Origin of the sequence: Rhizobium sp. TBD182 (assembly GCF_001950375.1) — a bacterium.
Lineage (GTDB): Bacteria > Pseudomonadota > Alphaproteobacteria > Rhizobiales > Rhizobiaceae > Agrobacterium > Agrobacterium tumefaciens.
Map to the genome: position 1 here is coordinate 163,387 of NZ_BDLN01000007.1, position 56,679 is coordinate 220,065.

The 56,679-nt window shown below is 58.9% G+C and carries 57 protein-coding genes and 1 tRNA gene (1 of these 58 only partly in view); 35 read left to right on the forward strand and 23 right to left on the reverse strand.

Annotated features, from left to right (window positions below):
- From T18_RS19910 to cydX, 3 genes are all read left to right on the forward strand, one after another.
- The coding region (locus T18_RS19910; RefSeq protein WP_323455242.1) for a cytochrome ubiquinol oxidase subunit I at positions 1-1,144 on the forward strand (1,144 nt) is incomplete at its 5' end.
- A 6-nt stretch (positions 1,145-1,150) separates the two neighbouring features.
- Positions 1,151-2,308, forward strand: a complete 1,158-nt coding sequence (cydB, locus tag T18_RS19915; protein ID WP_038494642.1) for a cytochrome d ubiquinol oxidase subunit II — start codon at positions 1,151-1,153, stop codon at positions 2,306-2,308.
- Between the two features lie 27 nt (positions 2,309-2,335).
- Positions 2,336-2,458, forward strand: a complete 123-nt coding sequence (gene cydX, locus T18_RS19920; protein ID WP_003498405.1) for a cytochrome bd-I oxidase subunit CydX — start codon at positions 2,336-2,338, stop codon at positions 2,456-2,458.
- A gap of 88 nt (positions 2,459-2,546) precedes the next feature.
- Here the strand turns inward: cydX and T18_RS19925 are convergent, their stop codons facing one another.
- From T18_RS19925 to T18_RS19955, 7 genes are all read right to left on the reverse strand, one after another.
- Positions 2,547-2,735 (reverse strand): hypothetical protein, encoded by a 189-nt coding sequence (locus tag T18_RS19925; RefSeq protein WP_038494645.1) that lies wholly within the window; start codon positions 2,733-2,735, stop codon positions 2,547-2,549.
- A 22-nt stretch (positions 2,736-2,757) separates the two neighbouring features.
- The gene (locus T18_RS19930) at positions 2,758-3,177 is read right to left on the reverse strand and encodes a DUF3597 domain-containing protein (protein ID WP_038494648.1); all 420 of its coding nucleotides are present in this window, start codon (positions 3,175-3,177) and stop codon (positions 2,758-2,760) included.
- A 12-nt stretch (positions 3,178-3,189) separates the two neighbouring features.
- On the reverse strand, positions 3,190-3,441 hold the full coding sequence (locus T18_RS19935) for a GlsB/YeaQ/YmgE family stress response membrane protein (RefSeq protein WP_004431872.1): 252 nt from the start codon (positions 3,439-3,441) through the stop codon (positions 3,190-3,192).
- Between the two features lie 135 nt (positions 3,442-3,576).
- A complete protein-coding gene (gene nadC / locus T18_RS19940) occupies positions 3,577-4,434 on the reverse strand; it encodes a carboxylating nicotinate-nucleotide diphosphorylase (RefSeq protein WP_038494650.1) in 858 nt (285 codons plus the stop codon).
- A 1-nt stretch (position 4,435) separates the two neighbouring features.
- Positions 4,436-6,001: an L-aspartate oxidase gene (locus T18_RS19945; protein WP_038494653.1), complete on the reverse strand. Its 1,566-nt coding sequence runs from the start codon at positions 5,999-6,001 to the stop codon at positions 4,436-4,438.
- Complete coding sequence (gene nadA / locus T18_RS19950; protein ID WP_013762087.1) at positions 5,998-6,969, reverse strand: quinolinate synthase NadA; 972 nt, start codon at positions 6,967-6,969, stop codon at positions 5,998-6,000. The genes T18_RS19945 and nadA overlap by 4 nt, the downstream gene beginning before the upstream one ends.
- 69 nt (positions 6,970-7,038) lie before the next feature.
- On the reverse strand, positions 7,039-7,941 hold the full coding sequence (locus T18_RS19955; protein ID WP_013762088.1) for an NUDIX hydrolase: 903 nt from the start codon (positions 7,939-7,941) through the stop codon (positions 7,039-7,041).
- A gap of 208 nt (positions 7,942-8,149) precedes the next feature.
- Here T18_RS19955 and T18_RS19960 point away from each other — a divergent pair, with 208 nt between their 5' ends.
- Together T18_RS19960 and T18_RS19965 are read left to right on the forward strand one after the other, a co-directional pair.
- A complete protein-coding gene (locus T18_RS19960) occupies positions 8,150-8,524 on the forward strand; it encodes a PAS domain-containing protein (RefSeq protein ID WP_038494657.1) in 375 nt (124 codons plus the stop codon).
- 72 nt (positions 8,525-8,596) lie between these two features.
- Positions 8,597-9,097 (forward strand): hypothetical protein, encoded by a 501-nt coding sequence (locus T18_RS19965; RefSeq protein ID WP_025595216.1) that lies wholly within the window; start codon positions 8,597-8,599, stop codon positions 9,095-9,097.
- Between the two features lie 71 nt (positions 9,098-9,168).
- Here the strand turns inward: T18_RS19965 and T18_RS19970 are convergent.
- Positions 9,169-9,244 (reverse strand) — tRNA-Ala (locus T18_RS19970).
- 152 nt (positions 9,245-9,396) lie between these two features.
- Positions 9,397-9,786, reverse strand: coding sequence for a TIGR02300 family protein (locus T18_RS19975; RefSeq protein ID WP_004431900.1), 390 nt, complete (start codon positions 9,784-9,786; stop codon positions 9,397-9,399).
- A gap of 198 nt (positions 9,787-9,984) precedes the next feature.
- Between T18_RS19975 and cmk the strand changes: the two genes are divergently transcribed.
- Together cmk and rpsA are read left to right on the forward strand one after the other, a co-directional pair.
- The gene (cmk, locus tag T18_RS19980; RefSeq protein WP_038494660.1) at positions 9,985-10,665 is read left to right on the forward strand and encodes a (d)CMP kinase; all 681 of its coding nucleotides are present in this window, start codon (positions 9,985-9,987) and stop codon (positions 10,663-10,665) included.
- 149 nt (positions 10,666-10,814) lie between these two features.
- Positions 10,815-12,515: a 30S ribosomal protein S1 gene (gene rpsA / locus T18_RS19985; protein ID WP_004431908.1), complete on the forward strand. Its 1,701-nt coding sequence runs from the start codon at positions 10,815-10,817 to the stop codon at positions 12,513-12,515.
- 100 nt (positions 12,516-12,615) lie between these two features.
- Here rpsA and T18_RS19990 read toward each other — a convergent pair whose 3' ends face one another.
- The 4 genes from T18_RS19990 to T18_RS20005 all read right to left on the reverse strand — a co-directional run bounded on the left by T18_RS19990 (position 12,616) and on the right by T18_RS20005 (position 16,732).
- Positions 12,616-14,172 (reverse strand): hypothetical protein, encoded by a 1,557-nt coding sequence (locus T18_RS19990; RefSeq protein WP_038494663.1) that lies wholly within the window; start codon positions 14,170-14,172, stop codon positions 12,616-12,618.
- Positions 14,173-14,431: 259 nt separating this feature from the next.
- Positions 14,432-14,740 (reverse strand): hypothetical protein, encoded by a 309-nt coding sequence (locus T18_RS19995; RefSeq protein ID WP_038494666.1) that lies wholly within the window; start codon positions 14,738-14,740, stop codon positions 14,432-14,434.
- Positions 14,741-14,790: 50 nt separating this feature from the next.
- On the reverse strand, positions 14,791-16,023 hold the full coding sequence (locus T18_RS20000; RefSeq protein WP_038494669.1) for a hypothetical protein: 1,233 nt from the start codon (positions 16,021-16,023) through the stop codon (positions 14,791-14,793).
- Positions 16,024-16,105: 82 nt separating this feature from the next.
- Positions 16,106-16,732 carry a ribonuclease D gene (locus tag T18_RS20005; RefSeq protein ID WP_004431923.1) on the reverse strand — a complete coding sequence of 209 codons (627 nt, stop codon included), beginning with the start codon at positions 16,730-16,732 and terminating at the stop codon, positions 16,106-16,108.
- A 182-nt stretch (positions 16,733-16,914) separates the two neighbouring features.
- On the opposite strand from T18_RS20005, the gene T18_RS20010 reads away from it, so the two are divergent.
- The 8 genes from T18_RS20010 to T18_RS20050 all read left to right on the forward strand — a co-directional run bounded on the left by T18_RS20010 (position 16,915) and on the right by T18_RS20050 (position 25,410).
- On the forward strand, positions 16,915-17,529 hold the full coding sequence (locus T18_RS20010; RefSeq protein WP_038494672.1) for a nucleoside 2-deoxyribosyltransferase: 615 nt from the start codon (positions 16,915-16,917) through the stop codon (positions 17,527-17,529).
- Complete coding sequence (locus T18_RS20015) at positions 17,526-18,275, forward strand: SDR family oxidoreductase (protein WP_004431929.1); 750 nt, start codon at positions 17,526-17,528, stop codon at positions 18,273-18,275. The genes T18_RS20010 and T18_RS20015 overlap by 4 nt, the downstream gene beginning before the upstream one ends.
- 555 nt (positions 18,276-18,830) lie before the next feature.
- Positions 18,831-20,018, forward strand: a complete 1,188-nt coding sequence (locus tag T18_RS20025) for a M24 family metallopeptidase (RefSeq protein ID WP_038494675.1) — start codon at positions 18,831-18,833, stop codon at positions 20,016-20,018.
- Between the two features lie 120 nt (positions 20,019-20,138).
- Positions 20,139-21,743 (forward strand): ABC transporter substrate-binding protein, encoded by a 1,605-nt coding sequence (locus tag T18_RS20030; protein WP_004431933.1) that lies wholly within the window; start codon positions 20,139-20,141, stop codon positions 21,741-21,743.
- 63 nt (positions 21,744-21,806) lie between these two features.
- The gene (locus tag T18_RS20035) at positions 21,807-22,814 is read left to right on the forward strand and encodes an ABC transporter permease subunit (protein ID WP_038494678.1); all 1,008 of its coding nucleotides are present in this window, start codon (positions 21,807-21,809) and stop codon (positions 22,812-22,814) included.
- A complete protein-coding gene (locus T18_RS20040) occupies positions 22,811-23,725 on the forward strand; it encodes an ABC transporter permease subunit (protein WP_004431940.1) in 915 nt (304 codons plus the stop codon). Before T18_RS20035 ends, T18_RS20040 begins: the two co-directional genes overlap by 4 nt.
- Positions 23,726-23,728: 3 nt before the next feature.
- Entirely contained in the window at positions 23,729-24,568 is an 840-nt protein-coding gene (locus T18_RS20045; protein ID WP_051489722.1) for an ABC transporter ATP-binding protein, read from the forward strand.
- Complete coding sequence (locus tag T18_RS20050; RefSeq protein WP_004431943.1) at positions 24,565-25,410, forward strand: ATP-binding cassette domain-containing protein; 846 nt, start codon at positions 24,565-24,567, stop codon at positions 25,408-25,410. The genes T18_RS20045 and T18_RS20050 overlap by 4 nt, the downstream gene beginning before the upstream one ends.
- Positions 25,411-25,498: 88 nt before the next feature.
- Here T18_RS20050 and T18_RS20055 read toward each other — a convergent pair whose 3' ends face one another.
- Entirely contained in the window at positions 25,499-26,173 is a 675-nt protein-coding gene (locus T18_RS20055) for a GntR family transcriptional regulator (RefSeq protein WP_004431944.1), read from the reverse strand.
- A gap of 283 nt (positions 26,174-26,456) precedes the next feature.
- Here T18_RS20055 and T18_RS20060 point away from each other — a divergent pair, with 283 nt between their 5' ends.
- The gene (locus tag T18_RS20060; RefSeq protein WP_038494681.1) at positions 26,457-27,575 is read left to right on the forward strand and encodes a mandelate racemase/muconate lactonizing enzyme family protein; all 1,119 of its coding nucleotides are present in this window, start codon (positions 26,457-26,459) and stop codon (positions 27,573-27,575) included.
- A 144-nt stretch (positions 27,576-27,719) separates the two neighbouring features.
- Here the strand turns inward: T18_RS20060 and T18_RS20065 are convergent, their stop codons facing one another.
- Positions 27,720-28,742, reverse strand: a complete 1,023-nt coding sequence (locus tag T18_RS20065; RefSeq protein WP_013762100.1) for an LLM class flavin-dependent oxidoreductase — start codon at positions 28,740-28,742, stop codon at positions 27,720-27,722.
- A 134-nt stretch (positions 28,743-28,876) separates the two neighbouring features.
- Positions 28,877-29,794 (reverse strand): LysR family transcriptional regulator, encoded by a 918-nt coding sequence (locus T18_RS20070; RefSeq protein ID WP_075807801.1) that lies wholly within the window; start codon positions 29,792-29,794, stop codon positions 28,877-28,879.
- 232 nt (positions 29,795-30,026) lie between these two features.
- On the opposite strand from T18_RS20070, the gene T18_RS20075 reads away from it, so the two are divergent.
- From T18_RS20075 to T18_RS20135, 13 genes are all read left to right on the forward strand, one after another.
- Complete coding sequence (locus tag T18_RS20075) at positions 30,027-31,235, forward strand: ABC transporter substrate-binding protein (RefSeq protein WP_004431951.1); 1,209 nt, start codon at positions 30,027-30,029, stop codon at positions 31,233-31,235.
- 14 nt (positions 31,236-31,249) lie between these two features.
- Entirely contained in the window at positions 31,250-32,035 is a 786-nt protein-coding gene (locus T18_RS20080; protein ID WP_025595206.1) for an ABC transporter ATP-binding protein, read from the forward strand.
- Between the two features lies 1 nt (position 32,036).
- The gene (locus tag T18_RS20085; RefSeq protein WP_004431956.1) at positions 32,037-32,738 is read left to right on the forward strand and encodes an ABC transporter ATP-binding protein; all 702 of its coding nucleotides are present in this window, start codon (positions 32,037-32,039) and stop codon (positions 32,736-32,738) included.
- A gap of 2 nt (positions 32,739-32,740) precedes the next feature.
- Positions 32,741-33,628, forward strand: a complete 888-nt coding sequence (locus T18_RS20090; protein ID WP_004431959.1) for a branched-chain amino acid ABC transporter permease — start codon at positions 32,741-32,743, stop codon at positions 33,626-33,628.
- Between the two features lies 1 nt (position 33,629).
- The gene (locus T18_RS20095; RefSeq protein WP_004431962.1) at positions 33,630-34,637 is read left to right on the forward strand and encodes a branched-chain amino acid ABC transporter permease; all 1,008 of its coding nucleotides are present in this window, start codon (positions 33,630-33,632) and stop codon (positions 34,635-34,637) included.
- Between the two features lie 73 nt (positions 34,638-34,710).
- Positions 34,711-36,306 (forward strand): GMC family oxidoreductase, encoded by a 1,596-nt coding sequence (locus T18_RS20100; RefSeq protein ID WP_004431964.1) that lies wholly within the window; start codon positions 34,711-34,713, stop codon positions 36,304-36,306.
- Between the two features lie 13 nt (positions 36,307-36,319).
- Positions 36,320-37,204, forward strand: a complete 885-nt coding sequence (gene mmsB, locus T18_RS20105) for a 3-hydroxyisobutyrate dehydrogenase (RefSeq protein WP_038494689.1) — start codon at positions 36,320-36,322, stop codon at positions 37,202-37,204.
- Complete coding sequence (locus tag T18_RS20110; protein ID WP_038494692.1) at positions 37,201-39,156, forward strand: acetoacetate--CoA ligase; 1,956 nt, start codon at positions 37,201-37,203, stop codon at positions 39,154-39,156. Before mmsB ends, T18_RS20110 begins: the two co-directional genes overlap by 4 nt.
- Positions 39,157-39,160: 4 nt before the next feature.
- The gene (locus T18_RS20115; RefSeq protein ID WP_025595201.1) at positions 39,161-39,946 is read left to right on the forward strand and encodes a 3-hydroxybutyrate dehydrogenase; all 786 of its coding nucleotides are present in this window, start codon (positions 39,161-39,163) and stop codon (positions 39,944-39,946) included.
- A gap of 117 nt (positions 39,947-40,063) precedes the next feature.
- Complete coding sequence (locus tag T18_RS20120) at positions 40,064-41,107, forward strand: helix-turn-helix domain-containing protein (RefSeq protein ID WP_050923926.1); 1,044 nt, start codon at positions 40,064-40,066, stop codon at positions 41,105-41,107.
- Positions 41,108-41,259: 152 nt separating this feature from the next.
- The gene (locus T18_RS20125) at positions 41,260-41,547 is read left to right on the forward strand and encodes a hypothetical protein (RefSeq protein ID WP_233284963.1); all 288 of its coding nucleotides are present in this window, start codon (positions 41,260-41,262) and stop codon (positions 41,545-41,547) included.
- Between the two features lie 71 nt (positions 41,548-41,618).
- On the forward strand, positions 41,619-41,849 hold the full coding sequence (locus tag T18_RS20130; protein ID WP_004431981.1) for a hypothetical protein: 231 nt from the start codon (positions 41,619-41,621) through the stop codon (positions 41,847-41,849).
- Between the two features lie 104 nt (positions 41,850-41,953).
- On the forward strand, positions 41,954-44,290 hold the full coding sequence (locus tag T18_RS20135) for a glucose/quinate/shikimate family membrane-bound PQQ-dependent dehydrogenase (RefSeq protein ID WP_019566511.1): 2,337 nt from the start codon (positions 41,954-41,956) through the stop codon (positions 44,288-44,290).
- Between the two features lie 80 nt (positions 44,291-44,370).
- Here the strand turns inward: T18_RS20135 and T18_RS20140 are convergent, their stop codons facing one another.
- From T18_RS20140 to T18_RS20155, 4 genes are all read right to left on the reverse strand, one after another.
- Positions 44,371-44,871 (reverse strand): ferritin-like domain-containing protein, encoded by a 501-nt coding sequence (locus tag T18_RS20140; protein WP_004431986.1) that lies wholly within the window; start codon positions 44,869-44,871, stop codon positions 44,371-44,373.
- Between the two features lie 149 nt (positions 44,872-45,020).
- Positions 45,021-46,247 (reverse strand): NAD(P)/FAD-dependent oxidoreductase, encoded by a 1,227-nt coding sequence (locus T18_RS20145; RefSeq protein ID WP_004431988.1) that lies wholly within the window; start codon positions 46,245-46,247, stop codon positions 45,021-45,023.
- Positions 46,248-46,393: 146 nt separating this feature from the next.
- Positions 46,394-46,954, reverse strand: coding sequence for a type 1 glutamine amidotransferase domain-containing protein (locus T18_RS20150; protein ID WP_004431989.1), 561 nt, complete (start codon positions 46,952-46,954; stop codon positions 46,394-46,396).
- 17 nt (positions 46,955-46,971) lie between these two features.
- The gene (locus T18_RS20155) at positions 46,972-47,199 is read right to left on the reverse strand and encodes a hypothetical protein (RefSeq protein WP_004431991.1); all 228 of its coding nucleotides are present in this window, start codon (positions 47,197-47,199) and stop codon (positions 46,972-46,974) included.
- 44 nt (positions 47,200-47,243) lie between these two features.
- Here T18_RS20155 and T18_RS20160 point away from each other — a divergent pair, with 44 nt between their 5' ends.
- From T18_RS20160 to T18_RS20175, 4 genes are read left to right on the forward strand one after another with little or no spacing between them, the layout of a single operon-like run.
- Positions 47,244-47,507, forward strand: coding sequence for a hypothetical protein (locus T18_RS20160; protein ID WP_075807788.1), 264 nt, complete (start codon positions 47,244-47,246; stop codon positions 47,505-47,507).
- Entirely contained in the window at positions 47,488-48,318 is an 831-nt protein-coding gene (locus T18_RS20165; protein ID WP_004432005.1) for an N-formylglutamate amidohydrolase, read from the forward strand. The genes T18_RS20160 and T18_RS20165 overlap by 20 nt, the downstream gene beginning before the upstream one ends.
- Positions 48,315-50,192 carry a flavohemoglobin expression-modulating QEGLA motif protein gene (locus T18_RS20170; RefSeq protein ID WP_004432007.1) on the forward strand — a complete coding sequence of 626 codons (1,878 nt, stop codon included), beginning with the start codon at positions 48,315-48,317 and terminating at the stop codon, positions 50,190-50,192. The genes T18_RS20165 and T18_RS20170 overlap by 4 nt, the downstream gene beginning before the upstream one ends.
- Before the next feature lie 17 nt (positions 50,193-50,209).
- The gene (locus tag T18_RS20175) at positions 50,210-51,256 is read left to right on the forward strand and encodes a glutathione synthase (protein WP_004432010.1); all 1,047 of its coding nucleotides are present in this window, start codon (positions 50,210-50,212) and stop codon (positions 51,254-51,256) included.
- Position 51,257: 1 nt separating this feature from the next.
- On the opposite strand, the gene T18_RS20180 is transcribed toward T18_RS20175, so the two are convergent.
- Positions 51,258-52,280, reverse strand: a complete 1,023-nt coding sequence (locus T18_RS20180) for an NAD-dependent epimerase (protein ID WP_004432021.1) — start codon at positions 52,278-52,280, stop codon at positions 51,258-51,260.
- 86 nt (positions 52,281-52,366) lie between these two features.
- Entirely contained in the window at positions 52,367-53,698 is a 1,332-nt protein-coding gene (locus tag T18_RS20185) for a UDP-glucose dehydrogenase family protein (RefSeq protein ID WP_035252640.1), read from the reverse strand.
- 376 nt (positions 53,699-54,074) lie between these two features.
- On the opposite strand from T18_RS20185, the gene T18_RS20190 reads away from it, so the two are divergent.
- Both T18_RS20190 and T18_RS20195 read left to right on the forward strand, forming a co-directional pair.
- Positions 54,075-54,962 (forward strand): DMT family transporter, encoded by an 888-nt coding sequence (locus T18_RS20190; protein ID WP_004432025.1) that lies wholly within the window; start codon positions 54,075-54,077, stop codon positions 54,960-54,962.
- A gap of 105 nt (positions 54,963-55,067) precedes the next feature.
- Positions 55,068-56,048 (forward strand): glutathione S-transferase family protein, encoded by a 981-nt coding sequence (locus T18_RS20195; protein ID WP_004432027.1) that lies wholly within the window; start codon positions 55,068-55,070, stop codon positions 56,046-56,048.
- A 4-nt stretch (positions 56,049-56,052) separates the two neighbouring features.
- Here T18_RS20195 and T18_RS20200 read toward each other — a convergent pair whose 3' ends face one another.
- Positions 56,053-56,679, reverse strand: partial view of a LysR family transcriptional regulator gene (locus T18_RS20200; RefSeq protein WP_004432029.1) — the 3' portion only. It continues 276 nt past the right edge of the window; only the last 627 of its 903 coding nucleotides appear in the window; its start codon lies beyond the right edge, outside the window — the gene reads right to left on this strand; the stop codon is at positions 56,053-56,055.

The window sequence follows — 56,679 nt, forward strand, 5'->3', positions numbered from 1 at the left end:
ATTGATCGCCAATGGCTGGATGCAGAACCCGACGGGATCGGCCTTCAACCCCCAGACCATGCGCATGGAGGTGACGGATTTCTTCGCGGTGCTGATGAACCCGGTCGCCCAGGCGAAGTTCGTGCACACGGTTTCTGCGGGTTATGTCACTGCCTCCATCTTCGTGCTCGGCGTTTCCGCCTGGTACGTGCTGAAAGGCCGCCATGTCGATCTCGCCAAGCGGTCTATGACGGTTGCAGCTTCTTTCGGCCTGGCTGCTGCACTGTCGGTCGTCGTGCTGGGTGATGAAAGCGGTTATCTTTCGACCGAGCACCAGAAGATGAAGCTCGCCTCGATCGAAGCCATGTGGGAAACGGAACCGGCACCCGCCCCCTTTACCGCCATCGGGTTTCCTGATCAGGAAGCCCGGGAGACGCATTTCGCCGTGAAAATTCCGTGGGTGATGGGCCTTATCGGCACGCGCTCGCTGGACACGGAAATCCCCGGTATCAACGATCTGGTGGAACTCGCAAAGACCCGCATCCGCGATGGCATCAAGGCCTATGATGCGCTGATGCAGATACGTGCCACCGGCAAGGGCGCGGAACTGCCCGAAGAGGTGCGTGGCACCTTTGCGGAACTCGGCCACGAGCTTGGTTACGCCCTGTTGCTGAAGCGTTATGTCGACGATCCGCGCCAGGCGACGGAGGAGCAGATTGCCAAGGCCGCCGCCGATACCATCCCGCATGTGCCGACGCTGTTCTGGGCGTTCCGCATCATGGTCGGTCTTGGCATGTTCTTCATCCTGTTGACGGCGACCTTCTTTTATCTCTCGGCACGGCGCCGGCTGGATCACTATCCGTTCTTGCTGAAGGTGGCCGTCTTCGCCATTCCGCTGCCGTGGATTGCTGCGGAAATGGGCTGGGTGGTCGCGGAATTCGGCCGTCAGCCATGGATCATCGAAGGCGTGCTGCCGACGGCCGCCGCCGTCTCCAGCCTCAGCGCCTCAACGGTTCTGATTACGCTTCTCTGCTTCATCGCCATCTATACGGTGCTGTTCATCGTCGAAATGGGGCTGATGCTGAAGGCGATCCGCAAAGGGCCGGATCCGGATCACGAGCCGGAAGCGCCGCTCGTTCCTGAAAAACTCGTCGCTGCGGAGTAAACGATCATGATATTGCATCAACTCATCGACTACGAAGTCCTCCGCGTCATCTGGTGGCTGCTGCTTGGCGTGGTGCTGATCGGTTTTGCCGTGACCGGCGGTTTCGATCTTGGCACGGGCGCGCTGCTGCCTTTCGTTGCGAAAACGGATCTCGAGCGGCGTGTCGTCATCAATTCCATCGGCCCGGTATGGGAAGGCAATCAGGTCTGGCTCATCCTTGGCGGCGGCGCCATCTTCGCCGCGTGGCCGCCGCTTTATGCGGTGTCTTTTTCAGGTTTTTACCTGGCGATGTTCGCCACCCTGTTTGCACTGATCCTGCGGCCGGTGGGGTTCAAATACCGCTCCAAGCGCGAGAGTACGACATGGCGCAGTACCTGGGATTGGGCGCTGTTTGTCGGTGGCTTTGTTCCCGCCCTGATTTTCGGTGTGGCGATCGGCAATGTGCTGCAGGGCGTACCCTTCCGCTTCAACGATGACCTCAGGATTTTTTACGACGGCACGACTTTGTTCGAGCTTCTCAACCCTTACGCAATCCTTTGCGGCCTCGTTTCCGTTTGCATGCTGGTGATGCATGGTGCGGCCTGGCTGGTGCTGAAGACCGAAGGGCCGGTCGCTGCGCGTGCCCGCAGTTTCGGCAGTGTTGCAGCACTTGCCACCACAGTTCTCTTTGCGCTTGGTGGCGTATTGTTGTGGCTCGGTATCGACGGGTATCGCTTCACCTCGGAAGTTGTGACCGACGGTCCGTCCAATCCGTTGTCAAAGACGGTCGAGGTCGCAAGCGGCGTCTGGTTTGCGAATTACGCGGCCCATCCATGGATGATGCTGGCACCGGCGCTCGGTCTTGCCTTCCCGCTCGTCGCCTTCCTGTTGTTAAGGGGCGGGCGTGAGGTGCTGGCGCTGCTTTCCAGTTCGCTTGCCATATTCGGCATCATCTCGACGGTCGGTCTGACGATGTTTCCCTTCATCCTGCCCTCTTCGATCGATCCGAAATCGAGCCTGACGGTCTGGGACGCATCGTCGAGCCATATGACGCTATTCATCATGCTGGTCGTCGCCCTCATCTTCATCCCTATCATCGTCGCTTACACCTCATGGGTCTATCGCGTGCTGTGGGGCAAGGTGGATGAAAAGGCGATCCGTGAAGACAGCGGCCACGCTTATTAATATCGAACAAATACAAGGAGATCGAACATGTGGTATTTCGCCTGGCTGCTCGGCCTGCCTCTCGCCGCCATTTTCGCCGTCATGAACGCCATGTGGTATGAGCTGATGGAAGAAAACGCCAGAAAGGCCGAGGCCAAGCCGGAAAAATAACGCTTCGGGGCACGGGGCAAAAAAAGGGCGGCGTCCAATCTGGATGCCGCCCTTCTTGTAGAAATCGCCGCGATTGACACGCGCGGTTTCAGTGGATCGCGATGCCGCGCTTGTCCGCTTCTTCCTTGATGATGTCTTCGACCAGCGCTCTCTTGAGATTTGGGTTTCCCAGAAGATAGTCGTCGGCAATCTCGAAAATCGATTTCGGATTCTCGGTCCTGTGCAGGGTGTCGAGGTCCTGGCCGATCTGCTCTCGCAAGTCTGAATAGTCGTCCATCGCGGTTCTCCCGGTCACTGGTTCAATGCAGAAGTTCTGCCGGAACCTTGCCGCCGTTTTCAGACAGCTTCTTGATGACAGCCTTGTGCAGCCAGATGTTCATTGTGGCTGAGTCCGAGGTATCACCGGTATAGCCGAGTTCGCTTGCCAATTCCTTGCGAGCGGTTAGGCTGCTGTCCAGATCGAGCGCTTTCAGAAGATCGACGATCGAATGTATCCAGTCGAGTTTCTGCCCGTTCTGCTTGACCGCCGCGTCCAGAATGGATGCGACATCGACGCTGCCGGTGGATGCCGGAGCAGCGGCTGTCGGTGCGGGTGCTGCTGGCTGAGCCGGAGCGGCCGGACTTGCGCCTGTCGTAGGCGCGCCAGCTGGCGCCGAAGTCTGCGGTGCAGCCTCTGCCTTGCCAAAAATCGCGTTCTTGATCTTGTCGAAAAAGCTCATTGTGTCCTCCCTCTATCGGCGAAATGCGCGCCCGATGGCAATGAGAATGCATGCGCCGATGAAACCGGCGATAAGGTATCCAATCCAGCCTCCGAGCGAAATGCCCACAAGCCCAAGCAGGAAATTGGCGACGATGGCGCCAACGATGCCGAGAATTATGTTCATGAAAAGACCCATGTTGCTTTTCATGAACTGTTCGGCAAGCCAACCGGCTACGCCGCCGATGATGATTGCTGCAATCCAGCCGATTTGTGCGTCTTCCATAACAGGCCTTTCCTTTGTGAGAGAGGTCCGCAGGCATATGGACAGGCTTTTGCGCGCACTGATCCCCCCGCCTCTTGACCCCAGGCAGGGAATTAACGGCCAATCGAGGATTTTGTTCCGGTCTCCTTGCTTTCGTCAGCTTTGGCTTTGAAAGTCCAGCCCGATATCCAGAACCGGCGCGCTGTGGGTCAGCCAGCCGACGGAGATGAGATCGATGCCGGTTGCTGCAATGGCTGCTGCGGTTTGAGGCGTGATGCGTCCGGAGGCCTCGGTGATGGCGCGTCCGGCGACGATCTGCACCGCCTCGCGCAGCTGTTCCGGCGGCATGTTGTCGAGTAGAACCGCATCGACCCCTTCCTCCATCGCTTCGCGCAATTGCAAGAGCGTATCCACCTCGACCTCGATCTTGACCAGATGTCCGACACCCGCCTTGGCGCTGCGGATAGCGTCACGCACGCCGCCGGCCACGGCGATGTGGTTGTCCTTGATGAGTACAGCATCATAAAGGGCAAAACGGTGGTTCATGCCGCCACCGGCGCGCACGGCATATTTTTCCAGCGCCCTGAGGCCCGGCGTCGTTTTGCGGGTGCAGGCAACCGAGGCTCTGGTGCCGGAGATGGCGGCAGCAATTGTGGCGGTGACGGACGCGATGCCTGAGAGATGGCCGAGAAAATTAAGGGCGGTGCGCTCCGCCGTCAAAAGACCGCGCGAGGGACCCTCGATTGTCGCGATAATATCGCCGGGAGCGACCGCCGCGCCATCCTGCACCTGCCGCCTCATCACGATTGTCGGGTCCACCAACTGGAAAGCCAGTTCTGCGGCATCAAGACCTGCGATGACACCCGGTTCACGCGCCGCCATGACGACGACTGAGCGATGATCAGCGGGGATGACTGCGGCGGACGTGATGTCGCCCGCCAGACCCAGGTCTTCCAGCAGGGCGTTACGGACAAGCGGCTCCACGATAATGCGTGGCAGAGGGGTGAGGGTCATGTCAGGCGCTCCGCGCAATGCTGGAAGAAAAAAGATTGGACGATAAGAGGTCATGGGCAATGGCGATGACATCGGACAGGCAAAGCCTGCGCCTTGTGGCGGTCGCGTCCTTTTCCGGGAAGTCGTTACGGAAATGGGCCCCGCGCGATTCTCTTCGCAAGGCGGCGAAGACGGCGATTGCGAGCCCGACGATGGCGGGATCGGATGCCGGGCCGTTCTGTTCGGCCAGTGGGAGAAGTTCGCTGATCGCGCTGATCAACCCCGCTTCATGTCTGGCGATGCCGAGATGGCGGGAGACGATGGGCCGGACGACTGACGGGTCTGCTGCCGAAAGAACAGGCGTTGCGAATGGCGTGACAGCTGTCACCCGTTTTGACGCCGGTCGGGCGGCAATATCTTTTGCCGCACGCATGCCCATGGCAGCCGCCTCCAGCAGGGAGTTGCTGGCCAGCCGGTTAGCCCCGTGAAGACCGGTGCAGGCGGTTTCGCCCGCAACCCATAGGCCCGGCACGGAACTACGGCCATTACCATCCGTGGCGACGCCGCCCATGTGGTAGTGAACGGCGGGACGGACGGGCACGAGTTCGCGGGCGGGGTCTATGCCAGCCTCGCGGCATAGCAGGTCGATTGACGGGAAACGCGCCGAAAAACCGCTGCCGATCGCCTTGCGGGCATCGAGAAAGACTTTGCCGCCGCGCAGGATTTCCCGGTCGATGGCGCGGGCGACAATATCGCGGGAGGCAAGTTCTGCACCCGGAACGGTCGCCATGAAACGTTCGCCGCTTTCATTGAGAAGAACGGCACCTTCGCCCCGCACCGCCTCGCTGACCAGAGCCAGCGGCCGCCGGGGAGAGGAAAGCGCCGTCGGGTGGAACTGGACGAATTCCATATCAGTGAGGATGGCTCCGGCGCGCGCGGCGAGCATGATCCCCTGTCCGAAATTGCCGGTGGGATTGGTGGTGGCCTCATACAGCCCGCCGAGGCCACCGGTTGCAAGAATGACGTTTGTGGCCGGCAGAACAAAGCTGCCCTTTTGCCCGGCGCAGATGAGACCGGCTATGGTCCCGCCTTCTGTCAGCAGCCGGCGCACTTCCGCACCTTCCAGGACTGCGATGGACGGCGTGTTGAGAACGGCGGCTGCAAGAGCCCTCACAATGGCCGCGCCCGAGCCATCACCTTCGGCATGCAGGATGCGCCGGCGGCCATGGGCGGCTTCCAGCCCGAAAACGAGCCTGCCTTGTGCATCGCGATCGAAACGAACTCCGGCTCGTTCCAGGGCATCGATGACGGCGGGGGCGGTGGAGACGATATCTGCTGCCATAGCCGCGTCACAGAGGCCGTCGCCTGCGGCGAGCGTATCGGCAAGATGCAGTGCAGTGCTGTCGTCAGCGCCAAGGCTTGCAGCAATGCCGCCCTGCGCCCAGGCGCTGGACGTTTCGCAACCGAGCGCGCCGCGGGTCAGAAGCAGTACCGGTTGCGGTGCAAGCGTCAATGCTGCCATCAGGCCGGCAATACCGCTGCCGACGATGACCGTCCTGCCCGCATATTGCGACAGAGCGTCACTCATACCGCCAGCATCCTTTCCACCGCGCGGCGGGCGGCGACCGCAACAGCCGGATCGATTGTCACCTCGTGGCGGTTTTCTTCAAGCGCTGTGCGGATATTGCCGAGCGTGATGCGCTTCATGTGCGGGCAGAGGTTGCAGGGGCGGATGAATTCAACATCGGGATGATGCACGGCGACATTGTCGCTCATCGAGCATTCCGTCAAAAGCACCACGCGGGCCGGTCTTTCCCGGCCGACGTAATCCGACATGACAGCGGTCGAGCCGGAAAAATCTGCGGCCTCAACGACATCGGGCGGACATTCGGGATGCGCGAGAACGGTGATGCCGGGATGGCTTTCGCGCAATTCCCTGATGTCGTCGGCGGTGAAAAGCTCATGCACCTCGCAATGGCCGCGCCATGCGATGAGTTCGACATTGGTCTCCCGCGCCACATTCTTCGCCAGATATTCGTCCGGCAGCATCAGCACGCGCGGCACGCCGAGCGATTCCACCACTTGGCGGGCATTGCCGGAGGTGCAGCATATGTCGGAAGCCGCCTTCACCGCCGCCGAGGTGTTCACGTAAGTGACGACAGGAACGCCGGGATAGGCCTTGCGCAGAAGTGCGATGTCTTCGGGCGTGATGGAATCGGCGAGCGAGCAGCCGGCGGCCATATCCGGAATAAGCACGGTTTTTCCCGGATTGAGCAGCTTTGCCGTCTCAGCCATGAAATGCACGCCGGCGAGAACGATCACATCCGCTTCTACTTCCATTGCCTTGCGCGCAAGGGCGAGGCTATCGCCAACGATATCGGCAACGCCGTGGAAGATTTCCGGCGTCTGGTAATTATGGGCGAGGATGACGGCGTTGCGCCTGCGCTTCAGATCGAGGATCGCCTCCACATCATCCTGAAAACCCATCCATTCCGCCTTGGGAATGACGCGGCTGACGCGGTCGTAAAGGCTTGCGGCAGATATCTGTTCGTTCACGGCACTCTCCCATTTATACTCTATTTGAGTATATCTACGGCAAACAGATATTCTCATTGTGAGCATATGTCAATTGCGGGAGAGTGGCAGTTTGGTTCCGGAAAGGGCGCGTTCATCCACAACGGTCTGGCGGAATCGGAAGAGCTTTGCAGGGCGTCCGCCGGTTTCGGTCGCCATGTCGCCAGTTTCTTCCACCAGCTGCTGCTGTTCTATCAGCCGGCGGAAGTTCTGCTTGTGCAGCGTCAGACCGGCGAGCGCCTCCACCGCGCGCTGCAATTGCAGCAGGGTGAAAGCGTCGGCCATCAGTTCGAAAACTACAGGCCGGTATTTGATCTTAGCCCGGAGGCGCGCGATGCCGGTGGCAAGAATGCGGCGGTGATCGGCAAACATCGGTCTGCCGAAATTGATCCGAGGCTCACTCTGGGCTTCTTCGACCAGTCCGGCCTCATAGAGCAATTCGTAGCGCTGAAGTGTCAGTTCCTCGTTCCAGCCGCCGCCATCAAGGCCGAAGGTGAAGTCGGCGCGTAAATGGCGCTGGCCTTTGCAGGCAGGGTCGGAATCCGCCCAGCAGCGCAGCTTTTCGATGATGGTGTCCAGAACCGCCGGCCGGCCCTGCCGATGGTCTTCCCAGGGAAAATACTCGTACCAGCCATGCCAGAGAGGGCGGCCATTGCCAGGCGGCTCCTGTTCGCGAACCAGCCCGAGATAACCGATCGATATGGTTCTTCCGCCAAGAATGTCATTGTTGCGGTCCCGGTCGGCGAAGGTGTAGAGCTGTTCGAGATAGCCGACAGGATGATGTGTCTGTTCGTGTATCCACTCTCTCAACCCGCTCTGAAGCGTCCTGTGTCCGAATTCAAACGGCCCTGATGGAAGTGCCGCGCCCGCCCGCACGGTCATTACCCGCGGCTCGTCCGTGGTGATGGCGGTGACGACGGCGATGAGTTCGGCGTGGGCAAGCCCTATGGTCACGGCGGCTCCTCTGGTAGATGGCGTCGGTATCGACCTTCTTTGGCACAGGAATGCCTGTTCGCCAACAAGCGGGCTGGGAAACGCGGATGCCGCCGCGCATGTAAAACTTTACGTAGCGATCAGACAAAAGAATAAGTGCTTGTGGTTAGTCGCGTATCGTCCTTTATGTTAAGACCCGCGTCAAAAGCATCCATAATGTAGAAGGCCGATGTTAGAGGATATATATCTCGAAGAAACACTTGTGGGTTATTACACCTGGAACGTGGGACAGAATCTGGTTTATCTGGATGCTGTGGCGGCTCGCCTGCGCGAATTTTCCGAAGAGAAAGCCGCCCGCGGCATTCCCGTGGAGGATTTCATAGATCAGATCGAAAGCGGCACGCGCGCGCGTGTGGCCAAGGCGGTTTACAACTCGCTGACGAACGGCGTGTTCTATGATCAGCAATACCGCATCGAACTCAAATCCGGCGATTTTCGCTGGCTGCGGACAACGGGCAGGGTTATCCTTGATGGTGACCGCATTCCAATCATGGCGATGGGCACGGTGCGAGACATCACCTCGCGCAAGATTTTATTGATGTAATATTTATCGCGTTCGGTCTGTCTTGAAAAACGCCGATCTATTTCTTGTCGATTGTTTTGATGTTGCGGTGACATGGTTCGGCAAGTTTTCATTTTGCTGTTTCAGATCGTGCTGGTCACGGGGCTTGGTATAGCCGGCATCCGCATCGCCTCGCTCATGAATGGCGAGGCGGCATATCCAGCGACTGGCCTCTCCGCAAACACGGAAACGCTGTGGACGACCTCTCCGGTCAGGGTCGATCCCCGCCATCAGAATTATGAGCGTATTCCGACCCCGCCTGATCCATACCCCCTGAAAATATACGCGGATCAGCGCCTGCGCGTTGCGTCCAACAATCGCTTTACCTTCAAAGGACAGGAGTTCCGCCTCGCCGGCGTGGAAGACATCGACCGCAACCGGGTTTGCGCCGGACCTGACGGCCGCCGTTATGCCTGCGGCCTGAACGCCTTCAAGGCGCTGGAGAACCGCCTGCGCGGCAAATATCTGGAATGCCGCGTGCTGGAAGAAGGCGGCGGCGTTCCGTCGGTGGAATGCCGGATCAACGGGCAGGATGTGCGGGCGCTCTTGCAATAGTCAACGCGAAGAACAGACAATGCCGCACGAAAGCCCGTGCTGGACGATGGAAATTTGTATTTTAGAAGGTTTGGTGGAGCTAAGCGGGATCGAACCGCTGACCTCTTGCATGCCATGCAAGCGCTCTCCCAGCTGAGCTATAGCCCCATAAGGGTTCCGGCATTTCGTCCGGTTCCGGGAACCGAAGCGGCTGTTGTTCCGTTCGGTGGCGGCTTACTACTTCGGCTAATCGAAGAGTGCAAGCACAAAAAACAGCCCGGCTTCATTTTTTTGTCGCCGGGCTGGTTTATCCAATAAGATCAAGCTTCTTCGTCGTCGCCCGGTACGCCGATGATGCCGGACATGTCGTCGTCATCGTCGTCTTCGTCGGCTTCTAGGAAGGTGTCGTCGTCGTCGCCGATTTCCACGTCGTCGTCATCGTCGCCCAGGTCCGGGATATCGTCGCCGCTGTTGTCGCCGTCGGCGTCTTCCAGCGATACGAGTTCGACTTCCGTGTTTTCGGCATCGACTTCCGCGACTTCTTCTTCTTCAGCCTGCTCGAGCTTTGCCTGAGCGGTGCTTTCTTCAAAGAAGGAGAGCGGCCAGGACTTGCCGCTATAGGGAGAAACGACCGGGTCGCGGTTCAGATCGTAGAACTTCTTGCCGGTATCGGGGTCTGTGCGCTTGGTACCAAGGTCCGCTTTTGCCACTGTCTAAGCCTCAAATTGTCGAATGAGTTTCGGTGTGTACGCCGTAAAACCGGCATAGACGGTAAAATTTCTAGCCGGTCCCCTTAATCGTTGCGGTCTTTCGTGTCAAAGACAAACTTTGGAGGCCGCCCTCCCATGATGCGACTTGTATGCCAGGTTGCTCATAAAGATTGGAGGCCGACGCACTCTACTGTATTAATGATGGACGCACAGGCAGAAAGCTTCATGACATTTACGATTGCCATAGATGGGCCAGCTGCGGCGGGCAAAGGGACCTTGTCACGCAAGATTGCGGAGACCTATGGTTTCCATCATCTCGACACCGGGCTGACCTACAGAGCCACGGCCAAGGCACTTCTTGACGCCGGCCTGCCGCTCGATGACGAGAACGTCGCTGAAAAGGTGGCGCTGCAACTCGACCTTGCCGGCCTCGACCGCGCGGTGCTTTCAAGGCACGATATCGGCGAGGCGGCGTCCAGGATTGCGGTGATGACCCCGGTGAGGCGCGCGCTCGTGACAGCGCAGCAGCGGTTTGCGGCAAAGGAACCGGGCACGGTTCTGGATGGCCGCGACATCGGCACGGTGGTGTGCCCGGAGGCGCCAGTGAAACTCTACGTCACCGCTTCGCCGGACGTGCGGGCGCGCAGGCGTTATGATGAAATCGTCGCCAACGGCAGCGTTGCCGATTACGACGCCATTTTCGCTGAGGTGAAGAAACGCGACGAGCGCGACATGGGCCGAGCCGACAGCCCGTTGAAACCGGCTGAAGACGCGCACTTGCTAGATACGTCGGAAATGAGTATAGAGGCGGCGTTTCAGGCCGCGCGGATGATTATCGACGCCGCCCTGAAGAAACAGGTTTTTCGCGGAACCGCTTGAATCGGTCCGCGTTTAGTCCGGAATTGCCTGAAGACATGTCCTTGCGCCGGGAAGCCTTTTAAAAAGGCGGGCATGGGTTCGGGTATCAACAACGCTAGCCCACCGGCGCTTTTGTATTCGCTCTCGCGCGGATGCAATCAGGAGATTTCATGTCAGTATCTACCCCCACGCGCGAAGATTTCGCAGCGCTTCTCGAAGAATCCTTTGCCTCTAACGATCTTGCCGAAGGCTATGTTGCCAAGGGTATCGTAACGGCAATCGAGAAGGACGTTGCCATCGTCGACGTTGGCCTCAAGGTTGAAGGCCGCGTACCGTTGAAGGAATTCGGCGCGAAGTCCAAGGACGGCACGCTGAAGGTCGGCGACGAAGTCGAAGTTTACGTCGAGCGCATCGAAAACGCACTCGGCGAAGCCGTTCTGTCGCGCGAGAAGGCTCGCCGCGAAGAAAGCTGGGTCAAGCTCGAAGCCAAGTTCGAAGCTGGCGAGCGCGTCGAAGGCGTTATCTTCAACCAGGTCAAGGGTGGTTTCACCGTCGATCTGGACGGCGCCGTTGCCTTCCTTCCGCGTTCGCAGGTCGACATCCGTCCGATCCGCGACGTTACCCCGCTGATGCACAACCCGCAGCCCTTCGAAATCCTCAAGATGGACAAGCGTCGCGGCAACATCGTTGTCTCGCGCCGCACAGTTCTCGAAGAGTCCCGCGCCGAGCAGCGTTCTGAAATCGTTCAGAACCTCGAAGAAGGCCAGGTTGTTGACGGCGTCGTCAAGAACATCACCGATTACGGTGCGTTCGTTGACCTCGGCGGCATCGACGGCCTGCTGCACGTTACCGACATGGCATGGCGCCGCGTCAACCATCCTTCGGAAATCCTCAACATTGGCCAGCAGGTCAAGGTTCAGATCATCCGCATCAACCAGGAAACCCACCGTATCTCGCTCGGCATGAAGCAGCTCGAGTCCGATCCGTGGGATGGCATCTCCGCCAAGTACCCGGTTGGCAAGAAGATCTCCGGTACGGTCACGAACATCACCGACTACGGTGCATTCGTCGAGCTGGAGCCGGGCATCGAAGGCCTGATCCACATTTCCGAAATGTCCTGGACCAAGAAGAACGTACATCCCGGCAAAATCCTGTCCACGAGCCAGGAAGTCGACGTTGTCGTTCTCGAAGTCGATCCGTCCAAGCGCCGTATCTCGCTCGGCCTCAAGCAGACGCTGGAAAACCCGTGGCAGGCATTTGCCTTCAGCCATCCGGCCGGCACTGAAGTCGAAGGCGAAGTCAAGAACAAGACCGAATTCGGCCTGTTCATCGGCCTCGAAGGCGATGTCGACGGCATGGTTCACCTGTCGGATCTCGACTGGAACCGTCCGGGCGAACAGGTCATCGAAGAGTTCAACAAGGGTGACGTGGTCAAGGCCGTCGTTCTCGATGTTGACGTCGAGAAGGAACGCATCTCGCTCGGCATCAAGCAGCTCGGCAAGGATGCTGTCGGTGAAGCCGCAACGTCCGGCGACCTGCGCAAGAACGCAGTCGTTTCGTGCGAAGTCATCGCCGTTAACGACGGTGGCGTGGAAGTGAAGCTCGTCAACCACGAGGACATCACCTCCTTCATCCGCCGCAACGACCTCGCACGCGATCGTGACGATCAGCGTCCGGAGCGTTTCGCAGTTGGCCAGGTTTTCGACGCTCGCGTCGTCAACTTCTCGAAGAAGGACCGCAAGGTCATGCTTTCGATCAAGGCTCTGGAAATCGCTGAAGAGAAGGAAGCCGTCGCACAGTTCGGTTCGTCCGACTCTGGCGCTTCGCTCGGCGACATCCTCGGTGCGGCTCTGAAGAACCGCAGCGAATAATCGCTAGAGATCGTTTGATATAAAGAACCCGCCGGAATTTTCCGGCGGGTTTTTTGTTGGCTATAGTGTTCGTGGCACAGGCCAATGGGCGGCGCGGAATTCAGTGCATGCCACTCATCTTGAGGTAATAATTTTCCGCACTGTCGTCGAAAGCCGCTGTCCGCGGATTTTCCCCATCCCCAATCTCGTCATTGGCGGCGACCCTCTCTTCCATCTCGTCCTGACCGTCGGGATTTTCGCCCTCCGCCTCGCCATTCGCTTCATCCTCGGAAAATGGACCACGCCCGCGATGCGGCGTTTCCGATTCGTGGTCCTCTTCCGCCGGTGGGTATGCGACGAGCGGTAACGGCGTGCCGTCTTTTGCCAGAGCCGCAGCGATCAGCGATTGCGAAGCCGTTTGTTCCAGCATCGCCATTCTTGCTTCCGGGTCGAGAGCGGCGCGCGGCATGGGCTGGGCTTCTGGCCGGTTGGTAATCGTCTCCGTTTCCTCCCCGGTCGGGTGGATGGGCGTTGCGAGGGCAGTTTTTTCGGCAGGCCGCTCTTCGAGTGGTTGCGGTATGGCGCCCGGTGGCGTGGCGGAAAGCTGGGCAGCGGTGGTGGCTTTGGCGGGAAGTTTGCCGGCCACTGCAGCAAGGAGCAGGTTTTCCATATCCTTGACGCCAGCCGTGGACTGGCCGGATGGCGAGGGCAAGGTAGTGCGGGTTTCCCTCGGCTCCAGCTTCATCGTGTCCCGATGCTGAAGTGCAGGGCGCATCTCGGCGTTCTCAGCCCGTGGCGGATTTGCCGGGCGGGCATCTGTCGAAGCTTCCTTTGTTGTGCTGCCCGTTTGCGGCTGAGGCAAGCGTACGGTGCTTTCGGCGGCTTTCCCTTCCGGTTTTGCCGCATCGTGCGGAGAGTCGGACATGTCGGCAGGTGGGGCGGGAAGATTGACCTGTGGGCCTTGCGGCGCTGCCTGCGCCGCAACCATGGCTTTTATCGCGGCGGCGCTTTGGGCAAGCGGGCCGATAAGCAGAGGCAACAGCCGGCCGGGTGTGGCGGCGGTTGCCGGTTGTGCTGTTGTTGTGGTGGTCGTTGCCGGGTTTGGGCGGCCCTCAGCACTCTGGCTCTGGCCGTTCTGCTGTCTCGCTTGTACTGGCTGCGCGGTCACCGGATTGGCCGAATTGTTCTGCTGATAAGAGGACACCACCGCCTTCGCCGCAAGATCCGTTCCCTTGTAGCGGGAAAGTTCGATCAGCAGCGCAAGCCTTGCGGCATCCGGCCCGGTTGGATGTTTCAGGATTTCTGCGAGCATCGAAAGGCTCAACCCCTGCAGGACTTTGCTGACCTGTTGTTCCAGCGCCAGGCGCTGCGGTGCGGGCAGGGCGCGCAGCGCATCCGTCAGACGCATCACATAGGTTTGAATGGCTTCGCCGTCGCGCCTTGGCAGGTTCATCAGCTTGCCAAGCGCCTCCGCCAGAACGGCGGTGCTGCGGGAAAGCTGATATTCGCTGGCGAGAGAGGTGACTGCGGCTTTGGCGAAAAGACTGCTGCCATTGTCGGGAGCAAGATTGCTTGCCTGCGGCTGCACGGCCTCCTTCGGCTCCCCGCGCTGCGTCTGCGAGGCTGCGGCTCCATAGGCGGCATCGGCTGCCGGAATTTTCGGTACAGGCGGTAACATGCTGCGCTCCGTTCCTATCGATTACCGCCGCTGGCTACGAAAGGGCCAGTCCCTGGCTCTCTGATCCGCATTTGGCCTATGTTGAAAGATTGCCGCGCCGGTGATGTACAGGTGTCATCTCGCCCGCTCATGCGGGAGCGCCGTGTGCGTCGCTGGCAGGAATGCCAGCTCTTCGCGATGCACACAGAATCATCAACCCTAAGTCTGGGCCGTAGATATTAAGAATTCGCTAACCATAAAAATCGTGTCGATATGGCAATCAGGGAGAGACGCTGATGAACATGCGGTAAAGCCCGTTATCGTCGGAATTGACCGATGAAATATGGTCCGGTTCCCTGTCCGCTGCCTCAAAGGCTTCCGGCGGCATCGCGTCGAGCCAGCTCGCCTTGGGAAAACCTCTCTCGGGACGATTTTCAACGGGGGCGATGAGGTTGTCTTCCTCGCTTGCGGCAACGAAATTGTCGTCATTCGGCGCCAGTGGCGGAGCGGCGATGGAGAGCAGCGCTTGCGCCGCATTTGGTTCGGCATCGAGGCCGGCGCTGCCGGATATGCCGGAAATTTGAGACATGTTTGAACTCACATCATGTTTCGCTCAAGTGACTATCGGTAGCGGCGAGATCATGCCGCCTTCTTCTTCAGCAGTGCATAAATTCCATTGTCGTCTATCGAGATCGGCAAAATGGCGCTGCGGGCGTTATCGACGACTGCCTGAGCATCAAGCAGTTTTTCGGCGTCGTCTTTCTGATCGGTTTCCGTCTTGGTTGCGGCGTCTGTCTCTGCGGGTTCGTTGTCATTTTCGGCCGGGGCCGTTTGGCTAGATGGCGTTGCCGCGAGCACGGAGATAAGGGCGATTTCCGATGAAATATCGACCGGGCCTTGCCCGTCAGTGCCTTGCGCTTTTTCTTCGGCGGCAGCGTCTATGTGTTCCTTCACGACGTCCTGAAGTTTTTGCACATCCTCCAGCTTGCCCTGTGCGTCTCGGGTCTGGATATCCTCTTCCCGCTCCGCCGCAACTTCGGCATCGTTGATTTCGCCCATGCGGTTTTTGCCGCGTTCGGCCTGCAATTCTTCCTTGGTTTTCGGATCGGCGACGTCTTCCAGGCGCTGGATGACCTTCATCGTTTCCCGTGTCATGAATTGGGTGCCCTGCGCCTGATCGTTCATCGCATTCTTCACGGCGCGTGCCGCATCGCCAAATGGGTTTGCGATTGCGGCGATCATCTGCTGCGCGGAAATACCAAGTTCCTTGAGGCCAGTCGATTCTTCGAGATCATTGACATTTTTGGGTGCGGTGGCGCGCACTGCCATGATTGCTTTCGACATCTGCACGCCGAAATCTTCTTCCTTGCCGCTCAGGCCGGCATTTTGGGCAATGCGTGCGGCAAGTGCTGCCATGGGCGCGGTCTTGGCAGTTACGCCGTTATTCAGGACTTCCACGACCTGCGCTTCCGAAACGCCGAAGGATTTCAGCGAAATCGGCGTGGCTTTTCCTGCCGCATCGGTTTTTTCAAAGCCGTCGGTCAGGGTCAGCGCGTCCTGAAGCCTTTGCGCGAAAGCGGCGTTCGATTCATCGTTTTCCTGGGTGATGCCAAGCGCAGACGAGAAACGGGAGACAAGCGAGGCGAAGGCATCGCCATCAGGCTTCATGGCGCCGAACAGATAGGCGCTTATCTTTTCATTGGCAACGCGATGGCTTTGGTCCGGCTGCGGCTGGGTCTTTATCGTCTCGTCTTTTTTGGTGCCGTTCGCTTTTTCCTGCTCTTCGCGATGGCGCTCCTCAATGGTTTCCACCATCGACCGCATGAGGTCGCTGACTGCAATGCTTGCCGTCTGCTGCAACGGTGTAATCATCTGGAAGTCCCCGGCCACCCAAAGTTGCGGCCGAGAATAGGCAGTTTCGGTAAATCAGTCCTTAAACGAAGTGTGAAACCGCTCAGCTATGGGCGAAGATATCCGTTTCGTCCCAGCCCAGAAGATCGAGCTTGGCACGGGTCGGCAGAAACGCGAAACAGGCATCGGCATGATCGAGGCGACCATCACGCACGAGGCGGTGGGTCAGCTTGTCGCGCAGCGCATGCAAATGCAGCACGTCGGAGGCGGCATATTCGAGCTGTGCGGGTGACAGTTTTTCTGCTGCCCAGTCGGACGATTGCTGCGCCTTGGAGATGTCGACCTCAAGCATTTCCTTCAGATTGTCCTTCAGCCCGTGCCGGTCGGTATAGGTGCGGGTCAGGCGGGAGGCGATCTTGGTGCAGAAAACCGGCGTCGTCGTCACACCGAACGTGTGGAACAGAACGGCGATATCGAAACGGCCATAGTGAAAAATCTTCTGCCGGGCAGGGTCTGCAAGCATATGGGTGAGGTTTGGAGCCTCCTTCTGGCCGGCGGCGATGCGGATGACATCCGCCGTACCGTCTCCAGGAGAAAGCTGAACGACACAGAGACGGTCGCGGCGTGGCACCAGCCCCAGTGTTTCCGTATCGATTGCGATGGCGCCAAGGTAGCGTGCGGCATCTGCGGCGGAAATATCGCCTTCGTGATAACGGATGGTTGCTGCCATTGTCTTGCTCCGGGAATGTCCAGTTCGTTGCTCCGGCTATAACGGAAAGACAGGTTTGACGATACCGTTTTGTAGGTCGCTCCGACGCGCCTTGGCGCATGTCCGCTTGGTACTTGCGTTTGCGAAAGTCTCCGGGTTAGGTTTGCGAAAATCCTGTTTCTCCAAATTGTATGAAATTTCCTATGACAAAGAAAATCTATCTCGCCGGGCCGGAGGTCTTCCTCCCGAATGCCCGTGAAATGCTCGACCTCAAGGCCTCGCTTGCACGCGAGGCCGGGTTTACGCCGCTTTCGCCGGGCGATTTGGAAATTCCGCCCGCGGACACGAAAATCGGCCACGGCTGCAACGTCAATGCCATAGACGAGCGGATGATGCTGGAAGCGGATGCGGTCATCGCCAATCTCACGCCGTTTCGCGGCATCGCCGCCGATACGGGAACGAGCTACGAACTGGGGTTCATGTGCGCGCTGGGCAAGCCGGTTTTCGCCTACACCAATGTCGCGGCCAATCACTTCACCCGCATCATGGCGCAATATAACGGTGTTGCCGCAATCGATGAAACAGGGCGCTATCGCGGCCCGGACGGTTTGTCGATCGAGAATTTCGACATGGTCGACAATCTCATGCTGCACGGCGGAATTTTGCGGCGCGGCGGCGTTGTCATCGTCGGCAACGCCACGGCAGAGGCTCTCTATACGGATCTCGAGGCGTATAAGCGCTGTCTGGCGGCCGCCGCTGAAAAATTACTGACACAGACTGATCCCGACAGAACGAATTTACTGGAGACATCATCATGAGCGGTACCATCCTCATCACCGGCGCCACGTCCGGCTTCGGACAGGCCACGGCGCGGCGCTTCGTCAAGGAAGGCTGGAAGGTCATTGGCACAGGTCGGCGGGCGGAACGGCTGGAGGCCCTGGCGCAAGAACTCGGCTCCGCCTTTCACGGCGCTGCCTTCGATGTTACCGACGAAGATGCCACTAAAAAGGCACTTGCGGCTTTGCCGGAAGGTTTCCGGGACATCGATATTCTCGTCAACAATGCGGGGCTTGCGCTCGGCACCGCACCTGCACCGCAGGTGCCGCTGAAAGACTGGCAGACCATGGTGAACACCAACATCACCGGTCTTTTGAACATCACCCACCATCTTTTGCCCACGTTGATCGACCGCAAGGGCATTGTCATCAACCTTTCCTCGGTAGCTGCGCACTGGCCCTATGCGGGCGGCAATGTCTATGCCGGAACGAAAGCCTTCCTGCGGCAATTCTCGCTAGGTCTGCGCTCCGACCTGCATGGCAAGGGCGTGCGCGTCACCTCGATCGAACCGGGCATGTGCGAAACGGAATTCACGCTTGTTCGCACCGGCGGCAATCAGGATGCCTCGGACAATCTTTACAAGGGCGTCAATCCGATCACGGCCGAGGATATCGCCAATACGATCCATTGGGTCGCCTCGCAGCCCAAACATATCAACATCAACAGCCTCGAACTCATGCCGGTCAACCAGTCCTTTGCCGGTTTTCAAGTGCATCGGGAAAGTTGATTTCCAACGTCTTCTGCGGGAGTGCTAAAAAACAAAGCAGGAATTTTCGAGCTATGCAAAAATGCAATGCTGCATTGCGAGACTTGCTCTGTTAAAAATCGCGGATACCGCTATATTCAAAACATCGAAGCGACGCACTCCTCCTCCCAGTGTCGCTCGATGCGGATCGGTGGTACTCCTCCTCCCAATCACCGATCAAGTTTGAAGCCTGCCGCACCTCCTCCCGCGGCAGGCTTTTTCCTTTTCTGGGCTTCTTTTTCCAATGCATCTTGCGGTGAGGTTTCTGCGCGCCGTCTGCGCCCGGATGACCGATACCCCGCTTTTCCCCTTAAGTTTTCGGGGGATTTCTGATTTTCCCGTCAAGGCGATGATTGTCGAAATCGGGCGCGTGTCGATCACGATTTCGTTATGTCTAGATGAATATGCACAGTTTTGTGGCGGTGCATCGTCCTGGCCCATTGCTTAGGCCCCGGCCTGTGTTTAAGCATTGGCAAAAGAACGCTTGGGAGTTGCCGACACGCTTGTGTCTGTGCGCCTGAAAGCGGCGGGGAGAGAATGGCAGACTTTCAAGAGGCGCTGAAGCGGTTTCAGCCGATCGCGGTTTCATCGATCGCTGAAGACGAGCTCGGGTTGCGGTTGCGCGGCCTGCAAGCGCAGCTAATCCAGCAAAATATCAAGGCGGTCTGGCTCGATGCATCATCGTCGCTGACCTATTATACTGGCCTGTCGCTTGGTCTTTCGGAGCGCATTCACGGCGCCCTGGTGCCGGCAGAAGGCAAGCCGGTCTATGTCAGTCCGGCATTTGAGGAGCCGAAACTACGGACGATGATCCGTATCGAGGGCGAAGTTGCCGTCTGGGAAGAGGATGAAAGTCCTTTTGACCTGATGGCAAAGCGCATCGAAGCGCTCGGCTGTCCCGGCCACCTTGTCGCGATCGATCCTGCCACTCCTTTCGTTTTCGCATCGGCCCTGATGCAGCGTCTGGAAGGCCGCATCATTTCCGCCCAGCCGATGATTGTCGCACAGCGGCAGGTCAAATCCGCAGCCGAGATTGCCATCATCCAGGCGGCGATGGATGCGAGCTACGGCGTGCAGAAGGCCGTGTTCGAGGGGCTGCGTCCCGGCATATCCACCACGGAAGTGGCTGACTTCGTTAACGCCGCACATGTTGCGCTTGGCATGAAGCCGCTTTTCGTGGCGGTTCAGTTCGGCGAGGCGACGGCTTATCCGCATGGCGTGCCCTATGCGCAGACGCTTGTTGACGGCGACATGGTGCTGGTCGATCTCGGCGGCATCCTTCATGGCTATCGTTCGGATATCACCCGCACCTATGTGTTCGGCCAGCCGACGGAACGGCAGCGTTTTCTCTGGAACGCCGAGCGGGACGCGCAGGCTGCTGCCTTTGACGCGGCCCGGGTCGGTGCTGCCTGCTCGGACGTGGACAAGGCCGCGCGCGACAGCCTGAAGGCGGCCGGTTTTGGGCCGGATTATCAGGTTCCGGGTCTACCGCATCGCACCGGCCATGGGCTTGGGCTGGATATTCACGAAGAACCCTATATCGTTGCAGGAAATGCCACGGCACTTCAGCCGGGAATGTGCTTTTCCATCGAGCCGATGCTGTGCGTTTATGGGGAATGCGGCGTCCGTCTCGAGGATATAGCTTATATGACGGAGGCGGGACCACGCTGGTTCTGCCCGCCGGAAAAGAACCTCGACCGGCTGTTCCAGCCGGTCGCCGGGTAATTGGTCGGGAGGCACAGGACCGAACGGCGACACGGGGCTCCGCGTCGTCGCTGACCAGGACAGGTAGGCCCCTTAAAACGGGGTCGCATAAACTCAGAAAAAGAGGGAAAGGACCACCAGATGAAAACGCTGACCCGCAGTTTGCTTATAGCCTCTGCGCTTGCGATGGCTTCCGCCGTGCCCGCCATGGCGAAGACCTTCGTTTATTGCTCCGAGGCATCTCCGGAAGGCTTCGATCCTTCGCCTTACACCGCCGGCGGCACCTTCGATGCCTCCGCGCATCCGGTCTACAACCGTCTGACCGAGTTCAAGAAGGGCACGACCGAAGTTGAGCCAGGCCTTGCCGAAAAGTGGGAAGTTTCGAGCGATGGCCTCGAATACACGTTCCACCTGCGCAAGGGCGTAAAGTGGCACTCCAACGAGAAGTTCACGCCAAGCCGCGATTTCAACGCCGATGATGTGATCTTCAGCTACAACCGCCAGGGTGACACAAAGAACCCGTGGAACCAGTATATCGCAGGCATCACCTACGAATATTACAACTCCATGGAAATGCCGTCGCTGATCAAGGAAATCGTCAAGGTTGACGATTACACCGTGAAGTTCGTGCTGACCCGTCCTGAAGCTCCGTTCCTTGCCAATATCGCGATGCCTTTCGCTTCGATCGTTTCGAAGGAATATGCTGATACGCTTGATAAGGCCGGCACCAAGGAAGACTTCAACAACCTGCCGATCGGCACCGGCCCGTTCAAGTTCGTCGCCTATCAGAAGGACGCGGTCATCCGCTACCAGAAGAACGCCGACTACTGGGGCGAAGCTCCGAAGATCGACGATCTGATCTTCGCGATCACGCCGGACGCTGCCGTTCGTCTGCAGAAGCTGAAGGCTGGCGAATGCCACCTTATGCCTTATCCGGCCCCGGCCGACCTCGCCACCATTCGTGCCGATTCCAACCTCAAGCTCGATGAACAGCCGGGCCTGAACGTTGCCTACTTCGCCTACAACACCACTGTTGCACCTTTCGACAAGCCGGAAGTCCGCAAGGCGCTGAACATGGCGATGAACAAGCAGGCCATCATCGACGCCGTATTCCAGGGTGCCGGCACGGTTGCCAAGAACCCGATCCCGCCGACGATGTGGTCCTACAACGACAGCATCAAGGACGATCCTTACGATCCGGAAGCTGCCAAGAAGGCTCTCGAAGCCGCTGGCGTCAAGGATCTGACGATGAAGATCTGGGCGATGCCGGTTCAGCGTCCATACATGCCGAATGCCCGCCGCACCGCCGAGCTGATCCAGTCGGATTTCGCGAAGGTTGGCGTCAAGGCCGAGATCGTCTCCTTCGAATGGGGTGAATACCTCAAGAAGTCGACTGAAGTGAACCGCGACGGTGCCGTCATCCTCGGCTGGACCGGCGACAACGGTGACCCTGATAACTTCATGGGCGTTCTGCTTTCCTGCGCTGCAACCGGCGAAGGCGGTGCAAACCGTGCTCAGTGGTGCAATAAGGAGTTCTCCGAACTGCTTTCCAAGGCAAAGCAGACCACTGACGTTGCCGAGCGCACAAAGCTTTATGAGCAGGCGCAGGTGATCTTCAAGGAACAGGCTCCGTGGGCGACGCTTGCGCACTCCACGCAGTTCGTTCCGATGTCCGCCAAGGTTTCCGGCTTCACCATGAGCCCGCTTGGCGACTTCACCTTCGAATCCGTCGATATCGCTGAGTAATCCCAAACAACAGGACGCGCGGAAGAACTCAGGTTCTTTCGCGCGTCTTTTCAGGAAAAAACCATGATCCGGTTCATTTTCGGCAAACTTCTCTATCTCGTTCCGACATTTCTCGGGATTACCATCGTTGCCTTTGCCTTCGTTCGCGTCCTGCCGGGCGATCCCGTGCTGTTGATGGCGGGTGAGCGCGGCATTTCGCCCGAGCGGCATGCACAACTTGCCGAACAGCTCGGCTTCAGCCAGCCTATCTGGCAGCAATATCTCCATTTTCTGGGGCGGCTGCTTCAGGGTGATCTCGGCAATTCGCTGGTCACCAAGAAACCCGTTCTGACCGAGTTCCTGGCGCTCTTCCCCGCGACAGTCGAGCTTGGCCTCGTCGCCATCATCCTCGCCACACTGATCGGTGTGCCGGTCGGCGTCATCGCAGCAATCCGCCGTGGCTCGTGGTTCGACCAGATCTCCATGACGACGGCGCTGGTTGGCTTCTCCATGCCTATCTTCTGGTGGGGCCTGCTGCTCATCATCATGTTCTCCGGCATCCTGCAATGGACACCGGTGTCGGGCCGTATCTCGTTGATGTATTTCTTCCCTTCCGTCACCGGTTTCATGCTGATCGACAGCCTGATTTCAGGGCAGAAGGGTGCTTTCGCTTCGGCTCTGTCACATCTCATCCTGCCTTCGGTGGTGCTTGCCACCATCCCGCTTGCAGTTATTGCCCGCCAGACACGGTCGGCAATGCTCGAAGTCCTCGGTGAGGATTATGTGCGGACAGCGCGTGCAAAGGGCATGTCGCCGTCCCGTGTCGTCGGCGTTCACGCATTGCGCAACGCCATGATCCCGGTCATCACCACCATCGGCCTGCAGATCGGTGTGCTGATGGCGGGTGCAATCCTGACCGAAACCATCTTCTCCTGGCCGGGCATCGGCAAGTGGATGATCGATTCCATCTATCGCCGCGACTATCCGGTCGTGCAGAGCGGCCTGCTTCTGATCGCGGGTCTGGTGATGATCGTCAACCTGCTTGTCGATCTCACCTATGGCCTCATCAATCCAAGGATCCGTCACAAATGAGCGATGTGACCACAGCTCCCGGCGTCAGGCTTTCCGACGCCGCCATCCGCCGCCGGATGATCGCCGATTTCTGGTTCTACTTCCGCCAGAACCGTGGCGCCGTCGTCGGCCTTGCCGTCTTCCTTCTTCTGGTTCTGATCGCGGTTTTCGCAGCCGTGATTGCCCCGCATGACCCGACCCAGCAATATAGAGACGCGTTGCTCGTCCCGCCGGTCTGGCAGGATGGAGGCCGTACCGCATTCCTGCTCGGCACCGACGCTGTCGGCCGCGACATGCTGTCCCGACTGATCTATGGCGCGCAATATTCGCTGTTCATCGGCGTCGTCGTTGTTTCCATCGCCCTTGTCGGCGGCATTGTCATCGGTCTCGTCGCCGGCTTCTTCGGCGGCTGGGTGGACACTGTCATCATGCGCGTGATGGACGTCATCCTGGCGTTTCCATCGCTGCTCCTGGCACTGGTGCTGGTTGCGATCCTGGGTCCGGGGTTGACCAACGCCATGATCGCGATTGCCATCGTCTATCAGCCGCATTTCGCGCGTCTGACGCGTGCAGCTGTCATGAGCGAGCTTCGGCGTGAATATGTCACCGCCGCCCGTGTGGCGGGTGCCGGCAATTTCCGGCTGATGTTCAAGACGATTTTGCCGAACTGCCTTGCACCTTTGATCGTGCAGGCGACGCTCTCCTTCTCATCTGCCGTTCTCGATGCGGCGGCTCTCGGCTTCCTCGGCATGGGCGCGCAGCCGCCCGCATCCGAATGGGGCACGATGCTGGCCGAAGCCCGCGAGTTCATCCTGCGCGCCTGGTGGGTCGTTACCCTTCCCGGCCTGACGATTCTCGTATCGGTGCTCGCCATCAACCTGATGGGTGACGGGCTGCGCGATGCGCTCGATCCCAAACTGAAGCGGAGCTAAGCGATGAGCCTGCTGAAAATCAAGAACCTCACCGTCAAGTTCGCCACCGCCACCGGCGCGTTCACGGCCGTCAACGGCATCGACGTCTCCGTGGACAAGCATGAAGTGCTGGCTATCGTCGGCGAGTCCGGTTCCGGCAAGTCGGTATCCATGCTCGCCGTCATGGGGCTTTTGCCCGATACGGCGACGATCACCGCCGACGAGATGATCTTCGACGGTATAAACCTGCTGGCCATGTCGCCGCAGGAGCGCCGCAAGCTGATCGGCCGTGAGATCACCATGATCTTCCAGGAGCCGGTTGCCTCGCTCAACCCGTCCTTTACGGTCGGTTTCCAGATCGAGGAGGTGCTGCGCCTCAATCTCGGCATGAGCCGGTCTGCGGCGCGTGCACGTGCACTGGAGCTGTTCCGGTCCGTCGGCATTCCCGAGCCGGAGACCAAGCTCAATGCCTATCCGCACCAGATGTCCGGCGGTCAATGCCAGCGTGTGATGATCGCCATCGCCATCGCTTCCAAACCGCGTCTCTTGATCGCCGACGAGCCGACCACCGCGCTCGACGTGACGATCCAGAAACAGATCCTCGATCTGTTGATGGATCTGCAGGAAGAATACGGCATGGCGCTGATCCTCATCACCCATGACATGGGTGTCGTGGCCGAAACAGCAGACCGCGTGGTCGTGCAATATAAGGGCCGCAAGATGGAGGAAGCGGATGTGCTGAGCCTGTTTGAGGCCCCGCAACATCCCTATACCAAGGCATTGCTTTCCGCGCTGCCGGAACATGCGACCGGCGACCGCCTGCCCACGGTTTCCGACTTCTTCGGCAAGGAGGGCGTTCAATGAGCATCGTTGTCGAAGGCAAGGGCATTACCCGCCATTATCACGTTCCGGGCGGTCTGTTCGGCGGAGCAAAGACCGTGCAGGCGTTGAAAGGCATCGATTTTGCAGTCGAGCGCGGCAAGACGCTCGCCATCGTCGGCGAGTCCGGTTCCGGCAAATCGACGCTTGCGCGCATCATCGCGCTGATCGACCCGGCATCCGGTGGCGAGCTGAAGATCGACGGCCAGCCGGTCGATATCGCAAAGCGCCGTCCCGGCACGGACATGCGCTCCAAGGTGCAGATGGTGTTCCAGAACCCCTATGGCAGCCTCAATCCGCGCCAGAAGGTTGGCGACGTGCTGATGGAGCCGCTTGTCATCAACACCAAAATGCCGGCGTCCGAGCGTCGTGAGCGGGCTGAAGCCATGCTGGTGAAGGTTGGGCTGGGTCCCGAACACTTCAACCGATATCCGCACATGTTCTCCGGCGGCCAACGGCAGCGCATCGCGATTGCGCGGGCGCTGATGCTCAACCCCGCACTTCTGGTGCTGGACGAGCCGGTCTCGGCACTCGATCTTTCAGTGCAGGCGCAGGTGCTGAACCTGCTGAGAGACCTTCAGGAAGAGTTCGAGCTGACCTACGTCTTCGTCAGCCACGACCTTTCCGTCGTTCGCTATATCGCCGATGACGTCATGGTTATCTCGAAGGGTGTAGCCGTGGAGCAGGGCACGCGCGAGGAACTATTTGCCGATCCGAAGCACGCCTATACGCGCCAGCTTTTTGCCGCCACTCCGGTAACGGATGTAGACGCCATCCGCGCCCGCGTAGAGCGCCGCAAGGCGGCACGGCAGGCTGCGACGGCTTGAGATCGACGATTGACCGATGAATAAGTGGAACAGGCCGGATTTCCGGCCTGTTGTTTTTTCAGGACTTCAAAAGATTGCGGGGGTGCGCTCAGGCGCCGGCCTCTCTCAGCAGACGCACCTGCCGCAGCGTATTCTGCCGGCTACGCTCCAGATGGCGCCATAGGGCGTCGATAATCTGGGCCTTGCTGCGGGCGGCTATGGCGTCGGCAATATTCTGGTGTTCCTCGACAGAGCGGGCGTAGTCGCCAAGGATCGATACGAAAACCGTGTGGGTCTGGTCGAGAATGCGCCCATGCGTGCCGGAAATGACCGGAATGCGCGCGGCCGAAACAAGGGCCGTGTGGAAGCTGCGATCGTGAAACAGCGCTTTGGAGAGATCGTCCAGCGTCGCGCTCGTGGCAAATTCGCGGTGTTTCGCAAGGCTTTCCAAAAGCTGCGCATGCAAGGCTTCGTCCAGCTGCCCGGCATCGAAGGCCACTTCCACAGCGCCTTTTTCCAGCAGCATTCTGGCGGCGTAGAGTTCTTCCACATCCTCCACGGTAAAATCGCGTACTACCATGCCGCGCCTTGAGGAATTGACCACCAGCCCGTCTGCCTCGAGTTTCAGGCATGCTTCCTTGACCGGCGTGGGGCTGATGCCGAGATCGGCGGCAAGTTCGTTGGGCAACAGCCGTTCGCCGCCGCGCAATCTGCCGCTGACGATGCGCGCCCGCAGTTCCTGATGCGCTTGGTCGGCGAGAGTGACTTTGATCAGTGTGTTCATGGCAACACCATCGCCTAACCGCGAGTGACAGGCAATGACAGAATATAAAAAATAAAAAATTTTTTATTTTACAATGGTCGATTTTGCTTTAGCTGTATCCGTTATCGGAAGCTGGCTGCTGGAGGAGGGTGGCCGGGCAATCCCCTGAGGCTTCATCTCCTGCGGTCATTGATCGCGGGGCAGTGGCGACATTCCGCTGGTTGATCGGTGGAGCTTCGATCAGAACGGAACTTCCGTTTATTCCTCCCCAAAGGCTGCTCAAGCGTCGAGGAATTGACCGATCATGAAAATAACCGCTGTCGAACCTTTCATCCTGCATCTGCCGCTGACATCGGAATCCATTTCCGATTCCACCCACAGCATCACCCATTGGGGCGTCGTCGGCGCAAAAATTACGACGAGTGACGGCCTTGAGGGCTACGGCTTCACCGGCACCCATGCGCACCTGCCGTCCGACCGGTTGATCACATCCTGCATCAGCGATTGCTATGCGCCTCTGCTGATCGGCGAGGATGCATCCGAACATTCGCGGCTGTGGACAAAACTTGCCCGTTATCCGTCCCTGCAATGGGTCGGCCGCGCGGGCATTACCCATCTGGCGCTGGCCGCGGTCGATGTGGCGCTCTGGGATCTGAAGGCGAAGAAGGCGGGCGTGCCACTCTGGCAATACCTCGGCGGCGCGCGCACCACAGGGGTAGAAGCTTACAATACCGATATAGGCTGGCTTTCCTTCAATCTCGAAAATCTGCTGGCGGGCAGCGCCAGGGCAGTTGAAGAGGAAGGTTTTACCCGCCTGAAAATCAAGGTCGGGCACGATGATCCGAATATTGATATCGGACGCCTCGCGGCGGTGCGCAAGCGTCTCGGCTCCTCGATACGCATCGCTATCGATGGCAACGGCAAGTGGGATCTGCCGACATGCCAGCGCTTCTGCGCGGCGGCAAAGGATCTGGATATTTATTGGTTCGAAGAACCGCTCTGGTACGACGATGTGACCAGCCACGCGCGGCTGGCACGCAACACATCCATTCCCATCGCTCTCGGAGAGCAGCTTTATACGGTGGATGCGTTCCGGTCATTTATCGATGCGGGCGCGGTTGCCTATGTCCAGCCGGATGTAACCCGACTTGGCGGCATCACCGAATATATCCAGGTCGCTGACCTCGCGCTCGCCAATCGCCTGCCTGTCGTTCCGCATGCCGGTGAGATGAGCCAGGTGCATGTGCATCTGAGTTACTGGCATCCGGCATCGACCATCCTCGAATATATTCCGTGGATCAAGGACCATTTCGAAGAGCCGATCAATGTTCGCGATGGTGTTTACAAACGCCCGGAGCATCCCGGCGCCAGCACCACGCCTTTGGCCGAAAGCATCGCCCGCTACGGCAAAGCGGTGAAATGAAACAGAGGCGTTCAGCCCGGATTGCATCGGCCACGGGGCGTCGGCGCCGTCAAAGGAATCGTGCGCTATCGAAGACTTGATCGCACCGTCACCCAGAACCTAATCCGGGGTGACGGTGTGGGCATGATGCAGGTTTTGCCTGACTTAGCGCCAGCCGAGTGCAGGAGCCACCTGTTTGAGGATCGTCTCGATAACATGGGCGTTGTAGTCGACGCCCAGCTGGTTCGGCACGGTCAGCAACAGTGTGTCGGCCTCGGCGATGGCTTCGTCGGCTTTTAGCTGCTCGATCAGCGCTTCCGGTTCAGCGGCGTAGCTGCGCCCGAAGATCGCGCGCGTCTTGTCGTCGATGTAACCGATCTTGTCGTCACCCTCGCTGCCGTAACCGAAATAGGACCGGTCGCGATCGTTGACGAGAGCGAAGATGCTGCGGCTGACCGACACGCGTGGCTCGCGGGCGTGTCCAGCCTCTTTCCATGCGGCGCGGTAAGCACGGATCTGTTCGGCCTGCTGCACATGGAAGGGCTCGCCGGTCTCATCCGTTTTCAGGGTGGAGCTTTGAAGGTTCATGCCAAGCTTCGCCGCCCAAACCGCCGTCGCATTGGAGCTGGAACCCCACCAGATGCGCTCGCGCAACCCTTCGGAGTGCGGCTCCAGCCGCAGCAGGCCGGGCGGGTTGGGAAACATCGGCCGAGGGTTCGGCTCGGCGAAACCTTCGCCCTTCAGAAGCTCGAGGAAGACTTCGGTGTGCTGGCGCGCCATGTCCTCCTCGGTCTGGCCCTCGGCAGGGCGGTAGCCGAAATAGCGCCAGCCGTCGATCACCTGTTCGGGAGAACCGCGACTGATGCCGAGTTGCAGGCGTCCGCCGGCGATGAGATCGGCTGAACTCGCATCCTCCACCATGTAAAAGGGGTTCTCATAACGCATGTCGATGACGCCGGTGCCGATCTCGATACTTTTCGTTCTTGCGCCAACGGCGGCAAGCAGCGGAAAAGGTGATCCCAACTGGCGGGCGAAGTGGTGGACACGGAAATAAGCGCCGTCGGCGCCGAGTTCTTCCGCAGCAACGGCCAGGTCTATCGATTGCAGCAGGGTGTCTGCAGCAGAGCGGGTCTGCGACTGGGGCGAGGGCGTCCAGTGTCCGAAGGATAGAAATCCGATCTTTTTCATGATGACCTTCCAAATGTTTAGGATGCAGCTGACTTGAGCCGGCATCGTTGTTGTCAGTCATATAGGCTGCAGTGCGGATTCTCCAATCCGCCACGCGTAGACACGGTGTCGCCGAAATGTGAACGACGGTTGTTTCAGGCGATCGTCTTGCGGTCGAGGATGAAGAGATTTTGGTGGGCGCGCGCCGTCGTGAGAATGAAATCCATCAGCGAGCGCACGCGCGGCACATTGGCAAGGTCCTGATGGCTTGTCAGCCAGTAACCCCGCCGCAGTTCCACTTCACCTGCCAGCACCATCTGCAGGTCCGGAAAGCGTGCGGCGATGAAGTTGGGCAATATGCAAAGGCCACGTCCGCTCAGCGTTGCAGTCAACTGCGCAAAAATGCTTGATGACTGGAAGTTGGGTCGGAGGCCGGGCATCACGTCGCGCATGTAATCGAGGCTCGGCGAGAAGATCAGATCCTGCACGTAACCGATAAAGAAATGATCGGGCAAATCTTCGCGCCGCGTGATTTTCGGGTGGCTGGCAAGATAGGAACGCGATGCGTAGATATGCAGCGTGTAATCGACGATCTGTTCGTTGATGTAGGGGCCTGCTTTCGGCGGATCGAGTGTGACCGCCACATCCGCTTCTTTCTTCGACAATGCCATGATCTGCTGGATCGTAACCATCTCCACCATGATGTGCGGATGGGTGACGGCGAAGTCTTTCAGCCTTTCCACGAAGAAAAAGTTGGAAAAACCTTCAGGCGCACTGAGCCTGACCACGCCGCGCAGCAGGCTGCCGCTTTCGGAAATATCCGATTGCAATCTTTCCGCTTCCGCCTCGATGCGCTCGACGGTATCGACCAGGCGCCGCCCGACCGTCGTCAGTTCGTAACCACGTGGATTTCGCTCGAACAGCTTGGTTTTAAGCGAGAATTCCAGCCGGTCGATGTGGCGGGAGACGGTGGCGTGGCTGGTGCGCAGGCTACGCGCTGCCGATGAAAGTTGTCCGGTGCGGGCCACCGCCAGAAAATATTGCAGGTCGTCCCAGGTAAAAGGCGTGGCCAATTCGGTCTCCATTGCGAGGTCTGTTCAAAAATGAACAGTTCCTGTTCGCAATTTGATGATGCCCCGCTCTTGTGTCAACGGCCGAATTCGAGAAGTCTACATAGGGAGGCGCTGCTTTGAGGAGGGTGGCGCGACCGTTGTGATGCAACACCGTGGGACGATCGCCATGCGCCTTCGTTCACCGTTGCACAGACCTATCTGAGGCTCGCAATCATCTCTGGGAGGAGAAGTCATGCGCAAGAGTATCGTTTTATCCACGGCCATGGCACTGGCGGCAGGCACCGCCGCTTACGCTGCCGAGATTTCGGACGCCAAGGTCAAGATCGGCATCTTGAACGACCAGTCGGGCGTCTACGCCAATTTTGGCGGCAAATACTCTTATGAGGCCGCGAAGATGGCGGTCGAGGATTTTGGCGGCAAGGTGCTGGGCGCGCCGGTGGAAGTGGTAACGGCTGACCACCAGAACAAGGCGGATGTCGCCTCCAACATCGCCCGGCAGTGGTACGACACCGAACAGGTCGATTCGATCATGGAACTGACCTCTTCCTCGGTCGGCCTTGCCGTGCAGGCTCTCTCGAAGGACAAAAAGAAGATCACCATCAACACGGGCGCTGCGACCACGGAACTGACGGGCAAGCAGTGCAGCCCCTATGGTTTCCACTGGGCCTACGACACCTATTCGCTGGCAGTCGGCACCGGCGGTGCGCTGGTGAAACAGGGCGGCGACAGCTGGTTCTTTCTGACTGCGGATTACGCCTTCGGTTATTCGCTGGAAGAAAACACGTCCAACTTCGTCAAGGCCAATGGCGGCAAGGTGCTGGGTTCCGTGCGCCATCCGCTGGCCTCTACGGATTATTCCTCCTTCCTGTTGCAGGCGCAGTCATCAGGCGCGAAGGTCATCGGCCTTGCCAATGCCGGTCTCGACACCTCCAACGCCATCAAGCAGGCCGCTGAATTCGGTATCGTTGCGGGCGGGCAGCGGCTGGCGGCCCTTCTCTTTACGCTTGCCGAAGTGCACGGCCTCGGTCTCGAAGCGGCTCAGGGCCTGACGCTGACGGAAGGGTTCTATTGGGACCGCGACGATGAATCGCGCAAATTCGGCGAACGGTTCAAGGAACGCACCGGCGCCATGCCGAACATGGTCCACGCTGGTACCTATTCCGCCGTGCTGCATTACCTGAAGGCCATCGATAAGGCCGGCACCGACGATGCTGACGCCGTGGCAAAGGCCATGAAGGAAATGCCTGTCAACGACGTCTTCTCGAAGGATGGCCATGTGGCCGCCAATGGCCGCATGATCCACGACATGTATCTGATGGAAGTGAAGAAGCCGGATGAGAGCAAGCAGCCGTGGGACTACTACAAGGTGCTTGCCACGATCCCCGGCAAGGAAGCCTTCATGGACCCCGCAAAAAGCGGTTGCCCGCTGGTAACGCAGTAAAAAGGGGGAACTTCATGATGATCGCTCCCGCCCCTGCCGGTCAGGCGGAACCCCGCGTCGTGCTTTCGGCGCGCGGTCTCTCCAAGACCTTCGGCGCATTCGCGGCCGTGAAAAACGTCGATCTCGACGTCCATCATGCCCGCGTGCATGCACTTATTGGTCCGAACGGCGCCGGCAAAACCACGGTCTTCAACCTGTTGACCAAGTTTCTCCAGCCGACAGGCGGGGCGATCACCTTCATGGGAACGGATATAACAAAGACGCCGCCGGACAAGGTGGCGCGGCTCGGTCTCGTCAGGTCTTTCCAGATATCGGCGGTGTTTCCGCATCTGACGGTTCTTGAGAACGTTCGGGTGGCGTTGCAGCGGCCGAATAACCTTTCAACGCAATTCTGGCTGCCGCTCTCTTCACTCGACAGGCTCAATGCACGTGCCGAGGAGTTGATCGCAACGGTTGGCCTGACACGGGAAAAAAATGCACTTGCGGCCGATCTTTCCTACGGTCGCAAGCGCGTTCTTGAAATCGCCACGACGCTTGCGCTCGACCCGAAGGTATTGCTTCTCGATGAGCCGATGGCGGGCATGGGGGGCGAGGATGTCGCGCATGTCGCCGATCTCATCCGCGAAGTGGCCAAAACGCGCGCGGTGCTGATGGTCGAACACAATCTGAAGGTCGTGGCGGATATCTGCCATCAGGTCACGGTGCTGCAGCGGGGCGAAATTCTGGCGGAAGGCGATTACGCCACCGTATCCGCCGATCCGCGCGTGCGTACGGCCTATATGGGCACGGAGGAGGCGTGATATGGCGGCAATGCTCGAAGTCTCCAACCTGAAATCCTGGTACGGCGAAAGCCAGGCGCTGCACGGTGTCGATCTGACCGTCGGCGAAGGCGAAACCATCACCATTCTCGGGCGCAATGGGGTTGGCAAGACCACGACGCTGCGCACCATCATGGGCATCATCCGCAACCGCAAGGGCGTGATCAAGCTCGGCGGCAAGGATCTGATGCCGGTGCCGTTGCATCGCACGGCGAAATACGGCCTCGGTTTCGTGCCGGAAGAGCGCGGCATCTTCGCGACACTGAGCGTCGAGGAAAATCTGAAACTGCCGCCCGTCGTCGCATCCGGCGGCATGACGCTCGATGAAATCTACGAGCTGTTTCCCAATCTTTACGAACGCCGGGCGAGCCCCGGCACCAAGCTTTCCGGCGGCGAACAGCAGATGCTGGCCATGGCGCGCATCCTGCGCACAGGGGTCAAGGTTCTCCTGCTCGATGAGCCGACCGAAGGGCTTGCGCCTGTAATCGTGCAGCGCATCGGTGAGGTGCTGAAGACCTTGAAAAGTCGTGGCATGACAGTGGTTCTGGTCGAGCAGAATTTCCGCTTCGCCAGCCGCATCGCAGATCGTTTCTACCTGATGGATCATGGCCAGATGGTCAGCAATTTTCCGGTGGGCGAGCTTTCCGGCCGCATGGGCGAACTCAATAAAGTGCTGGGGGTTTAACGATGACCATGCTCTTCGGCGTTCCGCTTCAGGCCCTGCTCGGGCAATTGCTGATCGGCCTCATCAACGGGTCGTTTTATGCGCTCCTGTCGCTCGGCCTTGCCGTCATTTTCGGCCTCCTGCGCGTCATCAATTTCGCCCATGGCGCCCAATATATGCTTGGCGCTTTCGTCGCCTTTCTCGGCCTGCAATATTTCGGCATCAGCTTCTGGTGGGCACTGGTGGTGACGCCGCTTGTCGTTGCACTTTTCGGCGCGATCATCGAGCGCCTGCTACTGTCGCGGCTTTACGATCTCGATCCGCTGTATGGGCTGCTCTTCACCTTCGGCCTGGCGCTGGTGGTGGAAGGCACGTTCCGCTGGCTGTATGGTGCGGCGGGTCAACCTTATTCGGTTCCGCGCGAGCTTGCCGGCGGCACCAATCTCGGCTTCATGTTCCTGCCGAACTACCGCGCTTTCGTTGTCGTCATCTCGCTTGTCGCCTGCATCGCCACCTGGGCGTTGATCGAAAAAACGCGGCTCGGCTCCTATCTGCGGGCGGCGACGGAAAATCCGACACTGGTGCAGGCCTTCGGTATCAACGTGCCTGTGCTCCTGACGCTGACCTACGCGCTGGGTGCGGGCCTTGCCGGCTTCACCGGCGTGCTGGCCGCGCCGATCTATCAGGTCTCACCGCTGATGGGCACCAACCTCATCATCGTCGTCTTCGCCGTCGTCGTGGTCGGCGGCATGGGGTCGATCATGGGCGCCATCGTCACCGGCTACATGCTGGGTATCGCTGAAGGCCTGACCAAGGTGTTCTACCCGGAAGCGTCCAACATCGTCATCTTCGTCATCATGGCCTTTGTGCTGCTCATCCGCCCCGCCGGACTTTTCGGAAAGGACGCCTGATATGTCCAAAGCCACTCACAACCCGACAGCCGGCGCGATGCCGCAGGCCGAGGTTTCCGCAACCGCTGGAACCATCAAGACCGTGATGATACTGGCAGGATTGGCCGTGCTGATCGCTGCACCGATGTTCGTTTATCCGATCTTTCTGATGAAGCTGCTTTGCTTCGCGCTGTTTGCCTGCGCCTTCAATCTGCTGATCGGTTACACCGGGCTGCTTTCCTTCGGCCATGCGGCATTTTTCGGCGGCGCTGCCTATTTCACCGCCTATTCGGTGAAGGAATGGGGCGTCACGCCCGAGATCGGCCTCCTCATCGGCATGGCGGGTGCCGCCCTTCTTGGCCTCGTCATCGGCTTTTTCGCCATTCGCCGGCAGGGCATCTATTTCGCCATGATCACGCTTGCCTTGTCGCAGATGTTTTATTTTTTCTGCCTTCAAGCACCCTTCACCCATGGTGAGGACGGATTGCAGGGCGTACCGCGTGGACACCTCTTCGGCCTTCTCGATCTCAACGCGCCGCTGAACATTTACTACACGGTGCTGGCCGCCTTCGTGCTGGCACTTCTCGTCATCTGGCGTTTCGTCAACTCGCCCTTCGGCATGATCCTGAAATCCATCCGCGAAAACGAGCAGCGCGCCATTTCTCTTGGATACAGCGTGCAGCGTTACAAGCTTGGTGCTTTCGTCATGTCGGCGGCGCTTGCCGGTCTTGCGGGCGGCCTGAAGGCGCTGGTGTTCCAGTTCGCAACCTTGACCGATGTGGCCTGGCAGATGTCGGGCGAGGTTATCCTGATGACCCTGCTCGGCGGCATTGGCACCATGATCGGCCCGATCTTCGGTGCGGGGCTTGTCGTCGCGCTGCAGAACTATCTCGCGACATCCGATTTCCCCGTCACCATCATCACCGGCCTCGTTTTCATGGCCTGCGTTCTGGTGTTCCGGCGCGGTCTGATCGGTGAATTTTACGCTTCGCGGCTCGGGCGAAAACTGGGTTTTCAGCACCGGGGATAAGAATTTTTTGAAACAGGGGGAAGGCTCCTCCGCGTCCGGGGCGACGCGGCAAGGGCGCCCCATGGAGAATAGCATGGCGGAATTTGACTATATCGTCATCGGAGCGGGAAGTGCGGGATGCGTTCTCGCCAACCGCCTCTCGAAAGACCCGAACAATCGCGTCCTGCTGCTGGAAGCGGGTGGCAACGATAATTATCATTGGATCCATATTCCGGTCGGTTATCTCTATTGCATCAACAATCCGCGCACCGACTGGTGTTTCAAGACGGCGGAAGAACCTGGGCTTAACGGAAGGTCGTTGATCTATCCTCGCGGCAAGGTTCTCGGCGGCTGCTCCTCCATCAACGGCATGATCTATATGCGCGGTCAGGCCCGCGACTACGATGTCTGGCGTCAACTCGGCTGCGAGGGTTGGGGATGGGATGATATCCTGCCCTATTTCCTGAAGTCGGAGGATTTTTATCGCGGCAAGGGCGACATGCATTCCACCGGCGGCGAATGGCGGGTGGAGAAGGCGCGCGTGCGCTGGGATGTGCTTGATGCCTTTCAGCAGGCGGCGGGTGAGGCCGGCATTCCTGCGACCGAAGATTTCAACCGTGGCGACAATGAAGGCGCCGGTTATTTCGATGTGAACCAGCGGTCGGGCTGGCGCTGGAACACGGCCAAGGCCTTTTTGAAACCGGCGCTTGGCCGCCGGAATTTGACAGTCATGACCAAGGCCCATGTCAAGCGTCTCATCGTCGAAGAGGGCCTGGTCACAGGCGTCGAGTTTCACCACGACGGCGTCTTGAAAAAGATGCGTGCACGGCGCGAAACGGTGCTTTCGGCAGGTGCAGTCGGTTCACCACACATTCTGGAGCTTTCCGGCGTTGGCCGCGGCGACGTGTTGCAGGCCGCCGGTATCGACACAGTGACGGAAGTTCAAGGTGTGGGGGAGAACCTGCAGGATCATCTGCAATTGCGCATGGTCTATAAGGTTTCAGGCGTCCTGACGCTGAATGAGAGGGCCTCCACGCTGTTCGGAAAGGCAAGGATCGGCCTCGAATATGCTTTGACCCGCTCCGGGCCGATGTCGATGGCGCCGAGCCAGCTTGGTGTCTTCACCCGTTCCTCTCCGGAAAAGGAGACGGCGGATCTGGAATATCATGTCCAGCCGGTGTCACTCGACAAGTTTGGTGATCCGGTTCACACTTTTCCGGCCATTACGGCAAGTGTCTGCAATCTGCGGCCCGAAAGCCGAGGCTCAGTGCATGTGAAAGGACCGGATTTCGCCATGCAGCCGGAAATCCGACCGAATTATCTGTCGACGGAAGGCGACCGCCGGGTAGCCATCGATTCCATGCGGCTGACGCGCCGCATCGTCAACCAGCCCGCCTTTTCGCGGTTCAAACCGCAGGAATACCGGCCCGGCCCCACTTTTGAGAATGACGACGATCTGGCCCGCGCTGCGGGCGATATCGGCACGACCATATTCCACCCCGTCGGCACCCTGCGCATGGGCTCCGATGCCGAAAGTGTTGTCGATACGCGGCTGAAATTCCGCAAGCTTGCAGGGCTGCGTGTGGCGGACGCCTCCATCATGCCGAGGATCACGTCCGGAAATACCAATTCGCCAACGATCATGATTGCCGAAAAGGCTGCCGACATGATCCTTGCGGATAATCGCTAAGAGGAGCGTTCCCATGAAGACCGTCGCTTTTATCGGACTTGGCCATATGGGCCTGCCGATGGCCGCCAATCTCGTCAAGGCCGGTTATGCCGTCAGGGGTTTCGACCTTTCCGAGGCATGCCGCGCGGCGGCGAGGGAGGCCGGAATTCCCGTCGCTTTTGATTCTGCAGAAGCCATTGATGCGGCAGAAGTGATCGTAACCATGCTGCCGAAGGGGGAACATGTTGTTTCGGTATATGGCGATCTGGTGCAGAAAATAGCTGCCGGAACGCTTCTCATCGATTGCTCGACGGTGGATATGGACAGCGCCCTGAAGGCACACGAGCTTGCCGCTTCCGCCGGTTGCCCCTCCGTCGACGCGCCTGTATCTGGCGGTACGGGCGGTGCCAGTGCCGGCACCTTGACCTTCATGTGTGGCGGAGAGGCTGAGGCTTTCTCGGCGGCCAAGCCGGTGCTGGAAGCCATGGGCAAGAAGATCGTCCATTGCGGCAAGGGCGGCAACGGCCAGGCGGCCAAGATCTGTAACAACATGATCCTCGGCATTTCCATGATTGCGGTTTCCGAGGCCTTCGTGCTGGGCGAAAAACTCGGCCTTTCGCATCAGGCGCTGTTCGATGTCGCCTCCACCTCATCGGGTCAATGCTGGTCGCTCACCACCTATTGCCCGGTGCCGGGACCAGTGCCGACATCACCGGCGAACAATGATTATCAACCGGGTTTCGCTGCGGCGCTGATGCTGAAGGATTTGCTACTCTCGCAGGCGGCCGCGAGTGGAGCCGGCGTTGCCACTCCACTCGGCGCCGCAGCATCGACGCTTTATGAGAACTTCGTGGGTGAGGGCGGTGGCGCGCGTGATTTTTCCGCAATCGTCGAAATGCTACGCGGAGGCGAGGCATGATGGACGCCACGCCGTCGGATATTCTGTGGGTACCGCCAATGGAAAGGCTGGAGCACTCGGCGCTTTTTGCCTTTGCCACAAGGACCTCATCGCTGCATGGGCTTTCGGCTGATGATTATTCCGGCCTGCTGCGCTGGTCCATTGAGGCACCGGATGCCTTTTACAATGCCCTGTGGGACGAGCTGGGGATCATCGGCACGCGCGGCGAAAGGGCCTTCAAGCCTGGCGCGACCATGCGGGAAGCCGAGTTTTATCCCAGCGCGAGGCTCAATTATGCCGAAAACCTGCTGCGCGATGCCGATAAACGGTTGGCGATCATCGCCCATCGAGATGATGGCACGCGGCGTGAAATCAGCCGCAGGCAGCTTTATGCGGATGTCTCCCTCATGGTGCAGGCGCTTGTCCACGCAGGCGTGAAGGAAGGCGATCGTATCGGCGCTATCGTCACCCACGATATCGAGGCGATCGTCGGTTATCTGGCAACGAGCGCCATCGGAGCCATCTGGTCGTCCTGTTCACCGGATTTCGGCCCGGCGGGAGCGTCCGACCGGCTCTCGCAGATCGATCCGAAAATCCTCATCGCCGTGCCGGAATACGGTTATGCCGGCAAGCGGATCGATGTCGGACCGACCATCCGCGCGGTGGTGGAAAGCGCTGCACCTCAAAAGATAGTGCTGATTGGTGACGTTGTTCCCGCCAGCCTTTCCGATCTCGGCTGCGTGACGTTGAATGATTTCGTTTCGCCCTTTGAGCCGGGTGAAATCGCGTTCAACCGGCTGCCGGTCAAGGCGCCGCTGGCGATCCTTTATTCCTCCGGCACCACCGGCAAGCCGAAATGCATCACCCATTCCGGCGGTGGCCTGCTTCTTCAGCATATGAAGGAGCAGAAGCTGCAATGCGATATCAGGCAAGGCGAACGTTTCTTCTATTTCACCACCTGCGGCTGGATGATGTGGAACTGGCAGGTGTCCGGCCTGGCGCTTGGCGCCACCCTCGTCACCTATGATGGCAATCCGGGTTATCCGTCGCCCGCGCGGCTGATCGATCTCATTGACGCCGAACGGATCGCGACCTTCGGAACATCGGCCAAATTTATCGACGCATGCCTGAAGGCAGGGTTGAAACCGCGCGAAACCCATGACCTTTCATCCCTTCGGACAATCCTTTCCACCGGCTCGCCGCTCATCCCGCAATCCTTCGATTATATCTATCGCGACTGGAAGGCCGATCTGCATCTCGCCTCCATTTCCGGCGGCACGGATATATGCGCCTGTTTCCTTGGCGGCAATCCGCTGCAACCTGTTCACCGTGGGGAGCTGCAGGGCGCGATGCTCGGTATGGATGTCGATACCCTGGACGACGAAGGCCATCCCGTTCGCGGCGTGGCTGGTGAGCTCGTCTGCCGCAATGCCCATCTTTCCATGCCGGTCAAATTCTGGGGCGATGAGGACGGTTCTCGTTATCAGGCTGCCTATTTCGATCGCTTCCCGGGCATCTGGGCGCATGGGGATTTTGCCGAAATGCGTGCCACCGGCGGATATGTCATCCACGGGCGCTCGGATACGACGCTCAATCCCGGTGGGGTTCGCATCGGTACGGCGGAAATCTACCGTCAGGTGGAAGCAGTGCCGGAGGTCGAGGAAGCGATTGCCGTGGGTCAGGACATTGACGGTGACCAGCGGGTTATCCTCTTCGTGCGCCTTAAAGAGGGTGCAGCGCTGACGGAGGACCTCGAAAAGACCATCCGTACCCGCATCCGCTCGGGTGCTACGCCACGGCATGTTCCGGCAAGGATCATTGCCGTCACGGCCATTCCCCGTACGCGCTCGGGCAAGATTTCCGAAATCGCAGTTCGCGACACCATTCATGGCAGGCCGGTGAAAAACACCGACGCGCTCGCCAATCCCGAAGCGCTCGAGCTTTTCCGCAACCTGCCGCAACTGAAGGATTAGGATGATGGAGGATCAACCGAAAACCGTTCTGGTCACCGGCTCCACCAGCGGCATTGGCCTTGCCATCGCCAAACGTTTTGCCGAGGCGGGATTTCTCGTCGCCGTCCACGGCATAGAAACCGTGGAGGCGGCGACGCAGGCACTGGAGGCGGTTGCGAAGGTGGCGCGGCACCGGCCGGTCTATTTTTCTGCCAACCTCGCCAATTATGACGAGAGTGCACATCTGCCGGAAACCGTCATTGCCGAATTCGGTCACATTGACGTGCTCGTCAACAATGCCGGTATTCAGAAGGTCGCGCCGATCGACGAATTCGATTTCGCCGATTTCTCCCATATTGTCGCGATCTCCCTCGACAGCGCTTTTCATACGATCCGTGCAGCCCTGCCGGGCATGAAGGAAAGGGGTTGGGGGCGCATCGTCAATATTGCTTCCGCGCACGGGTTGCGCGCCTCACCCTTCAAGGGTCCCTATGTGGCGACGAAACATGCCGTGGTGGGCCTGACGAAAAGCGTGGCGCTGGAAGTGGCCGAACTTGGCATTACCTGCAACGCCATCTGCCCCGGTTACGTCTGGACGCCACTCGTCGCGGCGCAGGTTGCCGATCAGGCGCGCCTGCATGGCATGGGCGAGGATGAGGTGGTGAAGAAGGTGATGCTTGCGCCGCAGCCGACGCGACGTTTCGTGCAGCCGGAGGAAGTGGCGGAGATGGCGCTTTACCTCACCGGCGATATGGCGCGCTCCATCACCGGCACCACCATTTCCATCGATGGCGGCTGGACCGCTAAATAATTTTCGCGCATCCGGCTCAAGCGAACCATCTGCCGTCCTTCCGGTATTGTGAGGCGATTTCAATACTGTATAGTTTTGCGTGCGGCGGGGTCAGCGCCGTTTTCACGGAACAGCGGTATTATGAACACAGGGTTTTCGGAAGCTCCGTTAGCGCGCTCGCGTTTCGATACACGCCATGTGCCGAAGCGCGACGCCATGGCGCTGTGGCGGGATTCGATCAACGTGCTTTTTGATGCCCGCCTGCGCAGATCGCAGGATGACGGTTTTTTTGCTAGTGTCGATGCCGCCTTCATCGGCAATGTCGCGCTTGGCCGCACCCAGTCCTCGGCGCAGGATTTCGACCGCTCGCGCCACAAGATTGCCCGGGACGGGATGGACGGCTTTCTCCTGCAATTTTACGCCAGCGGCCAAAGCATGTCGCGGCGCGGAGCGGGCGAGACTGCCGGCCCGGGCGATCTCTACATCATTGACATGGCGCAGCCGCTGGCCACAGCCACAACCGATCACGATCATCTGAGCCTTGTCGTGCCGCGCCGGCTGCTGGAAGGCAGGCTCATCGGTTCCGGCAATAATCACGAGCGCGTGCTGCCGGCCGGTTTGCCGCTGGTATCTCTGCTGCGGGAAACGATGACCAGCGTTTACCGCCACTTTGACGTCATGAACGCCAATGACGGCGCGGCCACGGTCTCGCCATTGCTGGAGCTTGCCGCGGCTGCCATCAATAATCATGTCCGGGAAGACAATGCGCAGGGTGTTCAGCGGGCGCTGCGAGCATCCATCAGGCGCTATATCGACAATCATCTGCTCGATCCGGCCTTGTCGGTGGAAAAGGTCATGGGCGAGTTCGGCGTATCGCGACGCACCGTCTACCGGCTTTTCGAACCGCTGGGCGGGTTTTCGGCCTGTATCACCCATAGGCGCCTCGAACGGGCAATGGATTTCCTGCGGGCGCCGCAGTCGGCCCATATGACGATAGCTGAGGTGGCGGCGTCCTATGGCTTCACCAACCCGGAAAATTTCAGCCGCGTTTTCAAGAAGACCTTCGGCCTGTCGCCGCGTCAGATGCGGCATTTCGCATCCGAAAACCGCGATACCATACCGGATATTATCAAACCGGATAGCGCAGAGTGGACACGCTGGATCGTGCAGCTCGGTCGCTGACGCGATTGTTTCGAAGCCGATCTGACACTGTATGACGGAATGTTGGCACAATCCGACCATTCGTTCCGCTTGTACCTCCGCAGGGATGCGCTTGCGCGGCGGGCGTGCCACAGTACGGACGTTGTTTTTAATAGATATTTCGCCTGACAATCATGATGATACGAATTCTCAATTTTCTGGAGATGCTGCCCGTATGGCGGGTGCGTCGCCGCGACACGACGAGATACCTCGAAGCCGCCGGCGACCAATGCGACTTTGAAACGGCGGGACCACCGCTGTGGCTGTCGATTTCTGAAAACCCGCCGGAAATCCAGTGCGAAACCGAAGACGTCAATCGCCGGCCACCATTCTCGTGGCTGGGGATTGGGCAAAGTTTCAGTGCGGTCGATGAGTGCGACGGTGCCGGTTGCGATAGACTTGCGGTCGCAGAGTACGGCTAAGCTGATTTTGCTGTCTGGAACAAACTGTGTCCCTGTGAATTAAATCACCAGGGTTACAGGGAGTGAGAGACATGGCCAGAGAAAATACCAGCTATCTTGGCGGTCGGCATGATCCGAAAAATGAAACCGCAACGCGGGCGCGGCAAGGGGTAAAAGGACGTCCGGTTCTTGTCATCCTGGTTGTCAGTCTGCTTCTCGCGCTGGTGGTCTGGACGGTCGTCGAATATGCGGTTTTCGAACCCGACGAGAACCGGCCGCAAAACGCTCAGACGGAGACTGCGCCGGCGCCACAAAACCCATAACCATCATGCCGTGAAATTTTTCACGGTGAATGTTGAGTTTGTATGGAACCAGATTGCCCCCAATTCCATTTCACGCAAAGTGACAGGAATCGGGGGTTTCATTCATGGCAGTCACCGTTACTGCGGTTATTCTATCGCTGATCGGCCTTGCGCTGTTCGGTTTTGGCTCTCAGCTCGTCATGTTGGGCGGGAGCTTCTATTACGTCCTTTCCGGTATGGCCTTCCTGTTGACAGCCATTCTGCTGTTCAAGCGTAACCGGGCAGCTCTCCACGTCTATGCCGTCTTCATTGTCGCGACACTCGCCTGGGCCCTCTGGGAAGTGGGTTTCGACTGGTGGCAACTTGGGCCGCGGGGTGGCTTCGTCATTCTTATCGGCCTGTGGTTGTTGGTGCCCTGGGTCAGGAAGCCTCTCGGTTTTTCAAGCCCGACAGGGCTGAATTACGGCCCGAACGCCTGGCCACTCGCGCTCTCCGTTCTCGCCTCCATTGTGGTGGCGGGATATTCGATGGCGCAGGATCCGCATGACCAGGCAGGGTCCTTGTCTGAGGAGAAGGTGGCGTCAGCTCCGATCTATGGCGGCGACGTGCCGGATGGCGATTGGCATCAATACGGCCGCACGCCTTATGGCCAGCGCTATTCGCCGCTGACGCAGGTCAATGTCGATAATGTTTCGCAGCTGAAGGAAGCGTGGCGGTACCAGACCGGCGACGTGAAGCTACCGGATGATGTGGGTGAAACCACCTATCAGGTAACGCCGCTCAAGATCGGCAATACGCTTTATATCTGCACGCCGCACAATTGGGCGATCGCCATTGATGCCGCCACCGGCAAGGAAAAATGGAAATACGACCCCAATGTCGGTCTTAACCCGGACCGCCAGCACCAGACGTGCCGCGGTGTTTCCTATTATGCCGAACCCAATGCCGCACAGGGCACCGCCTGCGCCCAGCGCGTTTACCTGCCGACCTCGGATGCGCGGCTGATTGCGCTTGATGCAGCGACCGGTCAGATTTGCACATCCTTTGCGGATCAGGGCGTGCTGCATCTGGAACAGGGCATGAAATACAATCCTGCCGGTTATTATTATTCGACCTCGCCGCCCGTGATCGCGGCGGGCAAGATCATCATCGGCGGTGCGGTGAACGATAACTACTCCACGCAGGAACAGTCCGGCGTCATCCGTGCGTTCGATGTGAACAGCGGCGCACTCATCTGGAACTGGGATTCCGGCAATCCGGAAAAGACCGAGCCGATTGCCGCAGGCGAAACCTACACTACCAACTCGCCGAACAGCTGGTCCGTGTTGAGCTACGACGAGGGGCTTGGCCTCGTTTACGTACCCCTCGGCAATCAGGTGCCGGACCAGCTTGGTATGGGTCGCAGCGAGAATGTGGAGAAATATTCCTCCTCCATCGTGGCGCTCGATATCAATACCGGCAAGGATCGCTGGGTGCGCCAGACGGTTCATCACGACCTCTGGGATATGGATGTGCCGGCCCAGCCGGTGCTGCTCGACATCACCAAGAACGGTCAAAGCGTTCCTGCACTCGTCGGCCCTACAAAGCAGGGCGATATCTACGTTCTGGACCGGCGCACGGGTGAGCCGCTTCTGCCGATTACGGAAGAACCGGCACCGGGCGGTACAATCCCTGAGGACTTCAGCTCCCCAACTCAGCCAACGACGGCGCTGTCGTTCAAGCCGGAGCCGCTGAAGGAAAAGGACATGTGGGGCGTCTCCATGTTCGATCAGCTCGCCTGCCGCATCCGCTTCCATCAGCTGAACTATCAGGGCCGCTATACGCCGCCCTCGCTGAACGGCTCCATCATCTATCCCGGCAATTTTGGCACGTTCAACTGGGGCAGCGTCGCGGTCGATCCCGAACGTCAGGTCATGTTCGGCATGCCGACATACCTTGCCTTTACCTCGCAGCTCGTGCCGCGCGCCGACATCCCGCCGAAGGGCCAGGACGAGAAGGGCAGTGAGCAGGGGCTGAACCGCAATGACGGTGCGCCCTATGGCGTCTTCATGGGACCGTTCCTCGGTCCGCTGAAAATCCCCTGCCAGGCACCGCCGTGGGGTTATGTCGCTGGTGCCGACCTGCGCACCGGCGATATCGCCTACAAGCACAAGAACGGCACGGTCCATGACATGACGCCGCTGCCGTTGCCCTTCAAGGTGGGCGTACCGGGCATTGGCGGGCCGATGATTACCAAGGGTGGCGTGGCCTTCCTCGGTGCTGCCGTCGACAACTATCTGCGCGCCTACAACCTCACCACCGGCAAACAGCTCTGGGAAGCACGTCTGCCGGCTGGCGGGCAGGCAACGCCCATGACCTATGCGCTGGATGGCGGCAAGCAATATGTTGTGATGGTCGCGGGTGGTCACGGCTCGGTTGGAACCAAGCCGGGCGACTATGTGATCGCCTATACCCTGCCGTAAAACGAGGCGGATTCAATCAAACAAAAAAAACCGGAATGGGTGACCATTCCGGTTTTTGCTTGTGCAGTTGGAAAAGGCGATCAGGCCGCCTTTTTCTGTGCTGCGGCATTGATCGATGTCTTGGCAAGCGCGCTCAGCGCATCGTCCGTCTTGGACTCTTCCTTCAGCGTCGCATCCAGCAGGGTAACGGCATTGGCATGACCAAGCTTTTCGGCCCATGCCTTCAGGGTGCCATAACGGGCGATTTCGTAATGTTCGACCGCCTGGGCTGAGGAAATGAGACCGGCATCGAGAGCTGCGGTGCCTTTGAAATCGTCCATAATCTCTTCGCCCTCGGCAATGATGCCCTGGATGGCCTCGCAGGTCTTACCCTGCGCCCGCTTGCCGATGATCTCGAACACTTCCTGAAGGCGTTCGATCTGGCCCTGCGTTTCTTCTTTGTGCTTTTCGAAGGCCTGTTTCAGCTTCGGGTCTGTCGCTGCCCGCGCCATTTTCGGCAGAGCTTTCAGGATCTGCCTTTCGGCGTAATAGATATCCTTCAGCGTATCGTAAAACAGGTCGTCGAGTTTTTTCTCGGCCATTGGTTCTTCTCCCATGGTGTGAAAGTGCGTGATGTACGCCATTGCGCACGGGAGACAAACCTTTCGGAGCCCCTATGGTTCCGGCTCTGTTGCGCGCAACGTTTTATATTCCAGCAGACGCTCCGCCGCATATAGGATGACAAGCGGCATCAGTCGAAACGGAAGAGATCGGCGTCGGGGTCCTTGCCACCATTAACGGCAGCGGCGACTATCTCGGCGGCGATCTGGCTGAAGGTGATGCCGTTGCCGCCAAAGCCCATGACGGCATAAACGTTCTTCATGCCGGGAACCGCGCCGATCAGCGGCAGGCCCGTGGTGGTCGTGCCGAAGCCGGCCGCCCAGCGATATTCGGGTTCGCCGATGTCGACGCCAAGAAGCTTTTCGATCTTGCGTTTGATTGCATCCGCCTTGGAGGCAAGCTTGCTCTCAGACAGGTAGGATGTGGAGTTCTCTTCATCCTCACCACCGGCAATAAGGCGCCCGTCCCGGTCGGTGCGCAGGTAGAGATAGGGATCTGAAGCCTCCCAGAGGATGTGGCTATTCAGCCAGTCCGGCAGATCGATACCCTTCGCACTCGCCAGCGCCCAGGTGGAGATGATCTGGTGTTTCGGGCTTTCGAGCGATTTCAGGAATTCGTATCCGGTGCAGAAAACGATATTGCGCGCGGAAATGATTTCGCCCTGTGCTGTGGCGACGACCACCTCGTCACCGAGATTTCGAAGATCGGTGATTTCAAGTTGTGAAACGATCTCAGCGCCGGCGCCCGCTGTGTGGCGCAACAGGCCTGCCGTCAGCTGCGCCGGATTGGCGGAAGCGGAGATATCGCTGAGGATCGCCCCTGTCCGCTCAATCGCATAGTCGTTTTTAAGTTCTGCGGTGTCGAGAAAGCGGGCCTCGATCCCGGCCTCTTCGCGCGCTGCCGCTTCGGCCTTCAATGCACGCAAACCCATCTCGTCTCCGGCAAGATAAAGCGCCTGTTTGCGCGCCATGCTGCAGGAAATGCCAAGCGAAGAAACGATTTCCTCCAGCCGCAGCACGGCGCGCGCGGAGCGCTGCCACGCCCGATCAGCAGCATCCTTGCCGATCATCTTTCTGAGCTCGATCAGGGGTGTGTCGATCTCGTGCTGTATCATCGCAGTGCTGGCGACACTGCTGCCCATCACCGGATCACGCCGGTCGACGATCAGCATGGATTGCCCCGGTCTCTGCAACGCATGGGCGGCAAGCGCGCCGCTGATGCCGGCGCCGACGACGATCGTATCGTAATGGTCGGAACTCGGGGTGTTTCTGGTGCGGAGGCCTATGCGTGGCGTGTCGGCCCAAAGGGGTTTCGATTCCCTGAGGTCGCGTTCCTTCGTCAGTTCCGATGTGGGCATGGAGTTTTCCTGAAAGGTGCAGGGCATTTACGGTGGAAACGCCTGGCGGGTTACGTCTGGAAAATGCGAACAAACAAAGACAGAGAGCGCATCCGGCCATTTTGGATAGGCCGGATGCGCTCTGGTTTTTTTCCGCTTTACGGCCCTTAGGCAGCGCGGCGCTCGTGGTTGCCTTCTTCGACCTCCTCGATGATTTTGGCGACGAAGGCGTCCAGATCATCGGGGCTGCGAGACGTGATGATGCCCTTATCGGTCACAACCTTTTCGTCCTTCCAGTTGGCGCCGGCATTTTTCAGGTCGGTTTTGATCGACCAATAGGAGGTCGCGTCACGACCGCGCAGGGCATCTGCTTCAACCAGAAGCCAAGGGGCATGGCAGATGGCAGCCACGACCTTGCCGGATTTGACGAAATCTCGCACCACGCGCATTGCATCCTCGTCATGACGCAATACGTCCGGATTGATCTGGCCGCCGGGCAGGACGAGTGCATTGAAATCATTGGCGCTGACGTTCTTCGCGGACATATCGACGGCGATGCTGTCGCCCCAGTTCTTTTCGTCCCAGCTCTTGATCTCACCATCCTTGATCGAGGCGATCTTGACGTCCGCGCCCTTGGCCTTCAGCTGATCATATGGCACGCGCAGTTCCGAACGCTCATAGCCGTCCGTTGCGAGAATGACGATTTTTGCAGTGTTGATGGCAGTCATGTCTGTTTCCTTCCTGTTTATCTGTTTTCGTCTTTGTCCGAATTCACGGAGGGCAGAAAAAACTCCACATCCTCACGGCGCTCCGGATCGAGCTTTTCGATATTCGTTTGCCAGAAGGTCTCGGCTTCTGCCGGTTCGTCTTCCCATTGGCGCACGAAGGTCTTGTTGTCGTCGATCATGACCTGACGGGTGCCGCCGAGCCGCAGATATTCTTCTGCAAGTTTACGCGTTTCGGTCTTTTCCATGTCGCGGCTCCTTGTGCGTGGAAAGCGGGGACGGAGGGCGCCGGATGGGTAAGAAGCTCGGCTGCCATTTCGTTGGCCACCGGGAGAAAACGGAAAAATCCCGATGTTCTTCAGCGCCATCGTGTCCGTTTGACACGGCGGCCCTCCTGCCAGAACAACGTGAGCTTTCCGGTATGGTTCCGCATTTTTTCAGGCGGATTCTTGCCAAGGACAAATGTATCGCGCGCAATTTTTATCGGAACAAACCGGCAAGTCGTGCTGTTTTAGCCCAGATGCAGGGGAGGCAGCATGACAGCCAGACACAGTGACGGCGAGTGCCGCGGCAACGACGAAAACAAGGGTTTCTGGTCGATCGACTTCGGCAATTCACCGATCATCGGCACGGCCATTCATGATGGTCATCTCATTCGCCCGGACATAGCCTCGCTGATGGCTCTTTCCGCCGACCAGCGGCTGAGAGAGGAAGACCCTTTTACCGGCGAGATGATCGCGGGAATGACAAACCGCATTGTCGTTCACCATTCGCGTTTCGAAATCGATCTCAACCGGTTCGCCGATCAGGCAGTTTATCTGAAGCCGGAACAATCCTGGGGGCTGGAGGTCTGGAAACAGGAGCCGCCGGAAGAGGCCACCCGGCAATCGCTCGATTTTCATGCCGACTATTACGCAATGCTCGAAGCAGTTCTTTCAACCGTCGAGCGGCGGCATGGTGCTTTTGTCGTGCTGGACATACACAGCTACAATCATCGCCGGCAGGGCGCTACAGCGCCGCAAACGCCCCAGGCGGAAGCGCCTGATATCAATATCGGCACATTTTCCATGGATCGCAGCCGCTGGAGTGACGTCGTCAGTGCGGTGGGCCATCATTTTGCGACAGCCACCATCGGCGGACGCCGCCTTGATGTACGCGAGAACGTCGCCTTTCAGGGCAAGGGTGAGCAGACCCGGTTTATTCACGAGCGTTTTGCGCAGAACGGCTGCGCCATCGCAGTGGAGTTCAAGAAATTCTTCATGGACGAGTGGACCGGTAAGCCGGATAAGCGCGTCGTTTCCGATATTCGCGACGCTATCACCGCACTTCAGCCGGTTCTCGAAGAATGCCTGAGGGCGCGGCGATGAACGTCTCCTCGGCGCGTGGTGAACCGTTACAGGTTATCGAGCTGGTAGACGATGTCGTCGCCTGCCTTGAGGCTGGCAAAGCCGTCCGTCGTGATGTCGGAAAGAACGGCCGGCTGCATATCGACCGGCCGCTGCCGTTTCTTTGCCTGCATCTGACTGGTGGCACGAAGGACCTTGCGGCCCGCGATATCGCCTCTGCGCATGCATCTTATCTGATCGCATCGAGCATTCAGGAGGCTGCACCCCTGATTGCAGCCGTCGGCACGGCCATGCGCGAACGTTTCGGCGCCTTCATGGTTCTCGATATCGGCGAACTGGAACACGACATTCTGCTCGCTGACGATTCACCTTTCCTGCCGCATTATGAGGTTTCCGTCTCGGCAACATCTGAGCCGGAAACGCAAAGTGCACGCCGTGTTTTCATTAAGGCGGTTTGTGATGCCGAAGTGCGTTTCCGCACGCCCCGCATAACCCGGCCCGAACCGGATGCCGATCCGATCCTCAGATTTCAAAATGCCGGGCTTGATTTTCCCTGCATCAGCGTGCGTTTCGCGCCGATCTACCGACAGCCTGAATCCGGCGCCGATTATCCCGGCCTGCGCGAGACGATGATTGCGGATATTTTCGATGCCGGCCTTCAGGCCTTCTCGTCATTCGCTGCCGGTAAAGATGCACTCAAGGTTACCAGCCATCGCGCGCTCGGCCGCAAGGCCTTCGTTGATGCCGTCAGACGTGCCGATCGTTCAATAGACGACATCGTCTCGTCCTTTGATTTTCTTCTGTCCGTGACGCCGATCAATGCCCGCCGGGCCTTCGAGGAATTTCGCGATGGCAGCTTCCAATATGCGCCGCGCCTGCTTTACCGGCCGCTCGGCGTTGACGTCGAGGAGCAGAAACGCAAGCTCTATTCCGTCGTTTTCGATCATCTGGAAGACCCGGTGCTTTATCATCTCTACCGGGAGAAACAGCAGGAGATCGATCTGCAACTGACCATGCTCGCCAATCTGCATCGCCGTACTTTCACCGATTTCTCCCGCGCCCTTTACGGTGCCGTCGAACCCGCGCTTCTGACGCTGGCGCTCAAGGTGCTTGCCGATTGCCCACGCAAGGATGAGAGCGGCGAAATCGCCATGGTCGATTGTTATGCGGTCGCCAAAAAATCGCGCGAGATGATCGAGACCTATCTGGCGGAGGAGCCGGAATTCAAGGCGCGTGTCGAGATCAGGGATGACCTGCCGCCTGGCCTGATGGTGACGGGCGAGAAGCTCCTGATTTCTCGCCACACCGTCATGGAACAGCGCCGGGTCGAGGCGCTGCTGTCGCATGAGATCGGCGTGCATCTCCTCACCTATTTCAACGGTTCGTTTCAGGGCCTCCGGCTCTTCCGCACCGGCCTTTCCGGTTACGAGGGCGTGCAGGAAGGGCTGGCAGTGCTGGCGGAACATCTGGCCGGCGGCATGACGCGCGAGCGCCTGCGGCTGATCGCCGGCCGTGTCGTCGGCTGCGCCGCCATGCTGGACGGCGCGACTTTTGTTGAGACGTTCCGGACTATGACCCGCGATCATGGTTTCGACGAGGCTGGCGCCTTCAACATGGTTTTGCGCATCTATCGTGGCGGCGGTCTTTCCAAGGACGCGATCTATCTGCGTGGGCTTGCGGAGGTGCTGGAGCATCTGCGCAAGGGTGGCGCGCTCGATCCGTTCTGGATGGGCAAGATTGCCGCTGCCCATTTCCCGGTGATGCAGGAGCTTGCCTTGCGCGGCCTCTTGCGTCCGCCGGGCGTACGTCCCGCTTTTCTGCTGCCGGCCAAGGCCAATGAGCGGCTGGAAAAGATACGGGCCGGATTATCCATCGCCGAACTGGCGACATTGTAATATTACAGGAGGGGCTTATGCGTATCGCATTTTTCGTCAATTCCATCGAAACTGAGGGGCCTACTTTCGCAACCGGCCTGCTGGCCATGGCGGCGCTCAATCGCGGTCACGAGGTGGTGTATCTGACGCCTGGCGATTTTACCTTGCGCTCGGATGATAGCCTGACCGTACACGCCACCGTTCTACCGAAGGCCAAATACAAGAAAGCCGATGCTTTTCACGCGGCACTTCAGGACAAAGCACTGGAACGGCGTACCATGGATGTAGAGGAAATCGACGCGCTGATGCTGCGCAACGATCCCTCGCTGGATCAGACGACGCGGCCATGGGCGGTGCATGCCGGCATTCTGTTCGGGCGGCTGGCAGAACAGCGCGGCGTTGTGGTTTTGAACGACCCGGAAGGATTGGCGCTGGCGCAGAACAAGCTCTATTTCCAGAGCTTTCCGGAAATCGTACGCCCGACCACGATCATCTCGCGCAATGTCGATGAAATACGCGCATTTGCGGATACCCACCCTAAGGGTGTCATCGTCAAGCCGCTGCAGGGTTCAGGCGGCAAGAACGTCTTCAAGATCGGCTCCAGCAAGGAGGCCAATCTCAACCAGATTTTCGAGGCGGTCAGTCTCGAAGGTTACTTGATTGCACAGGCCTATCTGCCGGCCGCCAAGGATGGCGATATTCGGTTCTTCATGATGAATGGCAAGCCTCTGATGCGCGACGGACAATATGCGGCTTTGCGCCGCGTTCCGGCAAAAGGCGATCTGCGCTCCAACATTCACGCCAAGGGCACTGCCGAGGCCGTGAAGGTGACGGACGAGATTGTGGCGCTTGCCGAAATGATGCGGCCGAAGCTGGTGGAAGACGGTATGTTCCTGGTCGGGCTTGATATTGTCGGCGACAAGATACTGGAGGTAAACGTGTTTTCGCCCGGCGGTCTCTCCAACATTCGCGACCTCACCGATGTCGATTTCAGCGATACGATCATCGAAGCCGTGGAAACCAAGATCGCCATGCAGAGCGCCTCCGGCGGTATGCTTTCAAATCGTCTTCTAGCGACGCTTTGATTTATTCGCGCAGCTCTGTCGACTGCATGTCACGATACCAGGCGACGAGGGCCTTGATGCCCTCCTCGACCGGGGTTTGCGGCACATAGCCCGTCAAGGCCCTCAGAAGATCGGGTGAAGCGAAGGTGCGGGGGACGTCGCCCTGCTGCATCGGCAACATGTTGCGGATTGCCGGCCTGCCGACCGTCTTTTCGACCGTTTCGACAAAGTGCATCAGCTCTACCGGCTGGCCGCCGCCAATATTGACGATGCGGAAGGGTGCGTGGTGCGACAGCGTGTCGGTGACGCCTTCCTCAGTTACCCGGTTTTCCTCGGACGGAATGACCTGGCTCAGCCGGACGATACCTTCAACGAGGTCATCGATATAGGTGAAGTCGCGGCTCATATTGCCTTGGCCGTAAATATCGATCGGCTCGCCGTTCGAGATGGCGTCGACGAATTTGATTGGCGCCATGTCCGGCCGTCCCCACGGTCCGTAAACCGTGAAGAAACGGAAGGCTGTGGTGGGCAATTTGTGAAGATGGGCGTAGCTGTGCGCCATCAATTCCATCGATTTTTTGGTGGCCGCATAAAGCGTCATCGGCTCGTCGGCCTTGTCGCTTTCCGCAAAGGGAATTTTTTCATTGGCGCCGTAGATGGAGGAAGTTGAAGCCAGCATCAGGTGTTTGACACGCAGGTTCTTGGCAAGCTCCAGCATGTTCCACGATCCGATGAGATTGGAATCGATATAGGCGCGTGGATTTTCGAGGCTGTAGCGAACACCCGCCTGCGCGGCGAGGTGAATTATGATTTCCGGTTCGGCAGCCTCTGCCGCGCGCTTCAGCGCATCCGTGTCTTCCAGCATGCCGATTTCCGCCCTGAAACCGTTGGAGCGGGAAAGGATCGCATGGCGTTTTTCTTTCAGGCTGACATCGTAATATTTCGTCATGCCGTCGAAACCGGTTACGAAATGGCCGGCATCGAGCAGCCGTTTGGCAACGTAAAAACCGATGAAGCCCGCGGTGCCGGTAACCAGATAACGCATGATGACTATATCCCAAATCCGTTGGTGCGTTTGCGGCCGAACCGAAGCGCAAAAACCGTTTTAATGAAACTTCGAAGGCGAAACCGCTATTGGCCCTTGTCGGAACTGCTGTCGTGTGGGCGGCCAATGCCGGCATAAACGAAGCCGTGCCCGGTGACCTCGTCCGTGCGGTAGATATTGCGTAGATCCACCAGAACGGGGTTTTTCATGATGGCCTTCAGGCGCGGCAGATCGAGTGCGCGGAACTGGTTCCATTCCGTCACGATCACGACGGCATCGGCGCCTTCGGCAGCCTCGTAGGGGCCGCTTGCATAGTCGATATCCTCGATCACATGGCGGGCATTCACCATTCCCTCCGGATCGTAGCCGACCACCTTGGCGCCGCCGTCCTGGAGGGTCTGGATGATGGCAATCGCCGGGCTGTCGCGCATATCGTCGGTATTGGGCTTGAAGGTCAGGCCAAGGACCGCGATCTTCTTGCCGCGCACGTCGCCGCCCACCGCGTTGATGACCTTGCGGCCCATGGCGCGCTTGCGGTTGTCGTTGATGGCAATGGTGGTCTCGATCAGCCGCACAGGGGCGTCATAGTCCTGTGCGGTCTTGGCAAGCGCCAGCGTATCCTTGGGGAAACAGGAGCCGCCATAACCCGGACCGGCATGCAGGAACTTCGCGCCGATGCGGCCATCGAGGCCGATGCCGCGCGAAATATCCTGAACATTGGCGCCGACCTTTTCGCACAGATCCGCCATTTCGTTGATGAAGGTGATCTTCATCGCCAGAAAGGCGTTGGCGGCATATTTGATCAGTTCCGAAGTGCGCCTGGTGGTGAAGAGCAAAGGCGACTGGTTGAGATAGAGCGGACGGTAAACCTCCGTCATCACCGGGCGGGCGCGCTCGTCGGAAAGACCGACGACGATGCGGTCCGGTCGCTTGAAATCCTCGATGGCCGCGCCTTCCCGCAGAAATTCCGGGTTGGAAACCACGGCAAAATCGGCCGAAGGGTTTTCTTCGCGGATGATGCGTTCCACCTCGTCCCCCGTGCCGACGGGAACGGTGGACTTGGTGACGATGACGGTGAAGCCGTCAAGCGAATGGGCGATTTCTTTCGCCGCCGCATAGACATAACCGAGATCGGCGTGGCCGTCGCCGCGCCGCGAGGGCGTGCCGACCGCGATGAAGACGACGTCGGCATTGGCAACCGCGGAGGAGAGGTCGGTGGTGAAGCTCAATCGGCCCGCCTTGGCGTTGTTGGCAACGATGACCTCCAGACCCGGTTCGAAGATCGGGATATGGCCGCTTTTCAGCGCTTCGATCTTCTCCGGCATCTTGTCCACGCAGATCACGTCATGGCCGAAATCGGCAAAACACGCACCGGAAACAAGGCCGACATAACCGGCACCGATCATCACTATCCGCATTCTTCTTCCTTTCGGTTCGTGAGGCGATGTTCGCGCAGCAAGCTTCAGGCGAAATCAGCGGGTGCAATCACACCACATTGTTTAGCCGCCTTCACGCTTGCCGCCAAGCGCCACGATCAACACGGGCTAACCTCTTTCCGTGACGGTGATATGATGGCGTCGACGGGACAAATTTGCCGCACCTTGCGGCCATCTGCATCGATGCGGTCGGATCGGGTGTTTTTGCGGCTTTTGCGGCTTGCACTCATAGGTAGCCGGGTCTAGCCATAGGGTGAGGATCAAATCTGCCAGACTGTCTGTCCCTTAAGGGGCGTCCGGGTTGCTTTAAGCGGCCGGGGTGCGCTTTGCGTTGCGGTCGCTGTTCGGGGAAGTTCAAATGCAAAAGGGTTTTCTGCTCGGTCTGTTCGCTTATGCGACCTTTTCCCTGGGCGATGCCACGATCAAGTCGCTTGGATCACAGATCAGCGTTTTCGAGATCGGCTTTTTCAGCATCCTGTTTTCCGGCATCTTCATCTTCTTCAGCAAGCCGCGTGAGGAAAGGTGGCGTGAATTCTGGCGCATGAGCCGTCCGTTTGCGGTGCACGGGCGGGCGATTTCCGGCCTGTTCGCCGGTATTCTCGGTATCTATGCCTTCACCACCATTCCGCTGGCCGAAGCCTATGCGCTGATCTTTCTCTCACCGTTGTTTGTGACAGTGCTGTCGGCTGTCGTATTGAAGGAAGATATAGGGCCATGGCGCTGGGCGGCCGTTCTGGCCGGCATCGTCGGTGTTCTGCTCGTCGTGCGGCCCGGCTTCAAGGCGCTGGAACTCGGGCACGTCGCAGCCATCGGTGTCGCATTCCTGGCGGCGATGACCATCGTGCTGCTCCGCTCGCTTGCGGGCAAGGAGAAGCGCACCTCGATAATGGGCGTGCTTTTGGTCTACGGCCTCACCTTCAACGGCATTGCCTCGATTCCCGAGTTCGTCATGCCCAATCTGCACCAGTTCGCCGCCTTTGCCTTCATCGGCCTCTGCACGGCGACGGGACAGATAACGCTGCTCGTCGCAACACGTATCGCGCCGGCCAGCCAGATTGCACCCTCGCATTATTCTCAGATCCTCTGGGCCGTGGCGATCGGCATGACTTTCTTCCACGAATATCCGGATGCGATCGCGGTGCTTGGGCTGGGTGTCATCGCCGCATCGGGACTTCTGACGATGATCCGCGAAAGGGTCAGGCTCGGCACAGTTCGCTGGAATCCGTTTTTCCGCAATCGGCTTTGAAGTCATCCATCGATCGGCAACAGTGCGTCAACCGAAGCGCGGCTTGTGGGGTGGGTGCAGACGGCCCCATAAGCTTTTCATCGATAGATGAATGGAGAGCCCAAAATGCTCGTGGATGGAAAGTGGACCGCCGAATGGCACCCGGTGCAGGCGACCGACAAGAAGGGTGGTTTCGTTCGCCAGACATCCGGCTTCCGCAACTGGGTAACGTCTGATGGTTCAGCAGGCCCGACGGGAGAGGGCGGTTTCAAGGCCGAGGCTGGGCGCTATCATCTCTATGTCGCGCTGATTTGTCCATGGGCCTCACGCACGCTGATCGGTCGCAAGCTCAAGAAGCTCGAGGATGTCATTTCGGTCTCAATTGTGGAGCCGGCGCTCTCCGACGAGGGTTGGAAATTCGGCGATTATCCAGGTTCGGATCGCGACGGGCTGAACGGCTTCGCTTATATGCACGAAGCCTATACCAGCGCCGATCCGCATTATACCGGCCGTGCCACCGTTCCGGTTCTTTGGGACAAGAAGACGAAAACCATCGTCAACAACGAATCCGCCGACATTCTCCGCATGCTGAATTCCGGTTTCGGCGATCTGGCCGATAACGGCATCGATCTTTATCCGGAAGATCTGCGGGACGCGATTGATGCGCTCAACGACCATATCTATCCCCGCCTCAACAACGGTGTCTACAGAACCGGTTTTGCCACCACCCAGCTTGCCTATGAGGAAGCCTTTGCCGACGTCTTCGCGACACTTCAGGAACTTGAAACTCGCCTGGCATCAGGCGGTCCCTTCCTCTTCGGCGATCGCCTGACGGAAACGGATGTCAGGCTTTTCGTGACGCTGGTGCGTTTCGATGCCGCCTATTACGGCCTCTTCAAGTGCAACCTTCGCCGCATTGCCGACTACCGGGCCCTGCAGGCCTATATGATGCGGGTGCTAAACATTCCGGGCGTGCGTGACACGGTCAATATCGACCACATCAAGCGCGGTTATTATTCGATCAAGGCGCTCAATCCGACCCGGATCGTGCCGGTCGGCCCCGATCTGCCGGGGCTTGACGAGGTTTCCATCGGCGGCACTGTGTGAATATCTAGGCCGGCTTGCCGACCTGATCGAGAAGCCATGCCTGGAAGGCGCGGGCAAGGACATTGTCCTGCCGCCCTTCCGGCAGGGCAACATAATAGCTCTTGTCGGTTTGCAGTGGAATGTCGAAGACGATTTCGAGACGGCCGGAGACGAGTTCCGCCTCGATCAGATATTTCGGCAGAAGGGCAAAGCCAATGCCGCTTATGGCTGCTTCAATGATCATCGAAAACTGGTCGAAACGGCTGCCTCTATAGGCATTCTCCGCCGTTACCCCATTCATCTCCAGCCACTCAGTCCATAGTTTCGGCCGTGTGGTCACGTGCAGCAACGGTTGTCGGTTAAAATCCTCCGGCTCTCTCATTCCCGCGCGCTGAAGCAGAGCGGGGCTGGCGACCGGCACGATCACTTCGTTGCATAAAAAGGTGCAGGTGCCGTGCGCCCAGACCGGCTGGCCGTAATGGATGGCGAGGTCGAAACCTTCCTCATCGAAATCGAAAGGGTGCGAGCGCGAGCCGATGGTGATGGTCATTTCCGGGTTGGCGTCGATGAAGCGGTGCAGACGCGGCATCAGCCAGCGGCTGCCGAAGGTTGGCAGGGTGGCGACGGAAAGTGATGCATGAGATGTTCCGGC

Coding starts and splice junctions, on each gene's coding strand:
- cydB (WP_038494642.1), top strand. CDS start 1,151: ATGATATTGCATCAACTCATCGACTACGAAGTCCTCCGCGTCATCTGG.
- cydX (WP_003498405.1), top strand. CDS start 2,336: ATGTGGTATTTCGCCTGGCTGCTCGGCCTGCCTCTCGCCGCCATTTTC.
- T18_RS19925 (WP_038494645.1), bottom strand. CDS start 2,735: ATGGACGACTATTCAGACTTGCGAGAGCAGATCGGCCAGGACCTCGAC.
- T18_RS19930 (WP_038494648.1), bottom strand. CDS start 3,177: ATGAGCTTTTTCGACAAGATCAAGAACGCGATTTTTGGCAAGGCAGAG.
- T18_RS19935 (WP_004431872.1), bottom strand. CDS start 3,441: ATGGAAGACGCACAAATCGGCTGGATTGCAGCAATCATCATCGGCGGC.
- nadC (WP_038494650.1), bottom strand. CDS start 4,434: ATGACCCTCACCCCTCTGCCACGCATTATCGTGGAGCCGCTTGTCCGT.
- T18_RS19945 (WP_038494653.1), bottom strand. CDS start 6,001: ATGAGTGACGCTCTGTCGCAATATGCGGGCAGGACGGTCATCGTCGGC.
- T18_RS19960 (WP_038494657.1), top strand. CDS start 8,150: ATGTTAGAGGATATATATCTCGAAGAAACACTTGTGGGTTATTACACC.
- T18_RS19965 (WP_025595216.1), top strand. CDS start 8,597: ATGGTTCGGCAAGTTTTCATTTTGCTGTTTCAGATCGTGCTGGTCACG.
- cmk (WP_038494660.1), top strand. CDS start 9,985: ATGATGGACGCACAGGCAGAAAGCTTCATGACATTTACGATTGCCATA.
- rpsA (WP_004431908.1), top strand. CDS start 10,815: ATGTCAGTATCTACCCCCACGCGCGAAGATTTCGCAGCGCTTCTCGAA.
- T18_RS19990 (WP_038494663.1), bottom strand. CDS start 14,172: ATGTTACCGCCTGTACCGAAAATTCCGGCAGCCGATGCCGCCTATGGA.
- T18_RS19995 (WP_038494666.1), bottom strand. CDS start 14,740: ATGTCTCAAATTTCCGGCATATCCGGCAGCGCCGGCCTCGATGCCGAA.
- T18_RS20000 (WP_038494669.1), bottom strand. CDS start 16,023: ATGATTACACCGTTGCAGCAGACGGCAAGCATTGCAGTCAGCGACCTC.
- T18_RS20005 (WP_004431923.1), bottom strand. CDS start 16,732: ATGGCAGCAACCATCCGTTATCACGAAGGCGATATTTCCGCCGCAGAT.
- T18_RS20010 (WP_038494672.1), top strand. CDS start 16,915: ATGACAAAGAAAATCTATCTCGCCGGGCCGGAGGTCTTCCTCCCGAAT.
- T18_RS20015 (WP_004431929.1), top strand. CDS start 17,526: ATGAGCGGTACCATCCTCATCACCGGCGCCACGTCCGGCTTCGGACAG.
- T18_RS20025 (WP_038494675.1), top strand. CDS start 18,831: ATGGCAGACTTTCAAGAGGCGCTGAAGCGGTTTCAGCCGATCGCGGTT.
- T18_RS20030 (WP_004431933.1), top strand. CDS start 20,139: ATGAAAACGCTGACCCGCAGTTTGCTTATAGCCTCTGCGCTTGCGATG.
- T18_RS20035 (WP_038494678.1), top strand. CDS start 21,807: ATGATCCGGTTCATTTTCGGCAAACTTCTCTATCTCGTTCCGACATTT.
- T18_RS20040 (WP_004431940.1), top strand. CDS start 22,811: ATGAGCGATGTGACCACAGCTCCCGGCGTCAGGCTTTCCGACGCCGCC.
- T18_RS20045 (WP_051489722.1), top strand. CDS start 23,729: ATGAGCCTGCTGAAAATCAAGAACCTCACCGTCAAGTTCGCCACCGCC.
- T18_RS20050 (WP_004431943.1), top strand. CDS start 24,565: ATGAGCATCGTTGTCGAAGGCAAGGGCATTACCCGCCATTATCACGTT.
- T18_RS20055 (WP_004431944.1), bottom strand. CDS start 26,173: ATGAACACACTGATCAAAGTCACTCTCGCCGACCAAGCGCATCAGGAA.
- T18_RS20060 (WP_038494681.1), top strand. CDS start 26,457: ATGAAAATAACCGCTGTCGAACCTTTCATCCTGCATCTGCCGCTGACA.
- T18_RS20065 (WP_013762100.1), bottom strand. CDS start 28,742: ATGAAAAAGATCGGATTTCTATCCTTCGGACACTGGACGCCCTCGCCC.
- T18_RS20075 (WP_004431951.1), top strand. CDS start 30,027: ATGCGCAAGAGTATCGTTTTATCCACGGCCATGGCACTGGCGGCAGGC.
- T18_RS20080 (WP_025595206.1), top strand. CDS start 31,250: ATGATGATCGCTCCCGCCCCTGCCGGTCAGGCGGAACCCCGCGTCGTG.
- T18_RS20085 (WP_004431956.1), top strand. CDS start 32,037: ATGGCGGCAATGCTCGAAGTCTCCAACCTGAAATCCTGGTACGGCGAA.
- T18_RS20090 (WP_004431959.1), top strand. CDS start 32,741: ATGACCATGCTCTTCGGCGTTCCGCTTCAGGCCCTGCTCGGGCAATTG.
- T18_RS20095 (WP_004431962.1), top strand. CDS start 33,630: ATGTCCAAAGCCACTCACAACCCGACAGCCGGCGCGATGCCGCAGGCC.
- T18_RS20100 (WP_004431964.1), top strand. CDS start 34,711: ATGGCGGAATTTGACTATATCGTCATCGGAGCGGGAAGTGCGGGATGC.
- mmsB (WP_038494689.1), top strand. CDS start 36,320: ATGAAGACCGTCGCTTTTATCGGACTTGGCCATATGGGCCTGCCGATG.
- T18_RS20110 (WP_038494692.1), top strand. CDS start 37,201: ATGATGGACGCCACGCCGTCGGATATTCTGTGGGTACCGCCAATGGAA.
- T18_RS20115 (WP_025595201.1), top strand. CDS start 39,161: ATGGAGGATCAACCGAAAACCGTTCTGGTCACCGGCTCCACCAGCGGC.
- T18_RS20125 (WP_233284963.1), top strand. CDS start 41,260: ATGATGATACGAATTCTCAATTTTCTGGAGATGCTGCCCGTATGGCGG.
- T18_RS20130 (WP_004431981.1), top strand. CDS start 41,619: ATGGCCAGAGAAAATACCAGCTATCTTGGCGGTCGGCATGATCCGAAA.
- T18_RS20135 (WP_019566511.1), top strand. CDS start 41,954: ATGGCAGTCACCGTTACTGCGGTTATTCTATCGCTGATCGGCCTTGCG.
- T18_RS20140 (WP_004431986.1), bottom strand. CDS start 44,871: ATGGCCGAGAAAAAACTCGACGACCTGTTTTACGATACGCTGAAGGAT.
- T18_RS20145 (WP_004431988.1), bottom strand. CDS start 46,247: ATGCCCACATCGGAACTGACGAAGGAACGCGACCTCAGGGAATCGAAA.
- T18_RS20150 (WP_004431989.1), bottom strand. CDS start 46,954: ATGACTGCCATCAACACTGCAAAAATCGTCATTCTCGCAACGGACGGC.
- T18_RS20155 (WP_004431991.1), bottom strand. CDS start 47,199: ATGGAAAAGACCGAAACGCGTAAACTTGCAGAAGAATATCTGCGGCTC.
- T18_RS20160 (WP_075807788.1), top strand. CDS start 47,244: ATGGGTAAGAAGCTCGGCTGCCATTTCGTTGGCCACCGGGAGAAAACG.
- T18_RS20165 (WP_004432005.1), top strand. CDS start 47,488: ATGACAGCCAGACACAGTGACGGCGAGTGCCGCGGCAACGACGAAAAC.
- T18_RS20170 (WP_004432007.1), top strand. CDS start 48,315: ATGAACGTCTCCTCGGCGCGTGGTGAACCGTTACAGGTTATCGAGCTG.
- T18_RS20175 (WP_004432010.1), top strand. CDS start 50,210: ATGCGTATCGCATTTTTCGTCAATTCCATCGAAACTGAGGGGCCTACT.
- T18_RS20180 (WP_004432021.1), bottom strand. CDS start 52,280: ATGCGTTATCTGGTTACCGGCACCGCGGGCTTCATCGGTTTTTACGTT.
- T18_RS20185 (WP_035252640.1), bottom strand. CDS start 53,698: ATGCGGATAGTGATGATCGGTGCCGGTTATGTCGGCCTTGTTTCCGGT.
- T18_RS20190 (WP_004432025.1), top strand. CDS start 54,075: ATGCAAAAGGGTTTTCTGCTCGGTCTGTTCGCTTATGCGACCTTTTCC.
- T18_RS20195 (WP_004432027.1), top strand. CDS start 55,068: ATGCTCGTGGATGGAAAGTGGACCGCCGAATGGCACCCGGTGCAGGCG.